This is a genomic window from Psychrobacter sp. AOP7-B1-24, from assembly GCF_052376215.1.
Taxonomy (GTDB): domain Bacteria; phylum Pseudomonadota; class Gammaproteobacteria; order Pseudomonadales; family Moraxellaceae; genus Psychrobacter.
Map to the genome: position 1 here is coordinate 1 of NZ_JBQSVL010000011.1, position 57671 is coordinate 57671.

Consider the following 57671-nt stretch of genomic DNA (forward strand, 5'->3'; position numbering starts at 1 on the left):
TACCAGTGACTATGACGAGACAACATTGAGCTATCATGATGATAAGACTGGTAAGACAAAACATATTAGTGTCAAAGACGGTAAGTCCAAACCACTGGAAGCCCTACCCAATGACAAATCTTATCTACTGACCAAACCGGCCAAGTCAAAAAATGAGGCGGTATCTAAGGCAAAAGCAAGTACCAACAAAAAAGCCCGCCAAGTGGCGAGCTTTGATTTGACGTTAGCGGTAGCACGTCCTGATATTATTGCTGATAGCCCTGCGACAGTGCCAGGCTTTAGACCGTACATCGATGAGCATCAATAGACAGTCATCGAAATGACACACGATCTGTCAGGCAGTGGTTATAGTACTGGTATTAAGTGTGAGGCTGGATTAATAAACAGTTAGTTTGTGTGGTTGTTAGATACTTTCCTGTGACCAATATTATGGAATATTTGAAAAAACTTATATGCAGTTCGCAAAGAATAAAAAATCAAGACTATTGATAGGAAAATTACAATCATAAAAACAGTAGATTGGTATTCACGAACAAATAAACCAATCACAGCAATAATCAAAGTACAGAAATACAGAAGTGCCAATATTTTACTGTTTGTCAGTAAGTTATTATAGTGGTTTGTTTTTATTAAACTTGAGACTAGCCTCGTTCCAGCTAGGCTTACAACTATGGCAATCAGTGTCAATAAGAAGCCCAATAATATCCCATATAGAGGTATTAACACTTTAAAGATATCATTAATAAATTCAGTCTTTTGGGATAACAAAAAATCTTTGAAAAAATAGCATAAAAAGCCACCGACTACTGCACCATACAGTAACCAGCTATAAGGTTTAATATGCTTCATTAATCGCATCGAGTTTATCCAAATATGCTGTGATTATTTTTTCGTATACACTTTCATCAGGCAAAGTCTCTTTTGAATACTTGTAGTCTGTGAAAACGTATTTTATTTTATCTTCAATTAAATCTATCCAGTTTTTCTTACCATCAATATCCAATACCTCTACTTTGGCAGATGTCGCTCCAAAACCTAAAAAGTTTCGTATTGCTTTGATGGGGCTATTTATAGAGCCTGGCAAAGTCGTTCTTAAACTAATATTAGTTTCTATTTTTACCGTTTCAGCACCAGAATGATATGCTGCTTGCATGACATCATTGCTCCAGTTGTCAGCATACTCAGGTATAAGGTCATGTCTTACCGGAATATTTGCCTGTAGCTTTGTGACGGACTTATTATTTAATAAGGTTTCTAAAGTACCTCTAGTCAATAAGGGCGATAACTCGACCTTAACACCAAATGCCTTAGTCAAACATTGCTCTAGTCGTTTATAGTGATTACCATGATGGTTTCTGATATAGGCAACTATACGCTTATTAGGGATATAAACCAGGTGATTAGTTTCAAACTTCCCTTCATCGTCAGCCATAGCCACGTCCCAACCGTCAGTGCACGCCTTACCCACCTTAATAGGCTCTCCTGTTCTTACTTTTCTGAAAACGCCACATACATATTTTTCATCGATTAGTTGAAATTTATATAGGTCACGATCATAGCTATCTTGGAAGCTATGATTGCCTGTCAGTAGTTTTTTAAAACAATCACTAATGGTGAGAGTATAACCTTGATCATCTGATTCAGGTTCTTCAAAAAAATTTACTTGATAAAATTCAACTGTGGTAGACATTAATTATCCTGTGTATATGGCTTGGCATCAATAGCAAAATGATAAGACTCGTCACTATCTGTCGCACATGAAAGTAAAAAATGAGGCAAGATAAAATGTACGTTCTCGAAAAAATCATGAAAAATAAAGCGTACCACTATGATACGCTTTCATCAATAAATATTTGACTTCTGTTCGCTTAACCGTTAAGCCTGAAAAAATATAATAGAGGGCAGTAGTAGTTAAAAGCAAGCCCAAATAAAAAATCCCGCCGAGTGGCTAGCTTTTATTTGAAATTAGCAGTCCCGATATTCCGCTATAGTACGACATTTTAGACTGTTATATTGAAATGTCAGTTCGACTCTGCCTTATCTATAAAGTAAGAAACTATATCCATGGCAGTCTGAGTTGCTTTATGTTCAGAGATATTCATTATATAGGAGCTTAATGACATCAAAAAACTAAACCCAAGAAGAAACCCAGTATTGAGGTATTCGTAAGAGAATAGCTCTTTGTTCCAAAAGGCAGGAATTGGGAAATACAGAAATAATGGAAAGGTAATAAGGATTATTAAAACATAAATATTCATAAGGTATCGATTTACTCTCAGCTTATGTTCAATCTCTAGTTTCTCATGATGTAATTCTTCTGAAGACAGATTATAGACCTTAAAAGGCAAAGCGCTCATCGAACGATATATCATTGAAGTATCGAACTCGCCTTATAAAAGGTCATATATCTTAAGAGTCTCCCGGACTTCATTACCGCTGGATTTTATACCTAAACTTCTGGATAAATAAATTCGAGTTATATTCTCACTTAGTAGTCTTTTAGATTCATCATCGACGTAATTTTCCAATGCCTGTATATACCTACCAAAGGCATAACTAATTAATAGAAAAACTGTTCTCACTATCATTGAATAATGCACTACGTTGATTTTTGCGGAGTGTTTCACGTTCAATGATATTTTTTGCATCGACTTTTTCTAAAGGTAATGCTGTTTCGCGAAAAAGATCGCCATCGGCTATTAAAGACAAATAACGAGAACAACAAACTCTTAAAAAAGAGGTGAAATTACCAATATCATGATCAGCATCGAGAGATTCAAGGTATAGCTTAGTAATCAGCTGATTCACCGTCATTTGATCGCGAAATGACAACTCTTCTAATATATCCCAAAAAAACGCTTCTAAACGAATTGAGGTGACAACCCCCTGAATTCGAAGTGATTTGGTTTTAGAGCGCCACAAGCTGTCATCAGCCCTGATAAAAAGTTGGCACATACAATATCCTCTCTCGATACTCATTAAAGCCTATAGCAGAGCAACAAACTGCTTTAGCATGGCTGGATGGGCGGGCCACGCAGGACCCGTTACTAGCTGACCATCTGTAATAGCGCCATCCATAGGTAAATCGACATACTCAGCGCCTGCCATTTCTATTTCTGGCTGACATGCAGGATAAGCAGATACTTTTTTACCCTTTAATACGCCAGCAGCCGTCAGCATTTGTGGTCCATGGCAAACCGATGCAATCGGTTTATCAGTATTTGCAAAATGCTGAATCATGGCAATAACCTTGGCATTCAAACGCAAGTATTCTGGCGCACGTCCACCCGGTAAATACAAAGCATCGTAATCTGCGACATTAATATCAGCAAAAGAGGCATTAAGAACAAAGTTATGACCGCGTTTTTCGGTATAAGTTTGATCACCCTCAAAATCATGTATTGAGGTAGCAATGCTATCACCTGCAACTTTATCTGGGCAGACTGCATCAACCTCATGCCCCATCGCTAGAAGCGCTTGGAACGGAACCATGTTTTCATAATCTTCAACAAAATCACCAGTTATGATCAGTACTTTAGCCATGATATTCTCACTGTATTGTAATAAAATATGGTAATGAAATATAGAAATCCAAATTATTCTATAATGACTTCGCTTAAAATGAGCCTGAATATCCATTCAAACATAAAAAACAACCATTAGGTAACATGTGAGTACTACAAATCATCACTTTTTGATAATCAAATAATAAATTTAGCGATTGTCTAATAATGTTAAATCTATCAGCACCTCTTCCATACTCCGATACCGCCTCTCTACCCGCTTCGCCAATGCTTTATCAATAATACGTTGATAATGACTATATTCTGATGGCAGCTTTGAAATAGGTTGCTGGCAATGCTGAATCGCCCACGCTTTCAATTTATCATTGCTATTAGCGCTTACCTGAAACGGTCGCTTACCTGTTAGCACTTCATATATCATAACGCCAAACGCATAGATATCACTTTGTACGCTTACCTTTTGTCCTTGCCAGCGCTCGGGGGCGAGATACGCGGGTGTACTAGCAGTGTTTCCCTCTTTTGGCTCGTTAAGCCGCTCTGCCAAGGCAAAATCAGTCAATAATAAATTCGGCATTATGTTGCTAGTATTTGCACTATTAGGCAAGGCATTATCAAAAAAAGTATCAAGCAAAATATTACTAGGCTTAATATCATTGTGTAGCCAGCCAGCTTGATGCAAATTAGCTATCAAGTATGCGGATTGTATAATGAAGTGATATTTTTGTGAGGCGGTCAATGACAGATGTTTTGCAGCGATCAGCTGACTCGCCAAGCTACCATTAATATAATACGACATGACCATTATTATCAGCTGATTGGGCTGATCTGGTATTTGAATATCCACGCTATGATAGGCTAAAATCCTCGGCGCCATATCAATAGTATGGTTTTGGTATTTCGGCAAAGCATTTATAATAGCTAAAACATCCGCTTCGTAAGTCAAATCAGAAGCTATAGAATGAGCATTATCGCTTAGCTGCCACTTAATCATGACTTGACCAAACTGTGGATGTTGGGCGCGCGTTAAGCCTTGATAATAAGTATTTTCGATGTTTTGCGTTGTGATATCTTGTGTTCTGACAACTTGCGTATGCTCATCTTGCGTTTGTTCTGTGCTTTGCTGAGCAATACGCTGATGTACTATCTCACTAAAATGCTGTGCAACCAGTTCTTGCGTAATAATGGGCAATAGCTGCTGAGCTTGCACCTGCAACGCTTGCTTAATAGACAGATTACTGGCACTATTTTCCATGGTATTGTCTCTCATAATATAGTGAGATGACTGCCTCCCGTTCGTATCATTTCCAAAAATAATAATAGCTCGAATAAGTTTACCAGTACTACCCTCAGTAGGCGCCGAAACTTTAGCCACGTTAATGATATTTTTGGGTATGGTATTAAAGACAACCTTAATTGCTAGAGCCACTATGTCACAACCCACCATCCCGACCGCGCCTTCTAATCAGCCTACTTATGCCCTACCCGCGCCTTTATTAGACTTACTCAGTCAGTACTTACAAGAGCAGGTTACGCCGACTATTGAAATCGATCCGAACCAGCTTGCTTATCGCTGGGTTGGTGGACGCACTGGCCACCTGCAACCTTTATCGGTCAACCTGTTTTTGAGCTTAGATGATTTGCATGGTATCGATACGCAAAAGTCAAAACTGGTACAAAACACACGCCAATTTATTAAAGGTTATCCTGCCAATCACGTCTTAATGTCAGGGACACGCGGTGCTGGTAAATCATCATTGATTCGCGCTTTGCTACAAGCCTATCATAGTGAAGGCTTGCGTATTATTGAGGTTGCCCGCGATGATCTGCAAGTATTAGATAAAATTCGCGCTGCTATTAATGCCTTACCAACAGATTGTAGTTGTCGCTATATCGTATACTGTGATGACCTCGCTTTTAATGGTCAAGATGAAAGCTATCGTGCGCTAAAGAGCGTGCTTGATGGCTCGCTAGACTCTGAACAAGACAAGCTACTGGTCTATGCCACCAGTAATCGCCGTCGCTTACTACCGCAGATGATGAAAGACAATGTTGATATTTATAATGGGCAGACGGATGAAGTCAACCCCTATGAAGCCATTGACGAGACAGTGTCACTATCAGATCGATTTGGTTTATCACTCACTTTCCACCCCATGGATCAGCAGACTTATCTGCATATCATTCAGCACTATCTAAATGTAGAGCAGCAGAAAATCTCAGCTGCTCTGGATGATGGCGCTAAGAGCGTTTTGGAGCATCATTTGATGCCCGATAAAATCAGAAAGGACGCGCTACGCTGGGCATCAGAGCGTGGTGGGCGTTCAGGACGGGTTGCTTACCAATTCAGTCGGTACTGGAGTGGTGTGACACAATTGGCTATCGAGGATCAACAGCGTTAGGTCATTTTTAATAACTGCGTGCAGAGCCTATATACTGCACGCGGTTTTCCTTTTGACAGCCCTTTTGACGGCCCTCTTGATTACTTACTGAATCAACTGCACCATCGACCATATATTGGTCAAAATCTGCTGCTAACCATAGATTGCCTTTGAAAACGGTCTCAGCATCTAAACGAATATGTGCCATATTTGGTGTCTTGCTATTAGGATTATTAAAACCCTGATAACGGGCGCTAAAGTGCGTCAATATTAGATTATTTACACCACTTTTTTCCACAAAATCCGTCACCAATTGCGCACTACTATGCATCGGATCAAACTCTGGATTTTTGCCTTGAATTTTGGTCAACACCTCATGCGTATATGTCGCTTCATGCACCAATAAATCGGTATCAACTAACGCCGTAGTGAGACACGCTGGCGTATCGTTATCACCAGCCACCACTACTCGCGTTCGTGATAGGTCATCATTGACATAATCAGCGGCACATAACTGCTGACCGTCTTCAGTGATGACATCGTGACCTTGCTGCAATTTACCCCATAGTGCGCTGGCAGGAATGCCTTGCTTTAGTAGTTTATCTGTATCAAGCGTGCGATGCTGAATAGTCTGCGTGATACCAAATGCATGGGACGCAACCCGATGTGATAGCAGCGTGATATCAATATTAAGCTGATGCTGGTCACTTAATCGAATATTTACCTTGTTTGTATCACGTTGCTCAGACAGCACCTCTTCAATCGCTACAAAATTGAGAGCAAAGGGCAGATGCAGTTCTGTCGTGGCAGTGATGGCCTCAAGCAGGGTAGCAATAGCTTTTGGGGCAACCAAAGTTAATGGCTCACGGCGTCCTGACATAGCTGCACTGGCCAATAATCCTGGCAGACCATAACAATGATCGCCATGCACATGGGTGATACAGATAGCAACCAATTGACGCATAGACAGCTTGGTGTGCAACAGTTGCTGCTGCGTACCTTCACCGCAATCTATCAATAACCATGGACGCGATTTTTTATTTGGATTGTTCTGTTTGTCATTGCCTTGGTTTGATCCGGACAAATAAGGATTCAGACATTCAATCGCCAGTGCGGTCACGTTGCGCTGTTTCGTCGGCACACCCGCGGAGGTGCCCAAAAAGGTTAGCTTTAGCATCGCGTTACGTCTCTTATATATAACAATCGGCGGTTATGATAATTGGCACATCATGGTTTTTTGTGCTTCAACCATCTGTCCACCATTGGCCGTACACTCATTGACCATATTGGACTCATAAGACTTCCAACCACCATAAAAGCTCGCTGCGCATAGTATGACAACCAGAATCTTCTGCGACCAAGATTTGATAGAAACTTGCTGACTATTGATACTGTCTCTGTTGATACTTGCTCTGTCAGTTTTTGACTCAGCAATGGTATCTGTATCTGTATTTGGAGCATTTGATTTATTCAGATCTGTCATCTTTTATCCTAAAAAAGGTTTTGTCTATAATAAACAAAACCTTTCATTTTACTATTAAATGAGTTATTTCTCACTGTGCAAATGTGTTTCGTCTAAAACTGTAAACGACCACCCTTTTGTTCTGCACGTTTAAAGGCATCACGCTCTTCACAACGCTTGAGCCAGTTCAAAATATTGGCATATTTACGACTGTCCAAACCTGCACCTGCATTAGCACCAACAAGCGCAAGGTGCATTTGGATATCAGCTGCGCTAAAGTCACTACCTGCAAACCAATGATTGTCTTGTAAACGCTGTTCCACCATGTACAACATTTTCTCTAAACCACTGCTTATCATGTTTTTTTCAACTTGGCCCTGAATTTTTTTACTAATGGGCTTAATCAGCATTGGCGATTGATCAACAACCTTGGTAAATACCAAGCGCATCACCAATAGTGGCATCAACGATGCTTCCGCAAAATGTAGCCAAAAAGTATAGGCTTCCCATGCGTCTTCGTTGTCATCAGTCGGTTTAAATGTCTGTTCTGTATCATAGTGTTTAATCAGATATTCAATGATAAATCCTGACTCGACCAAAGCACGATCGTTCACCTCTAGTATGGGAACATTACCAAGTGGATGTACTTTTTTTAGGCTCTCTGGCGCGCGATAGGCTTTATTGCGCTCATAGCACGTCAATTTATAGTCGACGTTTAGCTCTTCTAATAACCATAAAATACGAAACGAGCGCGAGTTTGCTAAATGATGAAGATGTAACATAAATCGTCCTAATTATAGTGTCAATATTATGGTGTCAACGAATGATAATTTTTATATATGGGGCACTGTGCTTCTTTAAGCATAACAGCACTGCTTTTGATAATAGCGTAATTATCACATCTTTGACACAGAATAAGCTTCACAACCTAAATTATGGCACTTCCTATAGTCGATCCACTATAAAATAAACACAGCGATACTGGGTACATTTTGCGTAGCCTCTGTCTGCGCAGGCACAGTAAGCAAGGAAAATGTACCTAGCATCGCATGGTTATATTTGTATCTGTTTTATTTAGGACCGACTATAGCAACACCTACTTTAAATGAAGTGCTTCGATTTTGCGTGTCATCTTATTTATTTTTTGCTGATATTTTTTAATTTTACGAAACCGATGTGCAGCTAATACACCTTCGATACGGCGGTTTTTTAGGCGACGACGTGGTGGAAAACTCCCAACTTGTGGCTCATTGTAGCCATGTAAACGATCATCACGTCTACGCCCGAGATAACCAAGCGCACTATCAGCAATCATAATAAGCAGTGCAACAAAAATCATGCTGTACATCAGTATCGATCCGCCCTCCTCCATGTTGCCATCTAAAAGAACAATGGAAAATAGAAACAAGAATATCGGTTCTAGATAGCATAAAGTGCCAAACAGTGAGACTGGTAATTTTTGACTTGCCAGCATCGTTAATGACATTGCGGCGGTACTAATAATGCCCAATAATGGCAGTAGATACCACAGCTTATGATCAGATATTGCCAACTCAAAACCACCATTCATATACAGCGCGACTAGTACGACTGGTAGTAGCAACGTCAAGTCGGAGATAAGCCCAGTAATGGGAGGCACTGCCAGCTTACGGCGCAACAGATAATAAGGAGGATAACCCAAACATACAAATAAAGTCGCCCAAGAGATGGCACCATACTCAAAGATATCGTAAGCGATGCCAAAACCTGCACATATGATGGCAATCCACTGTAGTAGACTCATATTCTCATTATAAAAAAACCGACCGACCACAATCATAATCATTGGATATAAAAAATACCCCAACGTTACCTCAAGACCCAGCCCATTGACTGGTGCCCACATGAATATCCAAATTTGCGCACCCAAAATTGGTGTCGGCAATATAAATAATAACCACTCTTTGACATTTTTTAATGTCTTTAGATAGTCAAAAATATGCTGCCACTGCTTTAGTAGGCTTACCAGTAGTACTAGGCTAAAAAACATCGTCAACACGCGCCACGACGCAACCTGCGTACCTGATAATGGTTGCAGTAATAAGCCGAATAAGAATAAAAGTGAATACAAAAAATTTGCAGCTACGGCAGTGATTGTACCCTGTGATGTTTGGTTAGTAGTTATCATAGCAGCGACCTTTAATGCTTAGTACACATTCTTGGCAATTTTAAAAAAAACAAAAGCCTCAGACGAAAATGTCTGAGGCTTTTGTATATAAGATAATCGCGCAATCTAAAATAAACGCTTTGATTGTATGGTGCTTACATCATAGACGGCATTATGTCAAAGTCAGAATAAATAAGCAATGCCCCTCATTCATCTAATATTAAAGTTTTTTTATTAAGTAAATCAAATACACCTAACTAACTATTTTAAATCAAGTTTCTCGATTTTTTCCTGTATTTTATTTAGCTTTTTTTGGTAGCGGCGAATCTTACGAAAACGGTGTGCTATCAGCACACCATCGATACGTTGATTGATAAAATGACGCCGTGGCGGAAACCCACCTATCTGCGGCTCGCTATATCCATGTAAATGATCATCACGACGTTGTACTATATATCCTATAGCACTATTAACCATCATAACCAGTAGCGCAAGCGTAATCATACCGTACATGAACAGAGAGCCACCTTCTTCAAGATCTTGGCTAAGTATGGTAATAGACAATATAAATAACAGCATCGGCTCTACATAACTCAGAGCACCAAATAATGAGACTGGTAGCTTACTACTAGCAATCATCATCAATGACATCGCAAGCGAGCTAAAGGCACCAAGTAATGGTAATAGATACCAAAATTTTGTGTCTTGTATCGCCAAACTAAAGCCATTACTAAAATATAACATGGTAAGCACCACTGGTGTAAGCAGCGTCAAATCAAACAACAACCCCGTTACTGGTGGCACGGACAGTGTACGCCGCAGCAGATAGTACGGTGGATAACCCAAGCACACAAACAGTGTCACCCAAGATATTGAGCCGTATTGCAATATATCATAACCGATACCCATGGCTGCAAATAGCGCTGCCACCCACTGTAATACACTCATATACTCATGATAAAAAAATCGTCCGAGCACTATCATCACGAGTGGTAATAGAAAATAACCCAACGTCACATCCAAGCCAAAACCGTTGACTGGTGCCCACATAAACAGCCAAATCTGTCCACCCAAAATTGGTGCAGGTAACACAAATATAAGCCACTCTTTGACTGTCTTGAGCGTCTTTATATAGTCAAAAACATGTTGCCATTGTTTGGTAAAACTGACCAATAACACCAGACTTAATAGCATCATCAATATACGCCATGACGCGACTTGCGTACCGGTCAAAGGCAACATAAAAAGCCCAAACAAAAACATTATCGCAAATAGAAAGCTCGACGATATCGATGCAAGAGTTCCTTGAAAAGTTTGATTGGTCGTAAACATAACAACAGCCTTAAAAATATAGCTTTATGGGCGTGATTTATAAAGAATTATAGAAGTTGCGGCTTATAGTGCTTAGAATCTAACAGCAAACCTCAAAATTAATAACACTCAGAAAAACAAAAAAGCCTCCGACGAGAACGTCAGAGGCTTTTACTAGGGCATGTCCTCATTTTAAAAATGGTGATAAAAATGAGATAAATTGCAGTCAAACAAGGAAAATAGCGCAGATAATATCAAGATATTAGTCAGCTATTTGACGCTGTTTGGCAAGATTTAGCTATTTTTAACCCATTTAGATAACTATCGATTGAATTGAGGACACGCCCTAGAACAATCTTATAAGACCAGATCAAAAAGCTAACTACTGAGACATTTATTCGCCGTCTAACTCATCATTGTTTGTATTATCTACAACATCAGCCGTCGCTGTATTATCAGTAGCAGCATCAATATCTACCTGCTCTTGACCTTCTACATCAAACGTACCATCTTCTTGCATCGCATCAATTAATTCATCATCGCCTTCTTCGTGTTCAACACGTGCCATAGCAACCAGCTTCTCATCTTTTGATAAACGAATCAACGTGACACCTTGGGTATTACGGCCGGAACTGGCAACGTGCTCAACGGGCGTGCGTACTAATGTTCCTTTGTCTGAGATTAAGATAATATCATCTTCTGGGTCTACTTTAGTGGCACGAACCAATGCACCATTACGCTCACTGGTCTTAATAGCGATAACACCGCCACCGCCACGGTTTTGCGTGTTGAACTCATCGATGAAGGTACGTTTACCAAAGCCATTTTCACAGGCAATTAAGATTTCACGTACATCATCTTCGATTACAACCAACGATTTGATAAACTCTTCAGCAGACAGACGCATGCCACGCACACCTTTAGCTGTACGACCCATCGCGCGAGCATCATTTTCATTAAAACGAATGGCTTTACCACTTGAGGCAAACAACATCACTTCTTGACTGCCGTTAGTAATACGAGCACTCACCAGTTTATCACCTTCTTCTAATCCAACCGCGATAAGACCGTTCGAGCGAATGTTGGCAAACTGCTTCAGCTCAACACGCTTAACGGTACCATTGGCAGTCGCAAAGAATACAAATGGTGGCTCTGCTTGGTTGCTGCCCTCTACTAAACCATCATCATCAGTTAACGGGCTCTCACCTGTTGCAGATATGTCTTCTACAATTTTTGGAATCGGCAATATCGTCGTAACAGTTTCATCACCATTTAAGCCGATCAGGTTAACCAATGGACGACCACGTGCACCGCGACTGGCGATAGGCACTTCGAAACCACGTAAGCTAAAGACGCGACCACTGTCTGTGAAGCACAGGACAGTAGAATGCGTTGAGGTCACGACTAAATGATCAATTACATCATCTTCTTTCATCGCTGTTGCAGACTTGCCTTTACCACCACGTTTTTGTGCGACATAATCATCAATTGGCTGGGTCTTAGCATAACCAGTACGTGATACCGTCATCACAACTGTCTGTTCGGGAATCAGGTCTTCACGGCTAAAGTCAGTACGTGAATCAATAATATCCGTGCGGCGCTCATCACCGAAGTTATCACGAATCTCAATCATCTCATTTGAGATAATAGTCATTAGCTTATCAAAGTCACCTAAGATAGATTCTAAATGCGCAATCTCACGCAACAGGTCTTGGTATTCTTCGGTCAATTTGTCTTGCTCAAGACCAGTCAAGCGATGCAGTTGCATATCTAAAATCGCATTAACCTGCTCAAGTGATAAGCGATAACGCGCTTCACTTTCGATTAGACCAAACGGTGCTTTAGGGTCTTCACCTTCGATAAACTCAGGGCGTACAGATTGGCTACCAGCAGCCGTTAGCATCGCAACAACGCTACCTGAACCCCATGTGTTATTTAACAAACTTTCACGAGCCAGGCCACGGTTTGCAGATGCTTTAATCGTCGCAATAATTTCGTCGATATTTGCTAATGCAACCGTCAGACCTTCAAGTAAATGACCACGTACGCGGGCTTTGTTTAATTCATAAATCGTGCGGCGTGTTACTACCTCTTGACGATGACGGACAAATGCTGCAATCAACTGGCGCAAAGTCAATAATTTTGGCTGACCATCATCGAGCGCCACCATATTGATACTAAAGCTAGACTCAAGCGGCGTTTGTAGGAACAAGTTATTAACGATAACTTCAGCAGTCTCACCACGGCGCAAATCAATAGCGATACGCATACCGTCTTTATCGGACTCATCACGAATCTCACTAATGCCTTCGATTTTTTTATCACGAACCAATTCTGCAATACGCTCAATCAACTTGGCTTTATTGGCTTGATAAGGGACTTCAGTAAATACAATACGCTCACGATCACGATTGACACCCGTATTACTCATCGGCTCGATATGATAGCGACCACGGATATGTAAACGGCCCTTACCCGTACGATAGGCATCTAAAATTCCCGCGCGGCCATAGATAATACCGCCTGTAGGGAAATCAGGACCTGAAATATGTGACATCAACTCTTCGGCTGAAACTTGTGGGTTTTCGGCATAAGCCAAACACGCATTGATCACTTCGGTCAAATTATGCGGTGCCATGTTGGTCGCCATACCAACAGCAATACCTGTTGCACCATTGACCAATAGGTTAGGAATACGTGCTGGCATCACGCTTGGCATGCGCTCAGAACCATCGTAGTTATCTTCCCAATCGACCGTATCTTTGTCCAAATCAGCAAGCATTTGATGGGTCAGTTTGGTCATACGCACTTCGGTATAACGCATGGCTGCCGGAGGATCATCATCAATTGAGCCAAAGTTACCTTGGCCATCAACCATCGGATAACGCAAGCTAAAATCCTGTGCCATACGAACAATCGCATCATACACCGCACTATCGCCATGTGGATGATACTTACCGATGACATCACCGACCACACGTGCTGACTTTTTATAAGGCTTATTGTAGTCATTAGATAGCACATGCATGGCATACATAACACGGCGGTGAACAGGCTTGAACCCATCACGCACATCAGGTAGCGCACGCGAGACAATCACGCTCATCGCATAATCCAAATAGGACTGCTTCAGTTCATCTACGATGCCAATAGGACTGACCGACTCGCTCATATACACTCCTTCACTCATATACACGCTATTAATTTTTCAGGCTTTATAGATAGATTATTAGCTCCTATAAATATTGATAATCACCAATAAAAACAACGAGCAAAGCAACACGATAAAGCGTGAAAAATATTGCGAAAATAATGATATTTTTGATAGTAAAATAAAGAAGCTATTTTAGCACAAATTTGTTGATTTAGGGCGGTCTGAGTGCCATTAAAATCAAGCAAAACAGCCTATTAACCGTAATATCTCAAGTAATTTTTGGCATCTAAAAATATATCACTGACAGGTTCATTTTGATTGGCTGACTTTGGCATTATTACAGACAAACTTACCCTCTTTTGAGCAGTGAAATACTCTGCCCATTGGCATGACTATCGAGTGAACTGAAAGCAAGCACTAGACAAAAAAACTCTAACCGCTACACTAACTCACCTTTTACAACATTTAAATAACGACCTAACAGGCTACTTTTACTATGGATATCATTCTTGCGATTGTTTGGATTTTAGCAATGGTGCTGTATAGCTTTTCGAGCGATTATGTTACGAACTTTCCTAACCATAACAATCATGCTGTACCTTATGTCCGTTGGGGCTCACTTTTAGTCGCGATGGCTTTATCAGCATATCTAGCAAAAGCCTATCAAGAAAACCTACAAGGTAATGGTATGTGGGTGTTTGTTATCGTCGTACTTGTCATTATTGTTTTAGCGAAGGTCGTTTTTAAATGGGTCATTAACAGACGTTTGAAACGCTAGGTAGTACTCCATAGTTTTATTACTTTAACCCTCTTACTTATTGATATGAATACCTTATGCCAAATAAACATCAAGACCATCATCCTGACTCAAATCACTCCATACCACTAGAAGGTAATCGAACAGATCGTAGCTTTGATACCATTGCTGATCACTTTGAAAAGAAAGTCTATGGTGGTCTAAAAGGGGATATTCGATTAGCAGTCCTGCGCCGTGATATCTTTGAGCATTGCGCCCAAATGAGCAAAGACCTCGGCAGACCTTTACGTATCTTAGATGTGGGTGCAGGGCTTGCACAGATTGCTATTGAGCTTGCAACACAAGGTCATACAGTCATCATCAATGATATATCAGAAAACATGCTAGAAAAAGCCAAGACAAGTGCTGCGCAGTTGGATCAAAAGCTTGATATCAATTGGTATGTTTGCCCGTATCAAGCTCTTGCAGGAAAGCTAACAGATAATGTAAACGGTGATGAGAAAGATAAATTTGATTTAATACTCTGTCATGCCCTACTTGAATGGTTGGCAGAGCCCGCTGCAGTCATGAGCTTTTTTGATAAGCAGTTAACAGATAATGGTGCGCTGTCACTGTGCTTTTATAACCCAGCGAGCTTTGATTATCGTAATCTGATAATGGGGAATTTTAATTTACTTGATAACACCGAATATAAGGCTGATAATAAAAAAAGCCTGACACCCAATCATCCCGTCGCTAAAGAAGAAGTAGAGTCTTGGTTGATAGCGCATCAATACCAAACCATACGCACCAGCGGTCTACGCGTCTTTCATGACTATTCACCACTCAAACGTGGCGGACATACGGACCCAGATGCGGTGATACGAATGGAGTTGCGCTACTCACAGCTAGAGCCGTACAAGTGGCTGGGGCGTTATTTGCATATACTAACCACACGTCAACATTAAAGAGGATGATTAGAACATGTCTTCATTTTGGAAATGGTGATAAAAATTGTGTTATTTATTACATATTTTTTGAGAGATTATACTCTGACCAAGTCGTTGCATTAACGTTTTTTTCATCGAATACGACCACATGTTCAAGCATCGGTAAGATACCGATGCGCGTACCTATCTCATGATTATGATGACTAGGAACTAGCGATAGTACGGTCTGTCCATCGTCAAGTTGTAAGCGGTACAAGTAATTTGCACCGCGAAACACACGCCCGATAATCAGTGCTGTCTGCGTACTGTCATCGTCATGAATGATATCATCAGGACGTACCAGTACTTTAATTAGTGTGCCATTTGGATAATCATACTCGCAATGCTGTGGTTGACCAGATTCATCATAGACTTCCATACGCCGATAGATATCACCCAGTGCTGTCTCAACATGACCTTCTTTGATGATGCCATCTATCATCGCACCCTCGCCGACGAACTCGGCAACGAAAGGACTGACTGGCTCATGGTATAGCTCACTCGGCGTCGCCCATTGCACCAGCTTACCTTCATGCATCACGCCGACTTTATCCGCCAATGCAAACGCTTCATTTTGATCATGCGTCACTAATATAGCAGTGGTATTGGTGCGTTTTAGAATATCACGAACGTTCATGGCCAGTGACTCACGTAGCACCACATCTAGGTTTGAAAACGGTTCATCCAATAGCAGAAGTTTGGGATTTGGCGCTAGTGCACGTGCGAGGGCTACCCGTTGCTGCTGACCACCTGAGAGTTCACTAGGACGTTTGTCCGCATGCTCGGTTAATTCGACCAGACCTAGCATTTCAGCCACACGCGCTTTTTTGTCAGTGGCAGACCATTTATTAAGACCAAAAGCGATGTTTTTTGCCACACTTAAGTGACCAAATAACGCATAGTCCTGAAACACCATACCCATGCCACGTTTGGCTGGTACTACCGCAAATGAGGTACGAGGCGTTTTATCAGTTAAGCACTGACTGTTTAATTGAATACTGCCACCGCGACTTTCTTCTAGTCCTGCGATCGCACGTAATGCCGTGGTTTTCCCGCAACCGCTATATCCCAAAAAGCAACCAATCTCGCCTTGCTGTAGCGCTAATGATAGTCCATTGACGATGATCGTATCGTCATAACCTACGATTAAGTCTTGCACACTAAAATAAGGATGAGCAGCATCTTTGGTATCTGAGCTAAAACCACGGTCTCGCGCCAACCTGTCAGTAGACTGAGGCTCTATTGGCTTAGTACTTGTTGGCTTAGTACTTATTGCTTGAGAGTCTGATAAGTTTTTAGTTAGATCCGTGTGCATAGACAGTACCAGTTAGCGATTAATAAATAAAATCCGTAGAACGATGGATAAAACGTGATGGAAACTTTTGAATATTTTCGAATTATTTCAGACAATCAAGATTAGCTTTGTTTGTCACTTTGACGCAATAATATCCAAACAGGCAATAGTCCGACCAACACAATCAATAAACTTGGCAATGCAGCACGTCCCCACATACCTTCACTGGTCATCTCAAACACTCGCACCGCCAACGTATCCCAGCCTTGACGCCGAGTCATTAACGTAATCGGCATCTCTTTCATGACTTCAACAAAGCCCATTAGTAATGCGGTTAATACACCAGGACTAAGCACTGGCAACATCACATGTCGCCATCGTTGATAAGGACTGTCACTCAGCAGTTTGGCAGCCGCTTCTTGATTGATGGTCAATCGCTGTAATTGGCGATCCACCGGCTGAAAACTAACGGTCATAAAACGCGTAGACAACGCCAGTAACATAACAATCACGCTACCTGATAGCAACTGCTGCGACGTAATGCCAAAAGCAATCATCTGATTGTCTAACCAAGCAATGGGAATAAATATACCGACAGCCAAAACCGTGCCTGGCACCACATAACCCAAATTGGCCAAAGTAGTCATTAGCTTGGTTGATCTATCAGGATACTGACGCTTAATCCAAGCGATAATAACCGCCAAAAAGGCGATAAAAATCGTGGTCATACTCGCAATCATGATGCTATTGGTCACAAAATCAATGTAACGGGCATCAAAATCCTGCCTAAAATTCAACGCCGTCCAATAGATAAGTTGCAAAAACGGTATAAAGAAAGCCACTGCAAAAATCACTGTGCATAATAGCGTCATGGCCCATTTGGCAGAGGTACTGGCTTCAAAACGCTGATTACTACCTTGAGTGATAGAGCTACCACGCTTTGCCTGCCAATACTGCTCAAACAGCACAACGATAAACACCATGCCGATTAATAATGCAGCCAACTGTGCCGCAGTGGTCAAGCTAAAGAAGCCAAACCATGCTTTATAAATAGCAGTGGTAAAAGTATCAACATTAAAGACCGAAACTGCGCCAAAATCTGCGAGCGTTTCCATACTCGCCAGTAGCAATCCGCCGATAATCCACGGTAGTGCTTGTGGCAGTGCCAACCGGAAAAACACGCGACCACGGGTCAAACCTAGCATTTGCCCTGCTTCAATCGCGCGCCTGCCCTGCGATAAAAACGCTTGGCGCGCCAGTAAATAAACATAAGGATAAAACGCTAGAGACAAGACCAGACCTGCACCCCAGATATTGCGCACCGAAGGAATCGCTGTATTAATACCTAAATCACGCAAACCCGTCTGTAATGGCCCACTAAAATCAACAATACCCAAGGTAACAAATGCCAAGACATAAGCTGGTATTGCTAGCGGCAACATCAGCGCCCACGAAAAAAACCGCTGCCCAGGGAAGCGATACATACTGGTGATCCACGCAAGTACGGTACCGACCGTACCAGAAACAACCGTGACCATTAACAATAGGATCGCGGTGTTCTTGAGGACTTGCGGCAATACATACTCTGCCATGTGCGTCCAAATATCGGCAACTGGCTGCGTCCACGACAACAGTACAATCACAATTGGCACAAGCATAAACAACGAAATCAGCCCTAAGACTGATTTTGAGAAGATACGTTTCCGAGTGGCATGGTCTTGACTGACCATGTGATGTTTGTCGATACTAGCATTATTTATACTAATGTCATCGACTGTCGCACTGTTGCGTACAGACGCATCTGGCGTTGTGCTCATAAATTATTACCGTGTCATACGTATAGAAACCTTATATAAAATCAAATCCCAAAACACCGTAAACGCTATCAAACTTCGTCACGGTCGTTTTGAGATTGGTATTATTTATGATTTCTATTTATAACCTGCTTTGTCCATTAATTGAATCGCTTGAGTTTGTAGCTCACCAAACTTCTGCACACTGATATCATCTTTATTGAACGGGCCCCATGATCTGAGCATATCTGACTCATCAATCCCTTCTTTTACTGGGAATTCTTTATCTGAGCTGGCATAAAGACCTTGTGCTTCATCAGATGACAACCATTCTATCAATTTAAGCGTGCCATCTGGATTGTCTGAGCTTGCCACGACACCAGCACCTGAGATGTTTACGTGCGTACCAGTCGTGTCTTGGTTTGCCCAGAATATATTGACTGGAAAATCTGGTTTTTCATCTAGTATGCGACCATAATAATAACTATTCGCCACACCTACTTCGCACTGACCAGCAGCGATGGCTTCAAGCATACTGGTATCATCACTGAACACATCAGTGGCCAAATTATCTACCCAACCACGAACGATTTCTTCCGTTTTTTCTTGACCCAAGTGCTCCATCATACTGGCTACAAGCGATTGGTTATAAACTTTTTTGGACGTACGTAGGCATAATTTGCCTTTCCATTTTGGATCGGCCAAATCGGCATACGTAGATAACTGGTCAGCACTAACTTTGCTTGGATCATAAAATATAGTGCGAGCACGTAGTGACAAACCGGTCCACTGACCTTGTGGATCACGATACTTTGCTGGAACATTGGTTTCTAGTACGGTAGACGATACTGGCTGTAGTAAACCTTGCTGTGCAGCTTGCCATAAGTTGCCAGCATCAACGGTCAAAAGCATATCAGCGGGTGTGTTTTGACCTTCCGCTTTTAAACGTGCCATGAGCGGGCCTGTACTGTCCGTCACCAAATCAACCTTCACGCCTGTTTGTTCGGTATAACGATCTAGCAATGGCTTAATTAACTGCTCGTTACGTGAAGAATAAATAGTCACTGTTTGACCGTCTGCGCTCGTAGCATCACCATTCGCAGCTTGCTGTTCACTGCTATCTGCTGCTGTGTCTGTCTCCGCACTTTCTTCTGTTGTAGATGAGTTATTACAACCCGCCAATCCCAACATCATACCAAATACGGCAGCAGGTAAGACGAGCTTAGTAGAAGTTAGGTTAGCGCTAATGGCATTCAGTGACATGGTTTTCCCCACAATAATACAACGGAAAGATAAGATGGCGACAAGGCAAAACAACTATAAAAACCCTGACTGTTAGGATAGTAACACCGCAATACTTCAAAACAACATACTAATAGAAATGAGATTAATTATCAATACATTTGTCTCATTCAAAAACACATCTAGCAACAGATATAATGATAGCTATTTAAACCATACATTTGCCGGTTATTAAAATCTAAACAGTCATAGATTTTTTACTATTTCTTGAGCTTTTTGTAGGGTTCTTTTTTTGAGGTTCACTGTAGCAGCCACTGCCCTAAGATAGCATTCACGGCGGCTTCTGTGCGTAGGATACGCGAACCAATATTGACCGCTTCACAACCTTGTGCGGCAAGCATTGCTATCTCATAATCTATCCAGCCACCCTCAGCACCGATACAAACCAAACTTGGTAATTTTTTTGATGGAGATGATGATTGCTGGTGTCGTAAATACTGTGCAAATGACTGCCCACTATAAGGGTGCGCAACAATACCTCGGTGGGTCATAATACTTGCCAGCTTATCTTCGACAAATGGCTTAAAGCGTTTTTCTAAGCTGATTCGAGGTGCTATCGTATCGACGCCCTGTTGTAGTCCTTCTAATACAAACTCGTCAAGCCGTGCCAGCATTGGACTTTGCCAATAGCTTTTTTGTGTTCGATAGCTATTGATAAGAATGATATCGCGCACGCCAAGCGCGGTCATATCCATTATCAAGCGTCGTAACACTTTGGGGCGTGGCAGTGCCAATATGACGGTTAAGTCTAACTTGGGTGGTGGTGCGCTAATCAGTTGAACATCACGCAATTGAATACTATCCGAGTGGATACTTTCAATGATAGCAGTGCCTAGCTGACCACCTAGCTGACCAATCTTTAGCGTATCGCCAGCTTTGGCGGCGAGTACATTATTGACATGGTTGATCTGCGATGACTCACTGATTTGCGCAGAGTCATGCGAAAAACTTGTAGCGGGCAATAATATACAGTTCATAGTATCTCTTGTTTGGCATATTGCTCGATAACGTCTTCAATCATCGTAAATTGACGTGTCAATACTGCTTGCTGCTGCACAGTCATTTGCTCGCCAGCTTGTCCTGCCTGTTTTGTCAATTCCAGATTACTCAACCAAGACACTAGCTGTTGATAAATAAGTACCGCATCGTTACTCTCACTGGCATCTATCAAGCCATCGGAGGCGGTAGGACGGTAAAACGTATTATTCGGTTGATATAATGCACCTACTTCAGACAATTTATCGACCACCACTTGGCAAGACTGCGTATAACCACCCATTATCACAGGTGTTGCTACGCTCGCTGGCTCGACAGGATTGTGACCACCGACATCGACCAGCGACCCACCGACTAGTGCCACATCGGCTAATGCATACCAAGTCATCAGCTCACCCATGCTATCAGCCAAATAAACTTGTGTCTCAAGGTTAATACCCTCGTTTGCACTCCGCCGTGTCATCGTTAATTCTGATTTTTCAATGAGCACTGCTACTTCGTCAAAACGCTCAGGATGTCGCGGTACAATAATCAGTAGTGTATTAGCAAGGGCTGGGTTAGATAGTAGCTGTTTTTGCCATGACAATACCGTCTCTTCTTCGCCGCTATGCGTGCTTGCTGCTACCCAGACAGGACGATTAATGACACCAAAATCATTCACCAGTTTAACTTTTTGGTCTAGTATTTCGCTACGTTCACCTGCTGCATTGCTCACCTTCATTTCAGCAACAACTTCATCGCTATCCAAGAGGTTAGCTTGAGAAATACTGCTTGTAGGAGCACTGCTTTTAGAAACATTGGTTGTAGATATACTTGTTTTAGGCGTATTAATCACCCATTTTAAAGAGCCTGCCACACGAATTTGTGCGCTATCGGCTCCCAATTGCCGAAAACGTTTAGCAGAGTCATTGTCTTGCGCAATAATCAACGTCAGATTTTTCATCATACTGCTACTAACTGCATTTATCTTTTGATAACTTTTAAACGAAGATGCTGATAGCCGACCATTCACCAAGATACTAGGAATACGATACTCGGATAGCTTGGTTAAAATATTTGCCCAAAGCTCTGTTTCTACAAACAAGGCAACCGTAGGCTTTACATGATCTAAGAACTGCTCGATCACGGCAGGACTGTCTACAGGAACATAACTGTGACTCATGCGGCCTTGGGCAATATCATCAGCGAAACGGCTAGCACCACGAGCAAAACCAGTTTGCGTGGTATTGGTCAACCATATTCGATAACCCTCAGCCAACAATTTATCAAGTAACGGTGCAACGGTATTGGTCTCACCCAATGAAACAGCATGACACCAAATAATACCTTTATCAGCATTGGACTGAGCTATTGCCGCGATAACAGTATCGTTGGCACTGGTTACTGGAACTGATGGATAGTTTTTACCAAAACGCTGCTCAACTTCTTGCTGATAGTTTTCTCGTTTATGGGATCGTCGCCATACTTGCAGTCGATATAACGGCTTTAGTAGTCCAATGGCCAGTTGATAATAAGCAGGCGGTTTATAAACAGCATGTCTCATGAACGATGTAGAATTAACGGAATCAACAGAGCCAGTTGCTTGTGAGGAATAATCAGATGAGGTATCAGAAGATGGCATGAAACAGCCTAGATTAGTAATTGATCAAATAGGAAAAAATAGCAGCAAAAAACGCGCCAATTTTACCTGAATTTGGCGCTCAACAATAAACTTTTATAGCACGTCTTAGTCAAGTAGCCGAAAACCTTACATAGACCTGCAGTTTAGGGTGTATCCTCATTTTAAAAGTGATGATAAAAATGAGATAAATTATCGTCAAACAAGAGAAATAGTGCAGATAATATCAAGATAAGTAGTCAGCTATTTGACACCGTTTGGCAAGATTTAGCCATTTTCAACTCATTTAGAGGATTATCGACTGAATTGAGGATACACCTTAGCTATCACACTTAAACAATGAGTATTATCAATAATGCAACGACTATCACGGCAACCAATAATAACTGGTATCGCTTAGTACTGTGCTGCTCTTGTTTTTGTGTGGTAATTAATGCTTGCGCTTGCTGCCATTGCATGACAATCTTCGCTGCTTCCGTGTGACCATTTTCAGCAGCTTGCTCTAACCAATATTTGCCATTATCGATATCTTGCACCACACCGATACCTTGGTAGTACATCTTGCTTAACAAACGCTGTGCACGGCTATCATTTTTGCTAGCGGCTTGTTTAACCCATGCTGTACCTGACTCTGCAGAAGCATTTTTGTCCGCTGCAAGACCTTCATTAAGCAACTCATACATCGCTAACCGTAGCATTGCAGCAGTATTTCCAGCATTAGCAGCCACTTGTAATTTTGAGAGTGCTTTTTTCTTTGCAGCCATCTGACTCTCTGAAAACACCACTTGCGCACGCGCTTTAGTTTGCTTGGCAATGTGTTGTTCAAACTGCTCTAACACGGTGGAAGATTGATGGTATTCATCATGACCCGACGTCTGCGCCACCTCTATCTCATTCAATTCTATAAGCAACTGCGTAAACATATCTGGCGTTGGTGCGCTTTTTGATAAGGGTGCTGTTTTTGATGAAGGTACTTGTTCTGATAAAGACACTGTTTCTGTTTCGTTTGTTATAGAGTTTGATGTAGGGTGTGCTGATGCAATATATTTTGGTTTAGCACTGCCTACTGGTTTAGGCTCTTCTACAGATGATGTCACTTTAGACAATATAGACTGACTTTCGTTTTTAGACGGCAATACAACTTTGGCTGCCGGCGTATCAGTCAACGAATCTGTTTCCAATACCTCATTTTGACTGACTGCCTTTGCCGTATCCAAATAAGCATCTTCTGACGTACTTTTACTGGTATTTTGTATGATAGGCTTGGCTGGCATGACTGCTCTTACTGAGCTAACGGCTGGAGCTACTTGAGCATCATCTGATATTGGCAGATTTGAGCTGACGGCTTGATACAAGCCACTAGCCACTTGGCCACCTTTTACGGCTTCAAACGGCCTGTCAATGTGACCAAATAAACGCAATCCTATCGGCTCTAGGGCAAAAAACAATGACGTTGTCTTATTAATATCAGAAGCATCACGGTAGATGACTGCCATATGCTGATAAAAATCATCAGTTATAAGAGGTAGCTCAGGATAACGCTTATGTAGCTCAAACTGTCCGTACCAATGCGGCGTACTTTGCCATTGCTGTGCCAATACTCGTCCGGCATAAAATGCCAAAAACATCATAAAGTTACGATATCGTTCATCAACGAGTAGCGTGTCTTCGTCCCACTGTCCAACTTTAATCATTTCACGGCGGATTTGTGATAGTAGTGTATCGACACGCTGTAAACTGGCTAGCGATTCATCCAACGTGCAATTACGAAGTTCAGTTTCATAAGCGATGCCACCAGCGATAGCACGTCCAGCTAGAAAATCTTGCCAATAGCCATCGGCAATATAATCAAAAGGAGTGATAGGTGATGCAGACGATGCAGACATAGTCAAGCGAGTCCTGTATAGAAGTAAGTCAATAATAAGAAAAACAAAATTACTATAAAATCTGTCATTGCTTTAAGGCGTGTCTTCATTTTAAACATAGTGATAAAAATGAGATGGGCAGCTCACCTTACCCTAAAATTAAAAAGGCTACAATAAAGGACTAAACAAGCGCACAACATTATCAAACAGTCGCTCTGCACCGCGGCGCTGCTGCCAATCTTTCAAATTCAAAAATCGGCAATTTTGCAAATAGACTTCTTGACAATCAGCCACTTGAGCAACCATCTCTGGCGTATAAATAGCCAGGCTAACTTCCATATTAAGATAAAAACTGCGCATATCGATATTCACCGTACCGAACAGACAGTAATCATCATCAACCACCACCGTTTTAGTATGCAACAACCCGCCTTTAAATAAAGCAATGGTCACATCCGCTTCTAGCAGCTCTTGATAATAAGCCTGTGAGGCATGCTGCACCAGAAAAGAATCAACTTTTTCAGGAACAATTATTGTGACATCAACCCCACGCTTAGCCGCTGTCGTTAATGCACCTGACAATGCTTCATCAGGGACAAAATAAGGCGTAGTGATACAAATGCGTTTATTGGCGCGATGAATCACCGTTACCAAGGTATTATAAATGACATGAGCAGTCACTTGCGGTGCAGAAGGTATCAGCTGAGCTAGCACATTCTCTACGACAGGCATTTTTGGTATTACAATTGATGTAGAGCCAATGTCTGGTTGCTCATGATAGTCAACTGCTTTACCTAACACCTTCACCCGACTGTTTAGATCATTAATTGTCGGATTCATCACATATAACTTACGAGTATAGCCATTTACTCGCTGGTTGAGCGCATGTAGGTTATCATTATTTTCAGCACCGATATCCGTCGCCACCACTATTGCCATGGCTGTCGTAATACTAATAGAATGTTGACTGGTCGTGCGTATCGCCACATCAATCCACTGCCCAACGTTTTTATTTTGTTTAAAAAACCTCGGATCGACCAAGTTAAAGCTACCGATATATCCAATATACTCATCAATAACCACGATTTTACGATGATTGCGCAAATCTGAGCGCTTAAACAACGTCTTAAATAACCCCACTGGCAGCGACTGATGAACGAAAACACCTGCTTTCTCTAATGTACGATGCGCACTACTATTAAAAAAACTAAAACTGCCCACACTATCAGCCAATATATGACACTCTACGCCGCGCTGCGCTGCTGATGACAAAGCTTCTATTACCTCTAACACTTGTCCTTTTGGATAAACAATATAAAACTCCATCAGAATAATGCTCTGTGCGGCATGGATGTCCTCAATCAATCTCTGAAAGATCGTATTAGGATCTGTCAATAGCTGCATACTATGATTGGGAAACACGCCTAATCCTGTCCAGCGCGTACCTATCTGACTGACACCGCGATAGTTATCTGGTAACAAATCTTGACCTTGATCAAACACCAAATTCTCACGCCGCGCCATATCATTCATCAATAAACTTGCTTGGTCGACACGCTCACGATAGCGCCGCCCAATCATTGGCTCACCAAGCAGTATATAAGCGATAAGTCCAAAAACAGGCAGTGTGTAAAGCACAGCAACCCAAGCAATAGACACACCTATATTACGCTGTACGGAGACAACTCGTAGCGTCATGACTATCATTAGAACAATATGCAATACCAGACCCAACCCCGCAAAGTCTCCCCAAGACCAGGTCGCAAAGGTTTGTTCAACCGTAGAATTATCTATGCCCGCCTCCAAAAATCAAAATAAAAAAATAAAGCATAAGCAGTAAAGCATCAACAGTATAGTAGATTTTGGTCATCAAACAACAGCCAACCACAATAAGCTACTTTATAAAAATATCAATAAATACAATAAGTAAGATGCTATTAATAATAGTATCCATAAAGTATTTTAAATTATTTACTATTTTTTTTAAAAACCGTTTGACAGCCATGTGTAAATCTATATAATACACATCCACAGCAGCAGAGCTTAGTGACAAACTTAGGGCTCGGTTGATGTTGAATGAATTGCATAGCAATTATTCGAAGGGTGATTAGCTCAGTTGGTAGAGCGTCTGCCTTACACGCAGAATGTCGGCGGTTCGAATCCGTCATCACCCACCACTTATTTAGCGAAGTGGATCTCTTCATAAAGGTGAAATGCTAAAGACGACCTAAGCAGCGGTAGTTCAGTTGGTTAGAATGCCGGCCTGTCACGCCGGAGGTCGCGGGTTCGAGTCCCGTCCGCTGCGCCATATTTAGTAAAAAGCTAAAACGAATTTAGACTTACGATTTTAAGCAAGTTTCGCCTCAAACATTAGATTGTTTGAGGTTTTTTTGTGTCTAAAAATTCTGACATACTAGGGTATATCGCCCATTCTACCTCTATTTATCACCATCCTTTCTATCAATCACGTTTTTTTCTTGTCCTTAACAACACTGTTTTCCGCCAGTCGTTAAACAACCCAACTATTATCTATAATCACTTTTCCTTACAAAATTAACTTTCCTGACCATATGGTCAGTTAAATTAATTAAATCAAAAACTTAGCCAATATCAAAAACTTAGAACACTCTAAGACGTTGTATTCATAGTAAATATATCGTTGTCAGTGATTATAAAAAATGCTTAACTGTTTCGGAGTGTTAAAAAATGTTGCAACAAAATTACAGTGATTGTATAAATTTTTTGCAATATAAAAGACGCTTATATTTGGCGTATTCATCTTCGTTATGGTTAATTTGTACTGCAAGTTGACTGAGCTTTCTCCTTAGCAATATAGATAGATTTTTGATAGAACATCAAAGCTATTTCTACCATGATATCTAGCCTGCTAAGGCCAATGACTGTATATAAAGGAGTACTACTGTGCATTACAACTTATCTACAAGCCTACCCCTACCTATCCAAGCCTTCAAAAGTAACATGAAAAAAAATCTATTCTTTCTCAAACCACTAACCACAGCTTTAGTTACTATTGTCGCATTAGGAGCCATGAGTAATACTCATGCTAAGGTACTCTTTAGCGACACCAGTCTGTCTGTCCTATATGGTGACGATTATGAGCTAGTAGAAGATGGTGAATTAACGACTGTCACACTAGAGCATGCCTCTACCCACACTTGGGGCGGTGTGTTTTTCTTTGTTGATCGCCATCAAGGTGCTAGCGATAGTGATAATAATAAATATAAAGAGACGTATGGTGAGTTCGCGCCTAAATTCAAATTACAAACCTTTGATGATAGTTTTATCAAACAAGTCAACTTAGCAGGTCAATATGAGTTTGGCTCAAACAGTACGGGCTTTAGCCAAGACAACTATCTGGTCGGTATTGGTGCAGACCTCAATGTGCCTATTCCAGGTATGAAATACGCATCCGCGTCTATATATCATGCCTTTAATGACAATACCGATGATGACCAACAAATCACATTGACTTATGGCTGGGAGAAAAACAACATCGTCATTGATGGTTATGTGGACTATTCATTTAACAACGATGACCTAAAAGATCAACTGCATATCAATCCACAGATAAAATATAACTTACAAGATGCACTGGGTATTGATAACCGCCTAGAAGTCGGTATGGAATATAGCTACTGGAAAAATAAATATGGTAGTGATCAAACTCAAAACACACCTAGTGCATTGGTTAAACTGCACTTTTAAATAACTGTTTATCTAAAAATAGCCTCATGCTAATATTCAATATTGCATGGGGCTATTTGGTTTGTCTTTAGTCAGTGACGTCCAAAACCAATAGTGAGTTTGAGTCACACTTATCTGTCATATCTTTTATTATAAAATGAGAAAAATATGAACTACGACCACATTGCTAGAGAGTCCTTAGGATTTTTTCCAACGCCATTGGTTGAGCTTAGTAAGTTGAGCAAAAAGCTTGATGGCACTACCATTTTTATGAAAAGAGATGACAATACAGGACTGGCACTAGGTGGCAATAAAACGCGAAAGCTCGAGTTCATTATTGGTGATGCACTCGCTAAAGGTGCTGATACGATTATTACAGCGGGTGCTGCTCAATCAAACCATTGCCGACAGACTGCCGCTGCTGCTGCGAGTTTGGGGCTGGAATGTCACTTAGTCTTAGGTGGCAAAGAGCCCGAACAAGCCAGTGGCAACCTTTTATTAGATAAAATTTTTGGTTGTCATATTCACTGGGCAGGTGTTAATCGTAAAGGCGAAGATATTCCAAGCATTGTCGAACAATTAATAAATCAAGGAAAAAACCCCTACGTGGTACCTTACGGTGGCTCAAACGAGTTGGGTGCTCTAGCATTTGCAGAAGCTTTTAGAGAGCTAGAGTTACAACGTAAAAGTATGCAATTATCTTTTACGCATATCGTTTTTGCTTCGAGCTCTGGAGGTACACAGGCAGGCCTAATGCTTGGCAAAAAAATATTCAACTCACCTTGTCAAATAGTAGGCATCAATATCGATAAAGGTGAGACGGACAAAGTTCCATTTGATCAATATACACTCTCCCTCGCCAATAGTACGGCAGAGTTAATCAGTGCAGATTATGAGTTTTCCAAGTCGGATTTAATACTGAACGCTGACTATGTCGGAGAAGGTTATGGCGTGGTTGGTACATTAGAAAATGAGGCCATTGCTTTGACTGCCCAAACTGAAGGCATACTGTTGGACCCTGTTTATACAGGCAGAGCAATGGGCGGGCTAATAGATATGATTCGCACGGGTAAAATTAAGCAAACGGATCGTGTGTTATTTTGGCATACAGGCGGCGCACCCGCTTTATTTGCTTATTCAAATGATTTAGACAGTGCTAAAAAGTGATACTAAGATGAATACTCACAGCCCTGAAGGTATCTGACTATGAAACGTGCTCACCAATTACAACCTTTATCACGCCAGCATCATCTCGGTCTTAATCTATCTCGTCATGCCAAGGAATGCAGAAATGAGCCTGACGAGATTGTGAAGTACCTAGACAACCTAACCGCTTATATGAATGACATGCAGTATCACTTTCATATTGAAGACAACCTCATCGCGCATGCACTCCAGCCTTATCGAGCATCCAAACCTGATGTCGCAGCAGTGCTCGATACTCTTGATGAACAACATAAAGCACTACATAAGATGCTGGATAATATAATAACCTCTAAAAATACTGATATTAAAAATATAACCGCCATTCAAGTCAGAGAGTTTGGCACATTACTATACGAGCACATTCGTTTTGAAGAGCGTGAGCTTTTTCCTATTGTTGAAAAATATCTAACAGAGGTTGAACTAGAGGCTATCTATGAAGCAAGTCCTGATAGTATCAAACGCCCAAACGAGCATCGCTAAAGCAGATGCTCTGTAGACCCGCATACTGCTCAAGCGTTAAGTGGTAATTTCAGCCTTATTAACGCTGATTCAGCCTATTCACACTGGCGATCAACGCCACCAAGATCATCCCCATAATAATGAGGATGCCAGACATCATATGCGCAGCTTCGTAGTTAAGCGCCTCAACTTGCTCATATATCGCAATCGACACCACTTTGGTCTCCCCCGAGATACTACCCCCTATCATGAGCACCACCCCAAACTCGCCAATGGTATGGGCAAAGCTGACTAAGCTACCAAGGATAATGCCAACGCGCGCTTGTGGCAGTGCTACTCGCATAAAACGTCTTAGACGGCTAGGCTCTAGTAAATGCGCCACTTCTATCACGCTTTGCGGAATACGTAAAAACTGGGCATAGACAGGCTGGATATAAAAAGGTAAGGAATAAATGATGGAGCCGATGACCAGACCTTCAAATGTAAAAACCAATGGACTGATATGATGCTCGCTCAGCCATTTTCCCATTCCCACACTGGGACTGAACAATAATAAAAGATAAAATCCTATAACGGTAGGCGGCAAAACGAGCGGCATCGCAATAATGCCCATGAGCAGAACTTTGAACCGTACCACAAAGTGGTGGCGACTAGGTTTGGCAAGCCAATAGGCTATAGGCGTAGCAAATAATAATAAGCATAAGGTAGTGACACTAGCAAGCTTAACACTTACCCACAGTGGACTTAGCATATCTGACATAAGCGACTGATCTATCATAATGTCACTGCTCGTCCCTACTGGTGATAAAGATAAAAGTGGTGGTGTATTCGATTACTGCACGGACAAATAACCTGCTTGCACAAAATACTGCTGCCCTACGGCTGAACGTAAGTAGCTGGTAAAATCTAGCGCCCGATTTGAATCACTGATTACGATACCATCTTGTAAAATAGCAGGATAGGTATCTGGCTTTAATGTTATAAACTGCTCAGGCTGGGCTTTAATAGCGACGAGCTGTGACTGCGCAACAAAACCATAATCGACACTAGCCGTATGTGCATACTGAAAAGCTTGACTGATATTTTCTGCCTGTATGATTCGTTTTTTCTTACTTAAAAGCTCATAGATATGTTGTGATTGTAGATATGCTTTTGCCGATGTGCCATACGGAGCAAGCTCGGGATTGGCGATGGTTATTTTAGCGTTATCGTCATTCATCAATACATCAGCTAGGGATGCAGATGCTGTATCGATTTTATCTAAAGGCTTGGGCACACTATACAGCGCCAACTGACCTTGTGTATAAGTAAATGGCTGATAGGTTGCATCGTTAGAACCATCAACCTGACTTGCCTTTTCTTTAGCCAGCTTAGCAGGAAATTCTTGATTGGCTGATAAATAAATATCATAAGGGGCGCCTGCTTTAATCTGAGTATATAATTTACCTGACGAAGCATAAGTCACATCGATGCTTTGATCATCTAGGGCTTTATCTGCCTGATAACCCTCAATAATTTCAGGCAAAACATCAGACAAATTGGCAGCCGCAGCGATACGTAAGGTTGGAGTCTGCTCAGTTGAATTAACAGAGTCCGCCTTATGATTGGTATTATCTGGTGTACAGGCGCTTAACATCAATATTAAACCAGTAAAGACAGAGACAGCAACGGTCAACCTACCCATTATTGCTCAACCATTTAGAAGAATCATCCTGATAATACTCTTGCTTCCAGACGGGAATATCTGCCTTTACCGTGTCTAATATCCAGCGGCATGCATCAAAGGCTGGGTAACGATGCGCAGAAACGACCCCTACCCAGATAGCTACATCGCCAATCTCCAAAGGACCAATACGGTGTATCGCTATAGCATGCGTAATCTCAAAACGTTTTTTGGCCTCTTCTATAATAGCCCGGCCTTGATTGATTGCTAAATCCTCATAACCGTAATAAGTCAAACGATCAACGCTAGTAGCGTTATTATGATTGCGTACTCTTCCTTCAAAACATACAAACGCGCCGCAGCTGTCATCATCAAGAATCTTTTTGAGTCTGTCCTCATCAATTGCTACATCTAATAACGCAAAGCCATCACGCTCAGCGACTGCATAGACATCATCTACGCTACGTTTGATAGTCATCGAATGACTGTGAACATTATCTGTCATTTACTTTCTCTACTTATTTTAGATTAGGTTTTTAGGTATGAGTGAGCACCTATCTAACCACCAGCAACTGGTGTGATAAACACCACGCTATCACCATCATAAATAGGGTCTGTCCATTTAACGAAATAATCGTTCACAGCCACGCGTAGATCTGACTGCGGGCGACTAAAACGATGCTTTTGCGTCAACTGTTGATACAACTCCGTGAGTGATGCTGACTGATCTATGCTAACGGTTTCTTGCGAACAGCCTGCTTCATCAGCTAAGCTTGCAAAGTACAAAACGTTGATAGTCATCAATGATTCGCTATTTTTTTCTATATCAGTATTATCCATCACATCCGTAGTACTCATAAAACCCTCCATTCATTACAAGCTGTCGAGCTTCATATTTATTATATCGCCAAATGTTCAAACAAAATTGAACGATGTTATTTATTTATGCTGGTAGTCTTATTTATGCTGATAATCAGATTTGCCACCTGTCTTTTTAATCAGACGAACGCCATCAATAATAATGTCATGTGACAGTGCTTTGGTCATATCATAAATGGTCAGGCAAGCCACACTGACCGCTGTCAACGCTTCCATCTCAACCCCTGTTTTATGGGTCACTTTGACAGTTGCGCTCACATCAATACTGTGACTGTCATCATCATAGTCAAAACTCAAGCCAATCTTATCCAACGGTAATGGATGACAAAGTGGAATAAGGTCATGCGTACGCTTGGCCGCCATGATACCTGCAATATGCGCCGTTTGGGTAATACTGCCCTTTTTGGTCATGCCATCCGCTGCTTTAATTTGGGTATAAATCTCGCTTGGAAAACGCACTTGCCCAACAGCGTAAGCTTCGCGTGTCGTGGCGGTTTTGCCACTCACATCGACCATGGTAATATCACCGTCACTGTCTAGATGGGATAAGGTGGATTGGTTGGTTTCTTGGCTATTAATATTCATTGATAATTTCTCTCGATAGACTTTTTTATAAATTACTTAAAGCCACACATGCCTGCTCAAAATCTTCAGGAGTATTAAAATTGGTCAAGTGCTGCCAGCTCTTTGCAAAGGGTACAGATTGCACAATCGGCTTAATAAACGGTATTACTCGGCGCTGATTGTTATCAATATAGGCTTGTAAATCAGGCTCAATACTTAACCGATAAAGCCCCAATAATGGATATAAATGATGCTCATCCGTCAAACAAATCACTTTTTTATCAACGGCTTGAACAATCACTTGTTGCAATTCGCGCCACAAGTCAGTCACTGGTATCAAACTGTCACAACTAACAACCAGCAGCCATGATGACGGACTGACTTGATTTGCTTCTGAGCTACTTATAGCTATTAATGTTTGCATGGCAGACTCAATAGCAGCCAATGCACCAGCCGTATCCATCTGCTCATCGCTCTCATGAGCAATATAATCAGAGATATGAAACACAGATGAAGGCGGTCGGCTTTGCATGAGTTCCACATCAACTGCAAAGCCGCGTCCGTTGTCTGCAATCATAATAGGCAGATTCGTGTGCACTGCATTTAGTTCAAGTGCATGACGAACATGATAATCCAATAGGCGCTCCCCTGTTGGCAAAACAAGTTCCGCTTTGGGCGTACCCATACGTTTGGATGCGCCACCAGCCAAAACAACAATACCAGCCAAAGGGTTAAAAGCATTCATCATTGATAACATCAATCGTGGCTTGGGTTTTGTGCCATAAAATGCGGCACAAAATTGCAGGGACGAGTACGACTGTCAAACTGCTCTTTTAAGATATTTTCCCAGCCCGTACGACACGCGCCTGATGAACCAGGCAAGCAAAATATGCCCGTACCATTTGCCATACCTGCCACTGCACGAGACTGTACAGTCGACATGCCAATCTCATCTTTTGAGATTAAACGGAACATTTCACCAAAGCCATCGATGGATTTATCAAACAGTACTTTTACAGCTTCAGGCATACTGTCTCTAATGAAAAAACCTGTACCACCAGTCGTGATAACGGCATGGACGCTTGGATCGGCAATCCAGCCACTAATCACCGCCCTTATTTGATAAATATCATCGGTGATCAGCTTACGGTCTGCCAAGTGATGCCCTGCCTCTACTAGACTGTCTGCCAAGTACTGACCAGAGGTATCTTCTGCCAACGTGCGACTGTCTGAGACAGTTAAAATAGCAATATTAAGCGGGATAAATGCCGCAGCGGGTTTGCTCATAATGATTCCTTAATAGACATGCGATGTCGTTATTAAAATACTAGGGCGTGTCTTCATTTCAAGAATGGTGATAAAAATGAGATAAATTGCCGTCAGACAAGGAAAATAGCGCAGATAATATCGGGATATTAACCAGCTATTTGACGATGTTTGGCAAAATTCCAGCCATTTTTAGCCCATTGAGATGACTATCAAGTGAATTGAAGACATGCCCTAGCCACCAATGATAGATAGATTATGCATGATACCGCTATCAGCGTCATGCAAATGGTGATGCTCAGGTTTAATCGGCATAAAATCATGTAACGTACTCACAAGCCCTTGCACATCGCCTGTTTGTAAATGCGGACGAATATCATAGTTGCCTTGATCAAATAAGCATAAATGCACACGACCTTGGCTACTGACTCGCAGGCGGTTACAGGTATCACAGAAATGTGCAGCATAAGGCGCAATCATACCGATACGCCCTATATAGTCGGGATGACTATACTCTACTGCTGGGCCATCATCACTACCACGATCATGTGATTGCCAGCCATGCTCTAATAAGTAGTCAATGATACTGTCAGACTGTGCGTGCTGAGCAAAAAATAAGTCGCTATTATCACTGGTCTGCATGAACTCAATAAAACGATAAGTAACTTTTCTACTTTTGACATAATCGATAGCGTTCAACAGGTTCTCAAAGGCAGTTTCTGCCATTAAAATGCTGTTAATTTTGAGCTTGATATCTGTCGTTTCTAACAATGTGTCCATATCGGCAAGTAGCTGCGGCAGACTATCAAAGCCCGTCATCTTATGAAAAGTCGCGGCATCAAAGCTGTCCATACTGATATTCAGCTGATTCAATCCAGCAGCTTGCCAACTGGCTAAATGCTTGCCGAGCTTATAGCCGTTACTGGTCATAGCAACCGTTTCAATACCTTTAGTCTGTTTGATGGTTTTAATAATTTCGACAACATCACGACGAATGGATGGTTCACCACCAGTAATTCTGACTTTTTTAGTCCCTACTTGGGCAAAACCACGTATCAATGTGGCAATCTCAGGAATACTTAGCTCATCATCGGGACGCTTACCTTGATAGCCATTTGGTAAACAGTACTCACAGCGAAAATTACAAAAATCAGTAATAGACAAACGAAGATAAGTCAGACGACGTGAAAACCCATCGGTCAGAGGCTGGGTGTATTCAGATGCATGCCCTGCATGTACAGGCGCAGCGATAGACAACCGACCATAGTCATCGGCTATGGCCGTATCTGATGGTGGCACATACCAGTGGGCAGGGCCTATTTTGACGTTATCATTATTCATACGTTACTTACTATTCATACGTTACTGATTATTTGCATTTAGCAGAACTTAACTATTTGAAGTCTGTTGAATGACTGTAGATATTCATTGAATAGATCGTCTTAAGTGTATAGCCAAGGAAAAGGTTGCACCGTAACCGTACTATTTGCGGTGATATTACCGCTGTCTTTATCCAATACAATAAAACAATTGGCACGGCTAAGCTGCTTTATTCTGTGAGACTGCTGACTGGAGAAACACTCAACGGTATAGCTACCCGCTGCGTTTTGTGTCAACAAACCGCGCTGAAAGTCTTTGCGGCCGGCTGACTTTCTAATGTCATTAGTGAGCGTGGCTCGAATACTCAGCTGTATCGGCTGCTCTGACGAGTCCGCACCAGACATCTGCCACAGTGCCGGTATCACAAATTGTAGCGCGCCAACCACGGTAGAGAGCGGGTTACCCGGTAAACCAAAGTACAATACTGGCCTATCAATACCTTTATTTAGCTCACCAAACACAAAAGGCTTGCCTGGTTTCATAGCGACTTTATAGTGATTAACTTGCCCTAATTGCTCGATAACTGTAGTCAAAAAGTCATAATCACCGACCGATACACCTGCTGTCGAAACCAATACATCACACTCTTGCATAGCGTTATTGACCGCGACCGTTGTCTGCTCTAAGTCATCAGAAATAATACCGTAATCACGAATGGCAATCGGTAGATCTGATAGCAGGCTTTTCAATGTCGGCGTATTGGAGTTATATATTTGTGCCAAACTGGTCAAATCGTTACCGACCGCCACAAGTTCGTCACCAGTCGCGAGAACGCCTACTGTTAGCGGTTCAAATATACGGACGTGGCTGATACCTAAGTTTGCTAGCAAGCTAATATCAGCAGGGTTGATACGTTTCCCAGCTGTTAAGACAGCCTCGCCCGATTCAATTTCTTCGCCTTGTTTGCGAATATTCTTATCAATCTGGGCAGTTTGGATGAGCGTAATATTATAAGGCTGTGATTTATCTAGAGTATCTTTTATCGCGGCAAAATCGGTGTTCTCTTGCATAATGACGGTATCGCAGCTATCTGGCACCACTGCGCCCGTAAAGATACGTACGCCTTGTCCTGCTGCTAGCTCACCTATGTAGGCGCAGCCCGCCTGAGACTCTCCGATGATTTCAATTGAGCTGCCTGTTAAGAGTTTACTACCTTGAGCAATCGCATAGCCATCCATCGCAGATAGGTTCTGTCTGGGTACATCAAACGATGAGACAATGGTTTGAGCCAGTATTTGATTCAGACTATCCAACAGCTCACAAGTAGCAGTGGTTCTATTTTGGAGTAGGAAATCTTTATTATTATAATTATCTATGCGTAACTTGATGGCTGACTGTAGCTCTTCCACGGTAATCATAAGGACACGCTCTTTTTGGTTATTCTAGCTTTTGGTTGTTCTGGTTATTAATACTGATAAAACAACTAATCTAGAGTTTATCATTCATAATACAATTTTTCTTGTACCAATATCATTTCTTCATATTTAACATCGTTAGTGCGTGCACTATTTAGTGCTTGACTTCCACCCTTCCTATATCAAAATTGCTTATATCACAGATATCACAATAAATAGTGGTGACTAGCACACATAGGTTAACGCAAAAAAGCACCTTTTAAAGGTGCTTTTTTGTTGTACTGACCTTCATATTAATAAAGGTATGCATATCAACTAAGGCATGGCTTTAACAGTGGCTATGAAAAATAAAAGCCAACAACCTCTTTCACCATGATGCCAACGACGACGCACTGCGCTGAGTAATAAAACCATCTGGCGTCTGGCCATTATCTGCTTGCCAGCGTTGGAATGCCATACGCGTATTGGTTCCAACAATACCGTCAGTGCCTTTTGTATCGTAACCTGCATTGGTCAGGCGCTGCTGTAAGTTGTGTACTTGATTAGTCGATAGCGGACGCTCATAGCGTGGCCATGACTTTTGTAGACCACCCTGCCCAGCAAGCGCTTTACCTAGTAAGCTCACACCTAAGGCATAACTTGATGAGTTGTTATAAACCTTAATCACATCAAAATTTGGGCTTAGCAATAACACTGGACCGTCTTTGCCAGCTGGTAGCCATAGTTCCATCTGTGTATTGGCATCTAACGATACATCCGCTATCGTGTCGACACCCATTGCTGCCCATGTAGCAGCAGACTGTTTGCTGCCGACCACTGAATAGTCAAATGAAGACGGAACGGTTGCTTCGTAAAACGGTGCTAAACCACGAACCCAACCTGAGTTACTGAGATAATTGGCAGTAGACGCTAGTGCATCGCTGGTTGACCATGGATTGCGATGACCGTTGCCATCACCATCGACGCCATGCTTAAGCCAAGTGGCTGGAATAAACTGCGTCTGTCCCATGCCACCAGCCCAAGAGCCGTCAAGCTGTGACCATGAGACATCACCGCGCTGTAATAGCGTCGCTAGTGACAATAACTGAGTTTCCGCAAACTCTTGACGACGACCATCATAAGCGAGACTGGCCAGCGAGCTTGGCAAACTACTACTGCCAGTCACCGCGCCAAATGAAGACTCCATACCCCAAATAGCAGCGATAATTTCGGCATTGACACCATACTGTGATTCTAATTGCGATAAATAGCCACGTTGCTCAGCAAACTTACGCTTACCAACACTCACACGTCCACTAGATACTGCAGAATCAACATAGTCCCATGGCATTTTAGAAAACTCTGGCTGTCCAGAATCTAGCGAAATAACTTGCTGATTTAAGTACGCCAAGTCAAGCAAACGGCGAACGGTTGAGGCATCATTGCCAGATGCAATCGCCCGCATAGAAAAATCCGACTTCCAATCAGAAAAACTGTTATAACTTGGCTTAGCAACTGGTTGAGGCTTAACTACCGGCTGCGGTGTTGGTTTAACTTGCACAGTTTCGGTTTGGGTACTTTCAACATTACCTTGACGCACAGGTTTGCTCGTTTTTTGTATCGCTTGCTGACTGACACATCCAGCTACAACCAAAGCTGGAAAAAGGGCTATATACTTTCTTTTTAACATCATAGAAGCTCTCAGGTATGAATAAGTACAACGACTCAAATAATACAACGTTATAACAGTCATTTTACTGAAGCAATGAAAAATATTGCTTCAAATTTAACGTCCTAATACCGCACGTGGATCTACAGGATTGCCATTTAAACGCACTTGAAACTCCAAACCTGCTTGGTTAGTGTTTCCACTACTTCCCATATTTGCAATACGTTGACCCCGTTGTACTGCATCACCTTCTTTGACAAGCAGTTCACTATTATGTGCATAGGCAGTGATATAGTCATCGCTATGACGAATCATAATAAGATTGCCGTATTCTGTGAGACCATTACCTGAGTAAAGTACGGTTCCAGACTGACTGGCAAGCACTGGATCTCCAACATTACCAGCAAACCACATACCCATCGTACCAGCATTTGCATCAAAATTACGAGTCACTTGATTGCTACTCGGATATTCATAACCTGAGGTTGCGTTGGCTGTCACTGCATAGACAGGACTTTGTGAGTTATTATTCGTTGGCGTACTGGTTGTAGAAGGTGTATAGGTTGTTGTTTGTGGCGTTGTAGACGTATTATTAGTCACAGTCTCCGATGTACCCTCCCATAGTTTCAACCATTGACCACTATAAATAGTGTATTTGCTGTCTAAATTATTGAGGGCACCAATTTGGCGATAACTAATGCGATAGCGTTCAGCAAGTTGACTGACGGTATCACCGCGCTGAACACGATGATAGTTTGGAACGCCTTGGGCATTGGTAACAATCTGAGGTCCCGCTTGATTGACTGTTTGATAGGTGGGCTTGGTTGCACAGCCTACCATTGTTAAGGCTGCTACGGTCACAGTACCAACCAATGCCGTTTTTACAAAGCGCGATCCAGCAATAAGCTTCTTCATACAAGATTTCCTATTCTTTACGTTACTCACAAACTTCTTGTGTGACTCACAAGCATTTTGCTAACTTTCGTACCACTTAAATGTTTGATAACCACCATCATTGATAATTTGATAGCACTCACCTTCGTTTAGCTTTGATAACTTACCCTATTACCTATTACCATTCATATAGCCAGCTTATAAAACGAGCGCAGAGAGCTTATCCAACGAAGCGACTGGTGTATGATGGAGTCGCACTGGCGATAAACTAATATAACCTGCTGTCACCGCTTGGTCATCCGTCAGTTTTACTACAGATAACGGAACGTCTCGTGACTGGTGTTCTGTCTTTGTTTCTAACAATTTATGTTTTGATTTACGTAACGAAAGCCAATAAGCATCTCGCCCACGTGGGTCCACTATATGTTGTACAGGATGGGCAACCTGACGATGCCCCAATGATGTTATTTTCCGACCTTTGATCTCATCGGCTTTATCAACATCAGGAATATTAACGTTTAATACATGATAGGGCAAATTTTTGCAGATATCTAATATTGAGGTTTCTTTCAACAATTTTACTATCTCATTTGCTGCTATCTGATAATGGCCAACGTGCTCCTCACCTTTAGACCCAGCACCTACTAGCGAAGTCGCAATCGCTGGTATACCCGAAAGCTGTGCCGTCAAGGCAGCACCAAAAGTTCCAGAAAACATGACATCCTGCCCTAAATTGGCACCTGAATTAATGCCAGTAATCACACAATCAAAATGTGTATCCTGATAAAGCTCGTGCAATGCTAAATAAATACAATCAGCAGGTGAGCCATTCACCGCTATAAAACCAGAAGGCAATTGATGCGTATGCAATGGCGTTGTGACGCTCAATGCACTAGAAAAACCGCTTTGCTCACTGTTTGGCGCTACTACCACTACTTCACCAATAGTAGACAATGCTTGATATAGTGCCAATAGTCCTAGAGCATAAACCCCATCATCATTACTTATTAAAAATTTCATTACGACTCAATATACTTATAAATGACTGGCTGTCCACTTATGAACTTTTGCCGTATTAAAGTTGCTATAATCACACCTAGCAATGGTAGACTCATACTATTCAATCCTACTTTCATCGCTATACCTTATTGATTCATACACACTATTAATCAATAAAAAATGGCATAACCCTCTAAGGCATGCCCCGATATTAAGAGCGAAGCTCAAGGTACTATTATAGCCATAATAAAATAGCATAGTATGAATATCACAAGGTGATGACACAATCATAATTATATAAGATTATACCTTAATAGTACGCTAGCACGAACCCAACCTTTGCTCAGGAGTTATCTATGTTTTATTGTACTAGGAAATATACTAATAATGCTGCCTGCATGCTCATCGAGCCAATAAAAGCACAAATCTTCACGTTACAATAGGCAACAACCAACAACAATATAAACTTATATTTTTATGCTGACGTAACTTACAAGTATATGCTACTAGTATGTTGCTAAGAAATGACTTTGGCTCACAAGATATCTACACATAAATCAATATTTTATGTGACTTTTGTTTTTTTAGCTATTAACATATGACCATTAAATAAAGATAAGCGAGTGTAATGCTGAATGAAAAATCAATCGATATTATCTATAACTTCTGTCATAGCGAAAACCGCATCAAAAATTGGGCTCGCAGGACTGATAACGTCTGTTGCTCTGCTATCTCAAGCATCTTTTGCGGCGAATGACTCCGATACCACCATACCTTTAGATATGGCTGGCATCAACATAACCAAGCATGAGATTGCGGTTATGCAAGTACTATCTGAGATATGCCCACCAATGCTTAGTGGCAATCAAAAACAGCGCTTTTACCAATCTTATAACGTGCAGCTGCACGAGCTGATGCCATCCTTAGAAGATCCAAAAGCAGCGATCCAATATCTATCAACCCAACAGGATTATCGCCAAATATTGCAAAGTATCCGTAGTTGGACGATGGGTTTCTCGAAACAAGAAAACAAAGCACTATGCGAAGACTTGGCAAATGCCGAATATTAGTTATGCTATGAAATACTGGCAACTCTATGACCTATAACAATACTATGAACAGTAATGCAGTATGGATAATACCATTGACCATTAACGACAACAAAACAGTGACATTATCGACCTTAACATACTGAGTTATTGCCAATAAAATACAAGGCTATAAGAGAAATAAGCTTGCTGTATTTCCGCTTGCAGAGGACAAGTGGTACAGCAGTTTTTTTGTGGCGTGATCTTAGGGCGTGTCCTCATTTTAAAAATGGTGATAAAAATGAGATAAACTGCAGTCAAACAAGGAAAATAGCGCAGATAATATCGAGATATTAATCAGCTATTTGACGCCGTTTGGCAAGATTTAGCCTTTTTTAACCCATTTAGATGACTATCGATTGAATTGAGGACACGCCCTAGTAGCATTGTATTGATGATGATTTAAAAAACGCTAAGCTTCTTTATAAGTACGACTCTTTCTTTATATTCATCGTCTATTTTTTGCATTTATCGATTCCCCATCGGTTGTCATTTTGCTAAGATAAGGCGTTAATTTTATGTCTGTCGCTCAGCCGTCATTGCTCTTATTAATACGTTCTTTAAACAAGATTTTTGATGAGTGCTGTTTAAAGAACGTACAAGGTCTAGTACGAGATACAAGCGATAGATACATTTGGTTTCATGATGCGGTGTAACGATATATGACAGTAAAGCGTGTAAAAAATCAGCTTGTACAGCTGGTTGTTGGTGTAAGTATTTCAATGAGTGCAATGGTGGCAAATGCAGCTATTCAACCTCCTGAGATGGATAATACCGCCTATGTATTGATGGACTATAATACTGGTGAAATCTTGGCACAGAAGAATGCCAATGAGGCATTGCCGCCAGCATCACTAACGAAAATGATGACCAGTTACATCATTGAACAACGCTTAGAGTCAGGTGATCTCAAAGAAGATGAACAAGTGTTAATGAGTCCAAATGCTTGGTGCCGTGGTAGTAGCAGCCAATCTTGTATGTATGTACCAGTGAATAAAACAGCCAGTGTGATCGATATGCTGCGCGGTATTATCATTCAATCAGGTAATGATGCCTCAAAAGCTATGGCCGAGTACATTGCTGGTAGCGAAGACTCATTTGCTATTTTGATGAATGAGCAAGCAGAAAAAATTGGCATGGAAAACACTCATTTTGTCAACTCTACTGGTATGCCTGACGAAGGTCATGAAGCCTCTGCTTTAGATCTGGCTAAACTGGCACGTGCAATTATTAAAAATAGTGGTGACTACTACAGCATTTATGCAGAAAAAGAGTTTACCTATAACGGTATCACTCAAGGTAATCGTAACGCTCTACTTGCAACCGACCCGACTGTCGATGGCTTAAAAACGGGTCATACCAATGCTGCAGGCTATTGCTTAGTTGCTTCAAGTAATCGTGAAGATATGCGCCTGATTTCTGTCATCATGGGTACAAAAAGCCAACAAGCTCGCGCGGATCAATCACGCGAGCTACTCAACTGGGGTTTTGGCCACTTCACCACCGTTACGAAAGCACCTGCAGGACAGTTTGTCAGCAAAATTCCAGTTTGGCTTGGTGAAGCAGACGAAATCGAGTTGGCCACTGCTGACAGTTTACAGATTCTAACCAGCAAAACGCAAAAGAATAAGATTACAACGGTGGTTGATATTCCCGAAAGCATCGAAGCACCTATCAAAAAGGGTCAAGAAATTGGCAAAATGATGGCCGTGATTGATGGTAAAGCAGTAGCCTCCGTTCCTGTTGTTGCAACGAGCGATATCGAACAGTCAGGCTTTATGAGCCGTACTTGGCAACGTCTAACACGCTGGATACAAAACCTCTTCTAACGATAAAAACATACATCAGTAACTTATCGAATAACAATATCATTCAATAAAAAAGACGCCTAATATTAAGGCGTCTTTTTTTATGTCTATAATAATACATTCATTAAATAGGGCTTCTTCTTATCTTGAAAATCATGATAGAAATAAGATAAATTAGCACCAAACAAAGTAGCACAGTTGATAGTACTAATCATATTTTAGAATTTACCGTTATTTCCATACCAACCAACGTTGTAGCAAATCACTTAAATCCTTATCTTTATAAATAGCACTACAACAATAATCAATACCAGCGACTTTTAGTCCATGTTCAAAACTGTCTAAATATTGCACTTGATGCGGTGAATACCAATACACTAATAACGCACGATGGTCATCTTCAGCTTTACGAATACGACTGGCTAAGGATTCAGCTTTTCTTGGAAAAATATCTTCCGCAAACATCACCATATCTACTTTATTTTCCTTCATCTCATCTATCACTAACTGTTCATGCTGACAATAAATAACAGCTGCCCCTAGATTCTCAAGCTCAGCTCCTAAAAAACCAACTTCATCATAGTAGTAATAGATAAAAGTCAATCCAGCCAATAAATTCTGCTGCCGAGAATGTTGAATGGTAGGCATCGCTATCGTGATTATAAACTGCGTACCTACTCCTAGCGTGCTATCAACTTCTATAGTGGCACCCATGATCTGAATCATTTGCTTGACGATTGGCAGACCAATACCTGAACCTTCATATTGCCGAGTTTTTGATGAATCCACTTGGAAAAATGGATTAAAAATATCATCGATATGATGACTATCGATACCAATACCGGTATCTTTCACACTGATCTTCCAACGATTACTTTTATCAAAATGCGTCAATTGCGATGTAATAATCACTTGCCCAACCGGTGTAAATTTAATCGCATTACTAAGTAATATCGATAATATCTGTTGTATTTTTTCTGCATCACCTTTCAGGATATAGTCTATATGATGAACACGACTGACCAACTCTAGACCTTTTTTCTGGGCAATAGGTTCAAACTCGACTAAAATATCTGCAATCAATTGTAATGGGTTAAATTCACTATAATTAATATGTATCTGACCTTTTTGTATCTGGTTGAGCTGAATGATGTGATCAAGCGATGACACCAATTTTTCGCTACCACTACTGATAATTTCAACTGCATCTTTTTGTTCTCTATTGAGAGCATCATGATCTAATAACTGCAAACCACCTACAATCGCATTTAAGGAGGTTTTTAGCTCATGGGTTATCATGCTTTGAAAATTATGCAACTGCACATCAAGAGAAATATCTTTGGTATGTAATTTCTGCTCAAATGCGACAACCGCTTCGTAATCTTGCTTAACTTTTTGCAAACGATTAAACAAAACTATAAAAGTCTGCTTAATCAGCATAAGATCCTGAAAGTTAAAATGCTGTGAAATAACGGGTAATTGATCAATATCTGGGTTTTCTAAAACAACTTCACATACTTCAGTAAGAGATTCAATATCTCTTACTGGCCATTTAAGCTTCCGCAGAATATACAACACCCAAAGTACTGCTATGATGGTAATAATCAACCATCCCAACAGATTGGTACGATACCAATATTCTCGCAGTACCTGCACGTCTAAAGTAATATTAATATAACCAACCAATACGCTATCTGTTGTGGCTTGATTAACCTCTGATGCCTCGTTTATGCGCTCTGATAAAGTCTGTGACGCATAAGGATTGGAATTTAACTTATTAGAGTTACTATTAATATCTATATAATTACTGGTTACCGGGTAGTTAAAACTGACGGTATCTGCAAATAAGATATTTTTCCAATCAGCTGCTGATTGATTTATATTATCAATAGGCTGCGGTGTTGAATAAAATAAAATACTTTGAATACTAGGCTCATTCTCTAACAAGAATTTTACTTGCTCAGCCACGATATCAGCACTATCAGCCGTAGATGCACTGGTCGTCAATAACGTAGCGATTTGGTCAATGTGCTGATGCTTTTGTTTGTAGTTAGATAATAAACCATAAATAAAAGACAAAAAGAAGCCTATCAACACAGCCAAAATAATGGCTTGCGCGACAGAACGCCAGATAAGCGTGGAGATGGTTTGAGGTAGACGGTTGTTCATATCACTCAACTGAGTCAAGACAACTTTAATTTATACTACAGGTATTTAGAGAACATGATAAGTAATATATTTAGATATTTTTATCTAAATAATTATAACAACTAAACAAAAAAATGGCGTCAAGCTGACTTCATCGCATTGTATAACACGATAAAGTCAATAATGATGTCACTGTATTGGTGATTAACGAGATTTCTTATCTTTAGTCGTGAATTTTTTTGCCCGATTGCGCTCACGTTGACGTAATTGCTGTGTTTTCGCCTTGGTTGGCGTGTCGCTCTTGTTCGCATATGGATTGTCGTTTTGTTTCAATATGACATTAAGCGGTGTGCCTTCAAGCTTAAATACCTGACGGAACTGATTTTCAAGATAACGCTGATAGCTTTTAGGCAATGCACTGGTTTGGTTCCCATGAATTACAATCACGGGTGGATTGTGACCACCAATATGCGCAAAACGTAATTTGATACGGCGACCAGCCACAGTTGGTGGCGGGTTGGCAGTCACTGCATCTTGTAAGATTTGAGTCAAACGATTGGTTGATACTTCAAACATAGAAGATTTATAAGCACGTAAGATAGATGGATATAAATTACCCACGCCCGTACCATGTAACGCTGATATCAAATGTACTTTTACGTAAGGAATAAAATTGAAGCGGCGATCCATTTCAATTTTAATATAATCTCTTTGATCCTGTGTCAGACCATCCCATTTGTTAATCGCTACGACCAAGGCACGACCTGCATCCAGTGCATAGCCAATCATGTGCAAGTCTTGATCGACAATTCCTTCATGAGCATCGATCACAATGACCGTGACATTAGAGTCTTCGATGGCTTGCAAGGTTTTGATGACAGAAAATTTTTCTACTTTTTCATCAATTTTACCACGGCGGCGTACACCGGCTGTATCAATTAACACATAATCCTTACCTTCACGCTTATAAGGAATATAAATACTGTCACGCGTGGTACCAGGCATGTCAAATACCACCACACGATCTTCACCCAATAAGCGGTTTACCAGTGTTGATTTTCCAACGTTTGGACGACCGATAATGGCAAGTTTTAGACCTTTCGGCTCGACGAGAGTGTCTTGCTCAGGCATATCAGCTGTTAGTATTTCGAGTAAATTACCAACACCGCGGCCATGACTGGCAGCCATTGGATACGGCTCGCCCAATCCTAATGCATAGAACTCGGCAGGCGCAGCATCATGGACACCGTCGACCTTGTTAGCGACGACATAGACTGGTTTGCCAAGTGTGTGCAAAAACTTACCAATCTCAGCGTCGGCACCAATCATACCAGCACGAGCATCAACCACAAATACAATAATATCGGCTTCATGAATAGCAGTATGCGACTGTTCAGACATGTAATCATCAATATTACCACTGCCATCATCTGCTTCACCGATACCACCAGTATCTACGACGATAAATGATTTATCTTCGTAGGTTGCATCACCGTATTGACGGTCACGAGTCAGTCCTGACAAATCAGCAACCAATGCCTGGCGACTTTTTGTGAACTGATTAAATAAGGTGGATTTACCGACGTTTGGACGACCAATTAAGGCGACCACAGGCTTGATACTCATGGGTTACTCTCAGTGAAAGGCAAAATGACGGACAGTGCAGTTATTCTGACAACCAATAACACAACAGTGATAGCAAACATGCCACACTCGACCGTAAATTAAAATAAATAATAAAATGATAGCAAAAATAATAATCGACTATTTTACGATTAGTAAATGCTATATAAGATGACTAATATTATATAGACAGTATATATGGATAACGCTTATAGCGCATCGGTCGCATAGAGTACGCGAAAGCCTGTATTTAAACAAGCAATTTACACAAGACATTAAACGCTGACTAAGCAGCGTTTGTATTTAAAAAATTACGATAAGTTCAGTAGCACAATAATAGTATTAAAACATACTATTTAATTAAGTATTGAGTAATCAATGTCTTAGCGGGCTAACTGCCAAATAGCGACTTGTCCTGACGTACTTTGAGTCATGAGACGACTACCTTGTACTTGCAAACTACTTAAAGCACCTTTGGTTTCTACACGGCTAACGATCTTACCACTAGCAGGGTCAAATAAGTGTACTACACCATCTAAATCACCCACGGCAATATAATTGCCAATCATCACAGGGTTTGTCAAATGGCGATATGCCAACTCATCACTCTCCCACAGCATAGCACCACTGCTACGATCATAAGCGGCAACCTTACCATCTAAACCAGTCGCAATGACTTGTTGGCTATTTACGGCAAGTGCTTTTAGGCTAGCAATCTCATTGACGAATAGCACTTGGCCCGATGCCAAATCAACACCAAGTAACTGACCACTATAACTAATAGCGAACATCTGATTTTGATCGACAATAGGCTTACCATCAACGTCGCTCATACGCTCAATTTCACTGCTGCCAGAACCAACACCAACACGTCTTGACCACTGTGGCAAACCACTATCTGTCGTCACCGCATGCAAGCGCCCATCGGCAGTAGCTAATAAGGCAGTATTACTATCTAATAATGTTGGCGCAGCACTACCACGAACACTAATAGCAGGTACTTGTGTGGCAAACTGCCAAATAGACTGTCCTGTCTGTAAGGATAAGCCATGCAAAAAGCCATTGTTCGCCGACAAAATTACACGATTATTGGTAATAAGCGCTGGCGTCAATACCGATCCTGATAACGGTTGCTGCCAGCGTTTTTCGCCAGTCGTGCTATCAAATGCCATTACTAGACCACTACGAGTGCTAATAATTGCTGTTTGGCTCAAAGCATCTAGAGCAACACCACCAGTTATTTGCTCATCAACATTGACTGACCATAAACGCTCGCCTGTGCCGTTAAAACCTGTTAATTCACCGCCACGTGACGCAGTAACGATTTGGCCATTGGCATAACCAACCCGTAAATCTAATGGATCTTTCTTACTGGCTTTTTTATTACCAACATCCGTACTAAAAATGGGTTGTAGCACACTGATAGGCTCAGCAATCTGCACTAACTCTACAGGATCATTGACAATGGGTTTGATACCACGATTACACCCAATCACCGCAGTGCTCATTACTGCCAGTACTGCCACATGCATAACCGTCGTTTTGAGGGTTTTGGCTGTTGAGGTTTTGCTAGAGCGAATAGATTGAGTCATTATAATTTCTCACTACAAATAAATTATTATTAATTAAGATCTGTGGATTTATGGTGCCATCTAGCATATAAAACAGTTTAAGATGCTGATTATCAATTTAGCGATTATTCAGTGCTAAATAGCATGCAAATGCCATTATTAGTGAATAGCACTCATAACAATACAACTATTGAGTAACCTCGCTAACAGGAACTTCTGCCACTTCGACAGACTCTTGTGCTACTACAGGCTGCGCAGAAGTGCTAGGCTCTTGGATAAGACTGGCTTGATCATCGATAGGTTCAGGTACTATGCCTAAACTCTCCATCTTTAACGCCAATACTGCACGCGTTTCCTGACGGCTTCGTAACAGCTCCCAAGCATTATTGTACGATTTGACCGCTGATTCTTTATTATCTTTAACCAAATAAATATCACCTAGCAACTCTTGCTGACTGGCTTCAAAAGAGCTTGGCATATCATTTTTAGCTTCTGCTAGCGCCGCCTCAGTATCACCTGCTGCCAACAAAGTTTTAGCATAACGTAAACGAGTAATAGCTTTTAGACCAGCATCGCCCAAATCGATTGCAAGTGCTTTCTTGAACGTCTCAGTAGCAGCAGTAAAATCATCGTTATCAACTTGCTGGCGTGCTTTTATCATTAATGCTTGCCATGCATAGACTGATTCACCGTGTGTGCTTACCAACGTATCAATCTCATTGTTCAGTTGTGTACGGCTCTGCTCAAGCGCTTCTTGTGCTTCTGCTTCTAAATCTGGGTTTTGCGAGGACAGCTTGACTTCTTCATTCAACAGCTGAATATCTGCATAACGATCCGCTGCCACAGTATCTACCCGCGCATGATTGTCCTGCCAATAGGTCCAACCAAAATAAGCGGCCAGTGCCAATAAAATTGCAGTAATAATATAGCTGCCATATTGCTTTAACGCTTGCATTGAGTTGTCTGCATTCGGCGAATTGGATGTTGGAGCCATATATATTTACCTAATAAAATTTATATTAAATTACTGATACAAGAGTCAAGAAAGCCAAACGCTATGATTTACGAGAAAAATTGTCTCTACTCAACAACCAATCTGCCGCAACCGTCTGCTGCTCGCCTGTCTGCATGTCTTTAACACTAATAGTATTATCATCCAACTCTTGCTGAGCAATAATAACCGTCAATGCAGCACCTGACTTATCCGCCTTCTTCATTTGTGCTTTTAAGCTTGTTGCACTTGCCATCTTGATGCGTACATCTGGACGACTATAACGTAGGTCTTGTGCATAGCTAATACCAGCACTATATACCTCTGGATGCGCCACAACAAAGACGTCACAAGCAGGTACGTCAGTAATCGGAGCAACCACCTCCATCAGTAACAATAAACGCTCAAGCCCCATTGCAAAACCAACCGCAGGCTCAGATTTTGCTGGCTTACTACCATCGGTACCCGCAGATTTCAATTGTCCAATCAAACCATCATAACGACCACCAGCACAAACTGTCGCTTGGCTACCTAGCTTATCCGTTACCCATTCAAAGACTGTTTTATTATAATAATCAAGCCCACGCACCAGATGAGGATTTATCTCAAAATTGATGCCAAGTGCCGTTAAGTATGCTTGAACTTGTTCAAAGTGCGCCTTACTCTCTGCACCCAAAAAATCAGCCAGCTTTGGGGCGTCTGCTAACAATGCTTGCGTACTCGCCTCTTTGCTATCTAGGATACGTAATGGATTGGTTGTCAAACGGCGCTTGCTGTCTTCATCGAGCAAATCTTTTTTATCCGTTAGATAAGCGACTAATGCTTCGCGATAAGCATAACGCTCATCTATTTCTCCTAGGCTATTAAGCTGCAAGTGCATTTCATCTTTTAGACCCAGTTCCTGCCACATTAAGTGAGTCATCGCAATCAGTTCAGCATCAGCATCTGGTAACGCGCTACCAAAACTTTCGACACCCACCTGATGAAACTGACGATAACGGCCTTTTTGTGGACGTTCGTAGCGAAACATTGGACCGATATACCATAATTTGGGGGTATCACCGCGCAACAAATTATGTTCGATGACAGCACGTACTGCGCCTGCTGTACCTTCGGGACGCAAAGTCAAAGGCGTAGGTGGCTCAGACTTATCAGCGAAGCTATACATCTCTTTTTCGACAATATCTGTTGCGCCACCGATTGCACGGGCAAACAAGTCGGTTTGCTCAACGATAGGCAAACGAATATGCTCATAACCATATCTGCCTAAAACATTGGCCAATATCGACTCTAAGTACAGCCATTTTGCAGACTGGTCAGGCAAAATATCATTAAACCCTTTAATAGCTTTAATCATGGTAAGGTCGTATCCTTAAAATTTTTAACAGATATTTCTATTCTTTTTTATCGTCAATAGCGTATTTTTTCATCAGTCATCTATTATTATAAACTGAGATGGCAGTACTAAATACGTCAACGTATTGGTATCTTATTTTACCCGAATAATTTCATTTTCACGCTTTTTAGCCAAATCTTCTGCATGGGCACGCACCATACCTTCTATCTCGTCGACTAGGTTTTCAGTGTTAATTAGGTGGCTTTTGTCACCCATACGATATACTAACGACTTTGGTGCAGCTCCAACGATACCAATATCCGCTTCTTTCGCTTCACCGGGTCCATTCACTTTACAGCCAATCACAGACAGATTCATTGGTTCGCGAATGTCTTCTAATCGCGACTCTAAAGCAGTCATTACTTTAATTACATCAAATTCTTGACGTGAGCAACTTGGACAAGCGATAAAGTTGACACCGTTAGAGCGAATATTTAGTGATTTTAAGATATCGAAACCAATTTTAATTTCTTCTTCAGGCTCTGCTGCCAAGGAGATACGCAGGGTATCACCAATACCATCTAACAGCAGACCACCTAATGCAATGGCTGACTTCACTGCACCTGTACGATAAACACCCGCTTCGGTAACACCTAAATGTAGTGGGTTGTCAATTTGGGCTGATATCAAGCGATAAGCATCCAATGTCAAAAAGACATTACTGGCTTTGACAGAAACTTTATACTGATCAAAGTTAAGTCGCTCTAAGATATCAATGTGGCGCATCGCTGACTCTAGCATCGCTTCGCCAGTTGGCTCAGTATATTTGCGTTGAATATCTTTCTCTAAAGAGCCTGCGTTGACACCAATGCGAATAGGAATATTATAATGTTTGGCACACGCGACGACTTCACGCACTTTAGCATCATTACCGATATTACCAGGATTAATACGCAAACAGTCCGCACCCGCTTCAGCAACAGCGAGCGCGATTTTGTGATCAAAATGTACATCGGCTATTAAAGGTACACTCACCAACTTACGAATTTCACCAAAAGCTTTGACAGTATCCATCGTTGGCGTTGACACCCGCATGAGATCAGCACCCGCTTCAACACAGCGCTCGATTTGGGCAACAGTAGCTGCCACATCACAGGTATCAGTATTTGTCATACTCTGCACACTAATCGGCGCATCACCACCAATCGCGACATCACCGACATATATTTTTTTGGTAAGGCGACGGTTAATAGGCGCTGACGTTGACATAGACAAACCCTTCCATTAGAACGAAAAAAAAGCGGAGAAGATACTTACTTATTAATAACGACAAACACCCATTAGCTTAAAATCATAGCTGTTCATCACTTTAAAAATTGACTTTGCAATTAAGGTGTTAACTCAAAACTGGCTTGTTCATCAGTTGGATAAGCGTCTAACGCAACCGCTTCTTCATTGAGCATCAAGCTGACATTATCGACATTATCGATTTGCACACTAAACGGCGGCGTACCTGATAATTGATAATCACCCGATGTTTGAGAGCCATTCATGAGCGTGTTACCAGAGGCGTCAGCAATACTGATAACAGCTGAGTCAGTCACTTTAACCTCTAAAGCAGCCGGACTGACATTAGCACCGCCTAAATTTAATGCAGAGCCGGAAGCACCAACCCCTGTCGCACTGTCAATCGCCGCACCTTGGGCTTGCTCTAGCGCAGATATATCCTCTACGGTGGATACTGGTTCTACGTTGTTTTCTTTATTGGCATTACTTACCATACGGAATAAGAAAACTGCTAAAACGATGACACCAACGACAGCCAATATCAATAATGGGTTAAAGCGAATACGGCTACGCGTGTCTCGCTGCAATGTGCCCATTGGGCGCAATGGCGTGTCAATATTACTCACTGACTTGGCTTTAAGCTCACTAGGATAAGCTGCATCAAAACTGCTAGCAACTTTTTCTGAATCCAGCCCCAAAAACTTGGCATAGTTTATCGCAAAACCACGAGCAAACGTTGCTTGTGGTAAATCAGCAAAATTCTCATTTTCTAACGCTTGCAAATGACGCTTTAAAATAAATAATTCGGCCGCTGCCTCTTCTATACTGACTTTTTTTGTTTTTCGGGCTTGCTGCAACATGGCACCAAATGATCCCTGCGTGTTAGGTTGAGTATTTAATGATGGGGTGGTCATTTCCATGGTGCCTCTGGATTGTTAAGCCAAGTCTTAAGTTTTTTTGCTTCATCACTTAATGGATAAGTGGATAAAAGCTGCTGTGCCAATTGCTGGCGCTTCGTTATGTTGTTTTGCGCAGCGGCGAGTTTGATACCCTGTAACATCAAACGAGAGCTGACACCTTGTCTTCGTACCAAGGTCAATGTTTCATCATAAAGCCTTTGAGCTTGTGAAATACGATGCTGCTCAAGCAACAAGTCCACCAACTCAATATGAGCAATAATACTATTACGATTGCCATCAAGCGCTCGCAAAAATGCTTTAGAAGCCGCACTACTGTCACCCAACTTCAAATAAGTGCGTCCTAAGTTTTCTAATGCACCAATACGACCTGTGTAACCTAATGCTGAACCTGCAATCTCAAACTGCTCTGCGGCTTCACGATAGCGCTTCATCTGTGACAAATAAACGCCATAGTTATTATTGGCTTGCTCGAAGTCTTTATCAAGTGAAATCGCTTTCCTAAAATATTCGTCAGCTTTTTCAAGATTGCGCTGACTACCCTCTTGCTGTAGCAAAACGCCCATCATATCATAGGCTGGCGCGTAACGGCTATCCGCAGAAAGGGCTTTTTCAAGTTGGCGCTTAGCAGTATCGAGGTCGTTTTCACGAATATATTGTGCAGCCAGTGCAACACGCACACGAGCCACTTCTTGTTGATCTGATTTACGATTATCACTAGACCCTTGATAAACCGTGCTGCTGGTCAAACCATCGCTCGGCACACTTTGGCAGCCTGTCAGCAACAACCCTGCAAACACCGTTGCTAGCATCATATGCTTTGGCATCGGTATTTGCTTTGCTACTGTACCCAACCGCTTACTATCTTGATAAAGTGATTTTTGATATCTGAACTGACAAAAATTTTTAGAAGTCATCATAGCCGCCATCATAAAACTGTAATTCAATGCGTTCGATCAAAGAAGACTCAGTTTAATAGATTTAACCCCCAGAAGTACAATTTTGTTGTGATTAATTGCCATACTCTTCAATACCAATTGTTATTGCTACATTTCTATTACCGTTGCGATAGATAAAAGACAGCTAAACATCAGCATTAAGTAAACTATTTATTTTTATAAAGAATCATTCTGAACATTTTCACGATCTTTAATACTTTTCTGCCATGCGGCTGAGCGTCTGGTACGATCAGCCACTTGCCCAACTAATTGACCACAGGCCGCATCAATATCATCACCACGGGTCTGACGAATCGTACACACAAAACCTGCCTCACTCAAAATATTACTAAAAGCGTGAATACGGTTGTTACTTGATTTGTCATAGGGTGCATGCGGGAACGGATTAAATGGAATCAAGTTAATTTTACTTGGTAAGCCTTCCAATAGTGCAACCAACTGGTGAGCATGCTCATTGCTATCATTGACCCCATCAAGCATCACGTATTCGATAGTAACGTGCTTTTTGTGACGCGGATTGATATCAAAAACGTAGTTTTTTGCAGCCGCGATCAACTCCTCTAACGGATACTTTTTATTGATTGGCACCAATTCATCACGCAGCTCATCATTGGGTGCATGCAATGAAATGGCCAAGGCCACATCGAGGTCTTGTGCCAGTTGGTACATTTTCGGTACCACGCCTGATGTTGATAAAGTGACACGGCGCTTTGACAGACCATACCCATGATCACTTAACATCAGCTCCATTGAGCCAACCACAGGCTTATAGTTCAATAGTGGCTCACCCATACCCATCATCACGACATTGGTGACGTTGTTTTCCCATAGACTATGATCTACATGTTCTAAACTCTCATTTTCATCGGTCATATAAGATGCATTGGCGACCCAAAGCTGACCGATAATCTCAGCTGCACTCAAGTCACGCTCAAACCCTTGCTTGCCCGTACTACAAAAGCTACAGTCTAGCGCACAGCCAACTTGTGAAGACACACATAACGTTTTTCGACCATTTAGCTTACTATCGTCTGCAGGAATAAGGACTGTCTCAACCAATGAACCACCCGTAACTTCAAACACCCATTTACGCGTACCATCATCACTATATTGACGATGAATCACTTTAGGTGGAAGCACGCAAGCATTGAGCGATAATTTATCACGCAAAGACTTGCTTAAATTCGTCATCTTTTCAAAATCTGTCACACCATGTTGATATATCCACTTAATGACTTGCGTTGAGCGAAAAGGCTTTTCACCGATACTTTTAAAGTAATCAGCCAATTGTGCTTGTGTCATTCCGAGTAAATTGGTTTTTGCTTGCGCTTCATCTACTATTTTAATGCTATCAGTAGGCTTGGTAGGAGTGTGCTGAGTGGGTGTTTGAACAGTGGACATAATAGGTAACCTTTTTGCACACGCTTATATCGGCAGTGCAATTGTTTATATGGATGTTGTCATACGAACACAATATATGAGTGCATGAGCAATCCGTTATGAGCGCATTTTTTATCGATATACGTCTTCATACTAATAACTTATAGAAAAACTGAACACGTATGAATACTAAGCATTGATAAAGAAACTTATGTATTTAATAAAAGCATGCTGATAAGGGATTGATAACGCTAAATAAGTATAATAATGAGGCAAACCATTAAATCTTTCAATAAATCATAGCATTATTATTGGAGCTAAAACGGCTTATACCATAAGATATAAGCCGTTTCGCAAAACCAATTATTAACAATCAATAAGCTAAGCAATAGCTGATATTAACGCTTACGTGCACAAACTTCATCATCATTGAAGAAGTAGCTTATTTCACGTGCTGCTGATTCTGCAGAATCTGAACCATGAACAGCATTTTCATCGATGCTGCTAGCGAAGTCTGCACGGATAGTGCCTTCAGCGGCTTCTTTTGGGTTGGTTGCGCCCATAATCTCGCGATGCTTAGCGATAGCGTTTTCGCCTTCTAGTACTGATACCAAGACTGGACCTGACATCATGAACGATTTTAAATCATTATAAAATGGACGCTCAGCATGCTCAGCGTAAAAACCGCCTGCTTTTTCGTCATCAAGTTGTAGCATTTTGGCTGCAACAATTTTTAGACCGGCTTGTTCGAAACGGCTATAGATAGCACCGATATGGTTGCCAGCAACGGCGTCAGGTTTGATGATAGATAACGTACGTTCGTTAGCCATGAAAAGCTCCTAATAAATGATAAATTCGAGAAGAAATAAAATAGTGAATATTTGATTTTGTCTTTGGCCACAATGCTGACTTAGAGTGTTTTACCCAACTCATGGTATATCAATATATAACCATAAGCACCAACATAGGATTGTTGCCTATTATAATGATTCAGGCCATAAATGATAGGGTTAATTTATGACATGAGCTTCCATAGAGGTGAACTGAGTATACATAAATGCTTAATAAGCCACGAGATTGTATAAAAGTAAAAACCCCAATGCTCAACATTGGGGTTTTTACTTTTATATGCCTATCAGGGCGTGTTGAACATTCAAATGTGGTGCTGGCAGTGACTATTTTTTAGACAATATGCAGTGAAATTTTTGATGCCTAGTCATTCTAGGTTAAACAATTTCGCCATATATTGGCAAAAAAGAGTACTGCCCCGAAGGGCTGATGCTAAAATCACCCCAAACGTTGTTGCAAACCTAGCTAAGGTCTCGACATTATCGGCGGCTTGCGCCTAGTTTAGTGCAATTTTAGCGATCAGCAGCCCTAATATTTGAATGTTCAACACGCCCCAATAGTTCGTTAACTATATTTATACGTCGTATGGGTCACGTAATACGATAGTCTCTTCACGATCAGGACCAGTTGAGATGATATCAACTGGGCAACCAATCAATGCTTCGATACGTTTGATGTATTTTTTGGCATTCTCTGGTAGGTCATCGTAGTTAGTAATACCAACTGTTGACTCACTCCAACCTTCTAGCGTCTCGTATTTTGGCGTTACTGACTCGTAGAATTCAGCATCATGTGCACCTGCACACTCAGTCTCAGGTAGGTTGTAACCCACACCGATTAATAGCTCTTCTAGACCGTCTAATACGTCAAGCTTGGTTAAACAAATACCGGTTAAAGAGTTTAATACCACTGCACGGCGTAATGCCTCGGCATCAAACCAACCACAGCGGCGGGCACGACCAGTTGTCGCACCAAATTCATGACCAACATTCGCCAAATGCGCACCAACATCATCAAACAACTCAGTTGGGAACGGACCGCTACCGACACGGGTGGTGTAGGCTTTGGTGATCCCAAGTACATAATCTAAATATAGTGGACCGATACCTGTACCAGTAGAAACACCAC

General features: G+C 41.4%; 49 protein-coding genes and 2 tRNA genes (1 of these 51 running past the window's edge). 11 read left to right on the top strand and 40 right to left on the bottom strand.

Features of this window, described 5'->3' with window-relative positions; all coding sequences use genetic code 11:
* On the top strand, nucleotides 1-307 hold a 307-nt coding region (locus tag ACT3QP_RS03950; RefSeq protein WP_444524541.1), incomplete at its 5' end, for a hypothetical protein.
* Between the two features lie 528 nt (nucleotides 308-835).
* Here the strand turns inward: ACT3QP_RS03950 and ACT3QP_RS03955 are convergent.
* From ACT3QP_RS03955 to ACT3QP_RS03970, 4 genes are all read right to left on the bottom strand, one after another.
* The gene (locus ACT3QP_RS03955; RefSeq protein ID WP_444524542.1) at nucleotides 836-1690 is read right to left on the bottom strand and encodes a hypothetical protein; all 855 of its coding nucleotides are present in this window, start codon (nucleotides 1688-1690) and stop codon (nucleotides 836-838) included.
* Between the two features lie 866 nt (nucleotides 1691-2556).
* Nucleotides 2557-2955 carry a ribbon-helix-helix domain-containing protein gene (locus ACT3QP_RS03960; RefSeq protein ID WP_444524543.1) on the bottom strand — a complete coding sequence of 133 codons (399 nt, stop codon included), beginning with the start codon at nucleotides 2953-2955 and terminating at the stop codon, nucleotides 2557-2559.
* Nucleotides 2956-2985: 30 nt separating this feature from the next.
* A complete protein-coding gene (locus ACT3QP_RS03965; protein ID WP_444524597.1) occupies nucleotides 2986-3546 on the bottom strand; it encodes a DJ-1/PfpI family protein in 561 nt (186 codons plus the stop codon).
* 168 nt (nucleotides 3547-3714) lie between these two features.
* The gene (locus tag ACT3QP_RS03970; RefSeq protein ID WP_444524544.1) at nucleotides 3715-4776 is read right to left on the bottom strand and encodes a serine/threonine-protein kinase; all 1062 of its coding nucleotides are present in this window, start codon (nucleotides 4774-4776) and stop codon (nucleotides 3715-3717) included.
* 175 nt (nucleotides 4777-4951) lie between these two features.
* On the opposite strand from ACT3QP_RS03970, the gene ACT3QP_RS03975 reads away from it, so the two are divergent.
* Complete coding sequence (locus ACT3QP_RS03975) at nucleotides 4952-5923, top strand: ATP-binding protein (protein ID WP_444524545.1); 972 nt, start codon at nucleotides 4952-4954, stop codon at nucleotides 5921-5923.
* A 7-nt stretch (nucleotides 5924-5930) separates the two neighbouring features.
* Here the strand turns inward: ACT3QP_RS03975 and ACT3QP_RS03980 are convergent, their stop codons facing one another.
* From ACT3QP_RS03980 to gyrA, 6 genes are all read right to left on the bottom strand, one after another.
* Nucleotides 5931-7079: a ribonuclease Z gene (locus ACT3QP_RS03980; protein ID WP_444524546.1), complete on the bottom strand. Its 1149-nt coding sequence runs from the start codon at nucleotides 7077-7079 to the stop codon at nucleotides 5931-5933.
* Nucleotides 7080-7112: 33 nt separating this feature from the next.
* The gene (locus ACT3QP_RS03985; protein ID WP_444524547.1) at nucleotides 7113-7385 is read right to left on the bottom strand and encodes a hypothetical protein; all 273 of its coding nucleotides are present in this window, start codon (nucleotides 7383-7385) and stop codon (nucleotides 7113-7115) included.
* Nucleotides 7386-7477: 92 nt separating this feature from the next.
* Nucleotides 7478-8146 (bottom strand): glutathione S-transferase, encoded by a 669-nt coding sequence (locus ACT3QP_RS03990; protein WP_444524548.1) that lies wholly within the window; start codon nucleotides 8144-8146, stop codon nucleotides 7478-7480.
* Nucleotides 8147-8460: 314 nt separating this feature from the next.
* A complete protein-coding gene (rarD, locus tag ACT3QP_RS03995) occupies nucleotides 8461-9531 on the bottom strand; it encodes an EamA family transporter RarD (RefSeq protein WP_444524549.1) in 1071 nt (356 codons plus the stop codon).
* A 240-nt stretch (nucleotides 9532-9771) separates the two neighbouring features.
* Nucleotides 9772-10842, bottom strand: a complete 1071-nt coding sequence (rarD, locus tag ACT3QP_RS04000; RefSeq protein WP_444524550.1) for an EamA family transporter RarD — start codon at nucleotides 10840-10842, stop codon at nucleotides 9772-9774.
* Nucleotides 10843-11215: 373 nt separating this feature from the next.
* Complete coding sequence (gene gyrA, locus ACT3QP_RS04005; RefSeq protein ID WP_444524551.1) at nucleotides 11216-13993, bottom strand: DNA gyrase subunit A; 2778 nt, start codon at nucleotides 13991-13993, stop codon at nucleotides 11216-11218.
* A gap of 478 nt (nucleotides 13994-14471) precedes the next feature.
* On the opposite strand from gyrA, the gene ACT3QP_RS04010 reads away from it, so the two are divergent.
* Together ACT3QP_RS04010 and ACT3QP_RS04015 are read left to right on the top strand one after the other, a co-directional pair.
* The gene (locus tag ACT3QP_RS04010) at nucleotides 14472-14753 is read left to right on the top strand and encodes a hypothetical protein (protein ID WP_444524552.1); all 282 of its coding nucleotides are present in this window, start codon (nucleotides 14472-14474) and stop codon (nucleotides 14751-14753) included.
* Nucleotides 14754-14809: 56 nt separating this feature from the next.
* The gene (locus tag ACT3QP_RS04015; protein ID WP_444524553.1) at nucleotides 14810-15679 is read left to right on the top strand and encodes a methyltransferase domain-containing protein; all 870 of its coding nucleotides are present in this window, start codon (nucleotides 14810-14812) and stop codon (nucleotides 15677-15679) included.
* A gap of 58 nt (nucleotides 15680-15737) precedes the next feature.
* Here ACT3QP_RS04015 and ACT3QP_RS04020 read toward each other — a convergent pair whose 3' ends face one another.
* The 7 genes from ACT3QP_RS04020 to ACT3QP_RS04050 all read right to left on the bottom strand — a co-directional run bounded on the left by ACT3QP_RS04020 (nucleotide 15738) and on the right by ACT3QP_RS04050 (nucleotide 26374).
* Complete coding sequence (locus ACT3QP_RS04020; protein ID WP_444524554.1) at nucleotides 15738-17015, bottom strand: ABC transporter ATP-binding protein; 1278 nt, start codon at nucleotides 17013-17015, stop codon at nucleotides 15738-15740.
* Between the two features lie 101 nt (nucleotides 17016-17116).
* Nucleotides 17117-18811: an ABC transporter permease gene (locus ACT3QP_RS04025; RefSeq protein ID WP_444524555.1), complete on the bottom strand. Its 1695-nt coding sequence runs from the start codon at nucleotides 18809-18811 to the stop codon at nucleotides 17117-17119.
* Nucleotides 18812-18925: 114 nt separating this feature from the next.
* On the bottom strand, nucleotides 18926-20050 hold the full coding sequence (locus ACT3QP_RS04030) for an extracellular solute-binding protein (protein WP_444524556.1): 1125 nt from the start codon (nucleotides 20048-20050) through the stop codon (nucleotides 18926-18928).
* A gap of 278 nt (nucleotides 20051-20328) precedes the next feature.
* On the bottom strand, nucleotides 20329-21066 hold the full coding sequence (locus ACT3QP_RS04035; protein ID WP_444524557.1) for a 16S rRNA (uracil(1498)-N(3))-methyltransferase: 738 nt from the start codon (nucleotides 21064-21066) through the stop codon (nucleotides 20329-20331).
* Entirely contained in the window at nucleotides 21063-22706 is a 1644-nt protein-coding gene (locus ACT3QP_RS04040) for a 3-deoxy-D-manno-octulosonic acid transferase (RefSeq protein WP_444524558.1), read from the bottom strand. Before ACT3QP_RS04040 ends, ACT3QP_RS04035 begins: the two co-directional genes overlap by 4 nt.
* Before the next feature lie 329 nt (nucleotides 22707-23035).
* The gene (locus ACT3QP_RS04045; protein WP_444524559.1) at nucleotides 23036-24589 is read right to left on the bottom strand and encodes a tetratricopeptide repeat protein; all 1554 of its coding nucleotides are present in this window, start codon (nucleotides 24587-24589) and stop codon (nucleotides 23036-23038) included.
* A 147-nt stretch (nucleotides 24590-24736) separates the two neighbouring features.
* Complete coding sequence (locus ACT3QP_RS04050; protein WP_444524560.1) at nucleotides 24737-26374, bottom strand: cardiolipin synthase; 1638 nt, start codon at nucleotides 26372-26374, stop codon at nucleotides 24737-24739.
* Between the two features lie 295 nt (nucleotides 26375-26669).
* Between ACT3QP_RS04050 and ACT3QP_RS04055 the strand changes: the two genes are divergently transcribed.
* The 5 genes from ACT3QP_RS04055 to ACT3QP_RS04075 all read left to right on the top strand — a co-directional run bounded on the left by ACT3QP_RS04055 (nucleotide 26670) and on the right by ACT3QP_RS04075 (nucleotide 29959).
* Nucleotides 26670-26745, top strand: a tRNA-Val gene (locus tag ACT3QP_RS04055).
* Nucleotides 26746-26799: 54 nt separating this feature from the next.
* Nucleotides 26800-26876, top strand: a tRNA-Asp gene (locus ACT3QP_RS04060).
* A gap of 740 nt (nucleotides 26877-27616) precedes the next feature.
* Nucleotides 27617-28294, top strand: coding sequence for a DUF5020 family protein (locus tag ACT3QP_RS04065; RefSeq protein WP_444524561.1), 678 nt, complete (start codon nucleotides 27617-27619; stop codon nucleotides 28292-28294).
* Between the two features lie 147 nt (nucleotides 28295-28441).
* On the top strand, nucleotides 28442-29440 hold the full coding sequence (locus ACT3QP_RS04070) for a D-cysteine desulfhydrase family protein (protein WP_444524562.1): 999 nt from the start codon (nucleotides 28442-28444) through the stop codon (nucleotides 29438-29440).
* A gap of 39 nt (nucleotides 29441-29479) precedes the next feature.
* Nucleotides 29480-29959: a hemerythrin domain-containing protein gene (locus ACT3QP_RS04075; RefSeq protein ID WP_444524563.1), complete on the top strand. Its 480-nt coding sequence runs from the start codon at nucleotides 29480-29482 to the stop codon at nucleotides 29957-29959.
* Nucleotides 29960-30017: 58 nt separating this feature from the next.
* Here ACT3QP_RS04075 and modB read toward each other — a convergent pair whose 3' ends face one another.
* The 12 genes from modB to surE form a co-directional block, all read right to left on the bottom strand.
* The gene (gene modB / locus ACT3QP_RS04080; RefSeq protein ID WP_444524564.1) at nucleotides 30018-30716 is read right to left on the bottom strand and encodes a molybdate ABC transporter permease subunit; all 699 of its coding nucleotides are present in this window, start codon (nucleotides 30714-30716) and stop codon (nucleotides 30018-30020) included.
* Nucleotides 30717-30770: 54 nt separating this feature from the next.
* A complete protein-coding gene (modA, locus tag ACT3QP_RS04085) occupies nucleotides 30771-31622 on the bottom strand; it encodes a molybdate ABC transporter substrate-binding protein (RefSeq protein ID WP_444524565.1) in 852 nt (283 codons plus the stop codon).
* A complete protein-coding gene (locus ACT3QP_RS04090; RefSeq protein ID WP_444524566.1) occupies nucleotides 31615-32106 on the bottom strand; it encodes a molybdenum cofactor biosynthesis protein MoaE in 492 nt (163 codons plus the stop codon). The genes modA and ACT3QP_RS04090 overlap by 8 nt, the downstream gene beginning before the upstream one ends.
* Nucleotides 32107-32159: 53 nt before the next feature.
* A complete protein-coding gene (locus ACT3QP_RS04095) occupies nucleotides 32160-32459 on the bottom strand; it encodes a MoaD/ThiS family protein (protein WP_444524567.1) in 300 nt (99 codons plus the stop codon).
* A 99-nt stretch (nucleotides 32460-32558) separates the two neighbouring features.
* A complete protein-coding gene (moaC, locus tag ACT3QP_RS04100) occupies nucleotides 32559-33065 on the bottom strand; it encodes a cyclic pyranopterin monophosphate synthase MoaC (RefSeq protein WP_444524568.1) in 507 nt (168 codons plus the stop codon).
* A gap of 25 nt (nucleotides 33066-33090) precedes the next feature.
* The gene (gene mobA / locus ACT3QP_RS04105; RefSeq protein ID WP_444524569.1) at nucleotides 33091-33792 is read right to left on the bottom strand and encodes a molybdenum cofactor guanylyltransferase; all 702 of its coding nucleotides are present in this window, start codon (nucleotides 33790-33792) and stop codon (nucleotides 33091-33093) included.
* 8 nt (nucleotides 33793-33800) lie between these two features.
* Complete coding sequence (gene moaB, locus ACT3QP_RS04110) at nucleotides 33801-34331, bottom strand: molybdenum cofactor biosynthesis protein B (RefSeq protein ID WP_444524570.1); 531 nt, start codon at nucleotides 34329-34331, stop codon at nucleotides 33801-33803.
* Between the two features lie 213 nt (nucleotides 34332-34544).
* Entirely contained in the window at nucleotides 34545-35651 is a 1107-nt protein-coding gene (gene moaA, locus ACT3QP_RS04115) for a GTP 3',8-cyclase MoaA (RefSeq protein WP_444524571.1), read from the bottom strand.
* 101 nt (nucleotides 35652-35752) lie between these two features.
* Entirely contained in the window at nucleotides 35753-37048 is a 1296-nt protein-coding gene (locus ACT3QP_RS04120; protein WP_444524572.1) for a molybdopterin molybdotransferase MoeA, read from the bottom strand.
* 364 nt (nucleotides 37049-37412) lie between these two features.
* Nucleotides 37413-38717 (bottom strand): lytic murein transglycosylase, encoded by a 1305-nt coding sequence (locus tag ACT3QP_RS04125; RefSeq protein ID WP_444524573.1) that lies wholly within the window; start codon nucleotides 38715-38717, stop codon nucleotides 37413-37415.
* Between the two features lie 93 nt (nucleotides 38718-38810).
* On the bottom strand, nucleotides 38811-39608 hold the full coding sequence (locus ACT3QP_RS04130; protein WP_444524574.1) for a LysM peptidoglycan-binding domain-containing M23 family metallopeptidase: 798 nt from the start codon (nucleotides 39606-39608) through the stop codon (nucleotides 38811-38813).
* Nucleotides 39609-39785: 177 nt separating this feature from the next.
* Entirely contained in the window at nucleotides 39786-40607 is an 822-nt protein-coding gene (gene surE, locus ACT3QP_RS04135; RefSeq protein ID WP_444524575.1) for a 5'/3'-nucleotidase SurE, read from the bottom strand.
* Between the two features lie 614 nt (nucleotides 40608-41221).
* On the opposite strand from surE, the gene ACT3QP_RS04140 reads away from it, so the two are divergent.
* Together ACT3QP_RS04140 and ACT3QP_RS04145 are read left to right on the top strand one after the other, a co-directional pair.
* Nucleotides 41222-41656 (top strand): MCR_0457 family protein, encoded by a 435-nt coding sequence (locus tag ACT3QP_RS04140; RefSeq protein ID WP_444524576.1) that lies wholly within the window; start codon nucleotides 41222-41224, stop codon nucleotides 41654-41656.
* 680 nt (nucleotides 41657-42336) lie between these two features.
* Nucleotides 42337-43503 (top strand): D-alanyl-D-alanine carboxypeptidase family protein, encoded by a 1167-nt coding sequence (locus tag ACT3QP_RS04145; protein WP_444524577.1) that lies wholly within the window; start codon nucleotides 42337-42339, stop codon nucleotides 43501-43503.
* Nucleotides 43504-43713: 210 nt separating this feature from the next.
* Here the strand turns inward: ACT3QP_RS04145 and ACT3QP_RS04150 are convergent, their stop codons facing one another.
* The 11 genes from ACT3QP_RS04150 to ACT3QP_RS04200 all read right to left on the bottom strand — a co-directional run.
* Nucleotides 43714-45651, bottom strand: coding sequence for a sensor histidine kinase (locus tag ACT3QP_RS04150; protein WP_444524578.1), 1938 nt, complete (start codon nucleotides 45649-45651; stop codon nucleotides 43714-43716).
* Nucleotides 45652-45834: 183 nt separating this feature from the next.
* Nucleotides 45835-47256, bottom strand: a complete 1422-nt coding sequence (der, locus tag ACT3QP_RS04155; RefSeq protein ID WP_444524579.1) for a ribosome biogenesis GTPase Der — start codon at nucleotides 47254-47256, stop codon at nucleotides 45835-45837.
* A gap of 380 nt (nucleotides 47257-47636) precedes the next feature.
* Complete coding sequence (gene bamB / locus ACT3QP_RS04160; RefSeq protein WP_444524580.1) at nucleotides 47637-48845, bottom strand: outer membrane protein assembly factor BamB; 1209 nt, start codon at nucleotides 48843-48845, stop codon at nucleotides 47637-47639.
* A 166-nt stretch (nucleotides 48846-49011) separates the two neighbouring features.
* Entirely contained in the window at nucleotides 49012-49818 is an 807-nt protein-coding gene (locus ACT3QP_RS04165) for a YfgM family protein (protein ID WP_444524581.1), read from the bottom strand.
* A 61-nt stretch (nucleotides 49819-49879) separates the two neighbouring features.
* Nucleotides 49880-51172 carry a histidine--tRNA ligase gene (gene hisS, locus ACT3QP_RS04170; protein WP_444524582.1) on the bottom strand — a complete coding sequence of 431 codons (1293 nt, stop codon included), beginning with the start codon at nucleotides 51170-51172 and terminating at the stop codon, nucleotides 49880-49882.
* 132 nt (nucleotides 51173-51304) lie between these two features.
* Nucleotides 51305-52420, bottom strand: coding sequence for a flavodoxin-dependent (E)-4-hydroxy-3-methylbut-2-enyl-diphosphate synthase (gene ispG, locus ACT3QP_RS04175; RefSeq protein WP_444524583.1), 1116 nt, complete (start codon nucleotides 52418-52420; stop codon nucleotides 51305-51307).
* Between the two features lie 119 nt (nucleotides 52421-52539).
* The gene (locus ACT3QP_RS04180; RefSeq protein WP_444524584.1) at nucleotides 52540-53352 is read right to left on the bottom strand and encodes a helix-turn-helix domain-containing protein; all 813 of its coding nucleotides are present in this window, start codon (nucleotides 53350-53352) and stop codon (nucleotides 52540-52542) included.
* A complete protein-coding gene (gene pilW, locus ACT3QP_RS04185) occupies nucleotides 53349-54272 on the bottom strand; it encodes a type IV pilus biogenesis/stability protein PilW (RefSeq protein WP_444524585.1) in 924 nt (307 codons plus the stop codon). Before pilW ends, ACT3QP_RS04180 begins: the two co-directional genes overlap by 4 nt.
* 198 nt (nucleotides 54273-54470) lie before the next feature.
* Entirely contained in the window at nucleotides 54471-55715 is a 1245-nt protein-coding gene (rlmN, locus tag ACT3QP_RS04190; protein WP_444524586.1) for a 23S rRNA (adenine(2503)-C(2))-methyltransferase RlmN, read from the bottom strand.
* A 377-nt stretch (nucleotides 55716-56092) separates the two neighbouring features.
* Nucleotides 56093-56524, bottom strand: coding sequence for a nucleoside-diphosphate kinase (ndk, locus tag ACT3QP_RS04195; protein WP_444524587.1), 432 nt, complete (start codon nucleotides 56522-56524; stop codon nucleotides 56093-56095).
* 593 nt (nucleotides 56525-57117) lie between these two features.
* A protein-coding gene (locus ACT3QP_RS04200) for an adenylosuccinate synthase (RefSeq protein ID WP_444524588.1) crosses the window boundary here: on the bottom strand, nucleotides 57118-57671 show its 3' end. It continues 736 nt past the right edge of the window; only the last 554 of its 1290 coding nucleotides appear in the window; the start codon falls outside the window, past its right edge — the gene reads right to left on this strand; its stop codon occupies nucleotides 57118-57120.

What these genes read in the sequence shown, in the direction of transcription:
- ndk (WP_444524587.1), bottom strand. Translation starts at nt 56,524, where the DNA reads ATGGCTAACGAACGTACGTTATCTATCATCAAACCTGACGCCGTTGCT.
- moaB (WP_444524570.1), bottom strand. Translation starts at nt 34,331, where the DNA reads ATGAGCAAACCCGCTGCGGCATTTATCCCGCTTAATATTGCTATTTTA.
- gyrA (WP_444524551.1), bottom strand. Translation starts at nt 13,993, where the DNA reads ATGAGCGAGTCGGTCAGTCCTATTGGCATCGTAGATGAACTGAAGCAG.
- ACT3QP_RS04130 (WP_444524574.1), bottom strand. Translation starts at nt 39,608, where the DNA reads ATGAAGAAGCTTATTGCTGGATCGCGCTTTGTAAAAACGGCATTGGTT.
- bamB (WP_444524580.1), bottom strand. Translation starts at nt 48,845, where the DNA reads ATGACTCAATCTATTCGCTCTAGCAAAACCTCAACAGCCAAAACCCTC.
- ACT3QP_RS04120 (WP_444524572.1), bottom strand. Translation starts at nt 37,048, where the DNA reads ATGATTACCGTGGAAGAGCTACAGTCAGCCATCAAGTTACGCATAGAT.
- ACT3QP_RS04035 (WP_444524557.1), bottom strand. Translation starts at nt 21,066, where the DNA reads ATGAACTGTATATTATTGCCCGCTACAAGTTTTTCGCATGACTCTGCG.
- ACT3QP_RS04180 (WP_444524584.1), bottom strand. Translation starts at nt 53,352, where the DNA reads ATGACCACCCCATCATTAAATACTCAACCTAACACGCAGGGATCATTT.
- ACT3QP_RS04045 (WP_444524559.1), bottom strand. Translation starts at nt 24,589, where the DNA reads ATGTCTGCATCGTCTGCATCACCTATCACTCCTTTTGATTATATTGCC.
- ACT3QP_RS04065 (WP_444524561.1), top strand. Translation starts at nt 27,617, where the DNA reads ATGAGTAATACTCATGCTAAGGTACTCTTTAGCGACACCAGTCTGTCT.
- modB (WP_444524564.1), bottom strand. Translation starts at nt 30,716, where the DNA reads ATGATAGATCAGTCGCTTATGTCAGATATGCTAAGTCCACTGTGGGTA.
- ACT3QP_RS04095 (WP_444524567.1), bottom strand. Translation starts at nt 32,459, where the DNA reads ATGAGTACTACGGATGTGATGGATAATACTGATATAGAAAAAAATAGC.
- der (WP_444524579.1), bottom strand. Translation starts at nt 47,256, where the DNA reads ATGAGTATCAAGCCTGTGGTCGCCTTAATTGGTCGTCCAAACGTCGGT.
- ACT3QP_RS04025 (WP_444524555.1), bottom strand. Translation starts at nt 18,811, where the DNA reads ATGAGCACAACGCCAGATGCGTCTGTACGCAACAGTGCGACAGTCGAT.
- ACT3QP_RS04075 (WP_444524563.1), top strand. Translation starts at nt 29,480, where the DNA reads ATGAAACGTGCTCACCAATTACAACCTTTATCACGCCAGCATCATCTC.
- ACT3QP_RS04030 (WP_444524556.1), bottom strand. Translation starts at nt 20,050, where the DNA reads ATGTCACTGAATGCCATTAGCGCTAACCTAACTTCTACTAAGCTCGTC.
- ACT3QP_RS04015 (WP_444524553.1), top strand. Translation starts at nt 14,810, where the DNA reads ATGCCAAATAAACATCAAGACCATCATCCTGACTCAAATCACTCCATA.
- modA (WP_444524565.1), bottom strand. Translation starts at nt 31,622, where the DNA reads ATGGGTAGGTTGACCGTTGCTGTCTCTGTCTTTACTGGTTTAATATTG.
- hisS (WP_444524582.1), bottom strand. Translation starts at nt 51,172, where the DNA reads ATGATTAAAGCTATTAAAGGGTTTAATGATATTTTGCCTGACCAGTCT.
- rlmN (WP_444524586.1), bottom strand. Translation starts at nt 55,715, where the DNA reads ATGTCCACTGTTCAAACACCCACTCAGCACACTCCTACCAAGCCTACT.
- mobA (WP_444524569.1), bottom strand. Translation starts at nt 33,792, where the DNA reads ATGATGAATGCTTTTAACCCTTTGGCTGGTATTGTTGTTTTGGCTGGT.
- ispG (WP_444524583.1), bottom strand. Translation starts at nt 52,420, where the DNA reads ATGTCAACGTCAGCGCCTATTAACCGTCGCCTTACCAAAAAAATATAT.
- ACT3QP_RS04145 (WP_444524577.1), top strand. Translation starts at nt 42,337, where the DNA reads ATGACAGTAAAGCGTGTAAAAAATCAGCTTGTACAGCTGGTTGTTGGT.
- ACT3QP_RS03960 (WP_444524543.1), bottom strand. Translation starts at nt 2,955, where the DNA reads ATGTGCCAACTTTTTATCAGGGCTGATGACAGCTTGTGGCGCTCTAAA.
- ACT3QP_RS03985 (WP_444524547.1), bottom strand. Translation starts at nt 7,385, where the DNA reads ATGACAGATCTGAATAAATCAAATGCTCCAAATACAGATACAGATACC.
- ACT3QP_RS03975 (WP_444524545.1), top strand. Translation starts at nt 4,952, where the DNA reads ATGTCACAACCCACCATCCCGACCGCGCCTTCTAATCAGCCTACTTAT.
- ACT3QP_RS04165 (WP_444524581.1), bottom strand. Translation starts at nt 49,818, where the DNA reads ATGGCTCCAACATCCAATTCGCCGAATGCAGACAACTCAATGCAAGCG.
- moaA (WP_444524571.1), bottom strand. Translation starts at nt 35,651, where the DNA reads ATGAATAATGATAACGTCAAAATAGGCCCTGCCCACTGGTATGTGCCA.
- ACT3QP_RS04090 (WP_444524566.1), bottom strand. Translation starts at nt 32,106, where the DNA reads ATGACAGATAATGTTCACAGTCATTCGATGACTATCAAACGTAGCGTA.
- ACT3QP_RS04040 (WP_444524558.1), bottom strand. Translation starts at nt 22,706, where the DNA reads ATGCCATCTTCTGATACCTCATCTGATTATTCCTCACAAGCAACTGGC.
- ACT3QP_RS03955 (WP_444524542.1), bottom strand. Translation starts at nt 1,690, where the DNA reads ATGTCTACCACAGTTGAATTTTATCAAGTAAATTTTTTTGAAGAACCT.
- surE (WP_444524575.1), bottom strand. Translation starts at nt 40,607, where the DNA reads ATGAAATTTTTAATAAGTAATGATGATGGGGTTTATGCTCTAGGACTA.
- moaC (WP_444524568.1), bottom strand. Translation starts at nt 33,065, where the DNA reads ATGAATATTAATAGCCAAGAAACCAACCAATCCACCTTATCCCATCTA.
- ACT3QP_RS03990 (WP_444524548.1), bottom strand. Translation starts at nt 8,146, where the DNA reads ATGTTACATCTTCATCATTTAGCAAACTCGCGCTCGTTTCGTATTTTA.
- ACT3QP_RS04020 (WP_444524554.1), bottom strand. Translation starts at nt 17,015, where the DNA reads ATGCACACGGATCTAACTAAAAACTTATCAGACTCTCAAGCAATAAGT.
- ACT3QP_RS03970 (WP_444524544.1), bottom strand. Translation starts at nt 4,776, where the DNA reads ATGGAAAATAGTGCCAGTAATCTGTCTATTAAGCAAGCGTTGCAGGTG.
- ACT3QP_RS04140 (WP_444524576.1), top strand. Translation starts at nt 41,222, where the DNA reads ATGAAAAATCAATCGATATTATCTATAACTTCTGTCATAGCGAAAACC.
- pilW (WP_444524585.1), bottom strand. Translation starts at nt 54,272, where the DNA reads ATGACTTCTAAAAATTTTTGTCAGTTCAGATATCAAAAATCACTTTAT.
- ACT3QP_RS03980 (WP_444524546.1), bottom strand. Translation starts at nt 7,079, where the DNA reads ATGCTAAAGCTAACCTTTTTGGGCACCTCCGCGGGTGTGCCGACGAAA.
- ACT3QP_RS04010 (WP_444524552.1), top strand. Translation starts at nt 14,472, where the DNA reads ATGGATATCATTCTTGCGATTGTTTGGATTTTAGCAATGGTGCTGTAT.
- ACT3QP_RS04150 (WP_444524578.1), bottom strand. Translation starts at nt 45,651, where the DNA reads ATGAACAACCGTCTACCTCAAACCATCTCCACGCTTATCTGGCGTTCT.
- ACT3QP_RS04070 (WP_444524562.1), top strand. Translation starts at nt 28,442, where the DNA reads ATGAACTACGACCACATTGCTAGAGAGTCCTTAGGATTTTTTCCAACG.
- rarD (WP_444524550.1), bottom strand. Translation starts at nt 10,842, where the DNA reads ATGTTTACGACCAATCAAACTTTTCAAGGAACTCTTGCATCGATATCG.
- ACT3QP_RS04125 (WP_444524573.1), bottom strand. Translation starts at nt 38,717, where the DNA reads ATGATGTTAAAAAGAAAGTATATAGCCCTTTTTCCAGCTTTGGTTGTA.
- rarD (WP_444524549.1), bottom strand. Translation starts at nt 9,531, where the DNA reads ATGATAACTACTAACCAAACATCACAGGGTACAATCACTGCCGTAGCT.